Source organism: Pirellulales bacterium (assembly GCA_019694435.1).
Lineage (GTDB): Bacteria > Planctomycetota > Planctomycetia > Pirellulales > JAEUIK01 > JAIBBZ01.
The window spans coordinates 115,343-173,013 of sequence record JAIBBZ010000004.1 but is presented as its reverse complement, the minus strand read 5'-3'; the positions used below and the strand labels follow the sequence as shown (position 1 = coordinate 173,013).

The 57,671-nt window shown below is 66.0% G+C and carries 48 protein-coding genes and 1 riboswitch (2 of these 49 running past the window's edge); of the genes, 27 read left to right on the top strand and 21 right to left on the bottom strand.

Annotated features, from left to right (window positions below; genetic code table 11):
* From K1X74_05825 to K1X74_05795, 7 genes are all read left to right on the top strand, one after another.
* Window positions 1-694 carry the 3' portion of a quinol:cytochrome C oxidoreductase gene (locus tag K1X74_05825; protein ID MBX7165850.1) on the top strand. 533 nt of this gene lie to the left of the window's left edge, so only the last 694 of its 1,227 coding nucleotides appear in the window; its start codon lies off the left edge, out of view; its stop codon occupies window positions 692-694.
* Window positions 695-721: 27 nt separating this feature from the next.
* A complete protein-coding gene (locus tag K1X74_05820) occupies window positions 722-1,204 on the top strand; it encodes a hypothetical protein (GenBank protein ID MBX7165849.1) in 483 nt (160 codons plus the stop codon).
* Between the two features lie 92 nt (window positions 1,205-1,296).
* Complete coding sequence (locus K1X74_05815; GenBank protein ID MBX7165848.1) at window positions 1,297-2,373, top strand: SCO family protein; 1,077 nt, start codon at window positions 1,297-1,299, stop codon at window positions 2,371-2,373.
* A gap of 50 nt (window positions 2,374-2,423) precedes the next feature.
* Window positions 2,424-3,455 carry a cytochrome c oxidase subunit II gene (gene coxB, locus K1X74_05810; GenBank protein MBX7165847.1) on the top strand — a complete coding sequence of 344 codons (1,032 nt, stop codon included), beginning with the start codon at window positions 2,424-2,426 and terminating at the stop codon, window positions 3,453-3,455.
* Window positions 3,456-3,483: 28 nt separating this feature from the next.
* Window positions 3,484-5,202 (top strand): cbb3-type cytochrome c oxidase subunit I, encoded by a 1,719-nt coding sequence (locus tag K1X74_05805; GenBank protein ID MBX7165846.1) that lies wholly within the window; start codon window positions 3,484-3,486, stop codon window positions 5,200-5,202.
* Window positions 5,203-5,298: 96 nt separating this feature from the next.
* Window positions 5,299-6,270 carry a cytochrome c oxidase subunit 3 family protein gene (locus K1X74_05800; protein ID MBX7165845.1) on the top strand — a complete coding sequence of 324 codons (972 nt, stop codon included), beginning with the start codon at window positions 5,299-5,301 and terminating at the stop codon, window positions 6,268-6,270.
* A 79-nt stretch (window positions 6,271-6,349) separates the two neighbouring features.
* Window positions 6,350-6,931, top strand: a complete 582-nt coding sequence (locus K1X74_05795) for a cytochrome C oxidase subunit IV family protein (GenBank protein ID MBX7165844.1) — start codon at window positions 6,350-6,352, stop codon at window positions 6,929-6,931.
* Between the two features lie 94 nt (window positions 6,932-7,025).
* Here K1X74_05795 and K1X74_05790 read toward each other — a convergent pair whose 3' ends face one another.
* Window positions 7,026-7,415, bottom strand: a complete 390-nt coding sequence (locus K1X74_05790) for a nuclear transport factor 2 family protein (GenBank protein MBX7165843.1) — start codon at window positions 7,413-7,415, stop codon at window positions 7,026-7,028.
* Entirely contained in the window at window positions 7,415-8,452 is a 1,038-nt protein-coding gene (thyX, locus tag K1X74_05785; protein MBX7165842.1) for an FAD-dependent thymidylate synthase, read from the bottom strand. Before thyX ends, K1X74_05790 begins: the two co-directional genes overlap by 1 nt.
* Window positions 8,453-8,599: 147 nt before the next feature.
* Between thyX and K1X74_05780 the strand changes: the two genes are divergently transcribed.
* Window positions 8,600-9,625 (top strand): hypothetical protein, encoded by a 1,026-nt coding sequence (locus K1X74_05780; protein MBX7165841.1) that lies wholly within the window; start codon window positions 8,600-8,602, stop codon window positions 9,623-9,625.
* A 13-nt stretch (window positions 9,626-9,638) separates the two neighbouring features.
* Here the strand turns inward: K1X74_05780 and K1X74_05775 are convergent, their stop codons facing one another.
* The 3 genes from K1X74_05775 to K1X74_05765 form a co-directional block, all read right to left on the bottom strand.
* Window positions 9,639-12,293, bottom strand: a complete 2,655-nt coding sequence (locus tag K1X74_05775) for a fused MFS/spermidine synthase (protein ID MBX7165840.1) — start codon at window positions 12,291-12,293, stop codon at window positions 9,639-9,641.
* 28 nt (window positions 12,294-12,321) lie between these two features.
* A complete protein-coding gene (lysA, locus tag K1X74_05770) occupies window positions 12,322-13,614 on the bottom strand; it encodes a diaminopimelate decarboxylase (GenBank protein ID MBX7165839.1) in 1,293 nt (430 codons plus the stop codon).
* 223 nt (window positions 13,615-13,837) lie between these two features.
* A complete protein-coding gene (locus tag K1X74_05765) occupies window positions 13,838-15,538 on the bottom strand; it encodes a hypothetical protein (protein ID MBX7165838.1) in 1,701 nt (566 codons plus the stop codon).
* 431 nt (window positions 15,539-15,969) lie between these two features.
* Between K1X74_05765 and K1X74_05760 the strand changes: the two genes are divergently transcribed.
* Both K1X74_05760 and K1X74_05755 read left to right on the top strand, forming a co-directional pair.
* Window positions 15,970-16,872, top strand: coding sequence for a dihydrodipicolinate synthase family protein (locus K1X74_05760; GenBank protein MBX7165837.1), 903 nt, complete (start codon window positions 15,970-15,972; stop codon window positions 16,870-16,872).
* A gap of 125 nt (window positions 16,873-16,997) precedes the next feature.
* Window positions 16,998-18,437 (top strand): DUF1501 domain-containing protein, encoded by a 1,440-nt coding sequence (locus K1X74_05755; protein ID MBX7165836.1) that lies wholly within the window; start codon window positions 16,998-17,000, stop codon window positions 18,435-18,437.
* A gap of 43 nt (window positions 18,438-18,480) precedes the next feature.
* On the opposite strand, the gene infA is transcribed toward K1X74_05755, so the two are convergent.
* Window positions 18,481-18,702, bottom strand: a complete 222-nt coding sequence (infA, locus tag K1X74_05750; protein MBX7165835.1) for a translation initiation factor IF-1 — start codon at window positions 18,700-18,702, stop codon at window positions 18,481-18,483.
* Window positions 18,703-18,844: 142 nt separating this feature from the next.
* Between infA and K1X74_05745 the strand changes: the two genes are divergently transcribed.
* A complete protein-coding gene (locus K1X74_05745) occupies window positions 18,845-19,711 on the top strand; it encodes a glycosyltransferase family 2 protein (protein ID MBX7165834.1) in 867 nt (288 codons plus the stop codon).
* Here K1X74_05745 and K1X74_05740 read toward each other — a convergent pair.
* Window positions 19,687-20,046, bottom strand: a complete 360-nt coding sequence (locus tag K1X74_05740) for a hypothetical protein (GenBank protein MBX7165833.1) — start codon at window positions 20,044-20,046, stop codon at window positions 19,687-19,689. The genes K1X74_05745 and K1X74_05740 overlap by 25 nt on opposite strands.
* Before the next feature lie 200 nt (window positions 20,047-20,246).
* Between K1X74_05740 and K1X74_05735 the strand changes: the two genes are divergently transcribed.
* The gene (locus tag K1X74_05735) at window positions 20,247-21,740 is read left to right on the top strand and encodes an oligosaccharide flippase family protein (protein MBX7165832.1); all 1,494 of its coding nucleotides are present in this window, start codon (window positions 20,247-20,249) and stop codon (window positions 21,738-21,740) included.
* Window positions 21,741-21,773: 33 nt separating this feature from the next.
* Here the strand turns inward: K1X74_05735 and K1X74_05730 are convergent, their stop codons facing one another.
* The 5 genes from K1X74_05730 to K1X74_05710 form a co-directional block, all read right to left on the bottom strand.
* Entirely contained in the window at window positions 21,774-22,166 is a 393-nt protein-coding gene (locus K1X74_05730; protein ID MBX7165831.1) for a hypothetical protein, read from the bottom strand.
* Window positions 22,167-22,181: 15 nt separating this feature from the next.
* On the bottom strand, window positions 22,182-23,036 hold the full coding sequence (locus K1X74_05725; protein ID MBX7165830.1) for a formyltetrahydrofolate deformylase: 855 nt from the start codon (window positions 23,034-23,036) through the stop codon (window positions 22,182-22,184).
* Between the two features lie 93 nt (window positions 23,037-23,129).
* The gene (locus tag K1X74_05720; protein ID MBX7165829.1) at window positions 23,130-23,852 is read right to left on the bottom strand and encodes a hypothetical protein; all 723 of its coding nucleotides are present in this window, start codon (window positions 23,850-23,852) and stop codon (window positions 23,130-23,132) included.
* A gap of 5 nt (window positions 23,853-23,857) precedes the next feature.
* Window positions 23,858-24,976 carry a mandelate racemase/muconate lactonizing enzyme family protein gene (locus K1X74_05715; protein MBX7165828.1) on the bottom strand — a complete coding sequence of 373 codons (1,119 nt, stop codon included), beginning with the start codon at window positions 24,974-24,976 and terminating at the stop codon, window positions 23,858-23,860.
* Between the two features lie 48 nt (window positions 24,977-25,024).
* Window positions 25,025-25,216 carry a hypothetical protein gene (locus K1X74_05710; GenBank protein MBX7165827.1) on the bottom strand — a complete coding sequence of 64 codons (192 nt, stop codon included), beginning with the start codon at window positions 25,214-25,216 and terminating at the stop codon, window positions 25,025-25,027.
* A gap of 219 nt (window positions 25,217-25,435) precedes the next feature.
* Here K1X74_05710 and K1X74_05705 point away from each other — a divergent pair, with 219 nt between their 5' ends.
* From K1X74_05705 to K1X74_05695, 3 genes are all read left to right on the top strand, one after another.
* On the top strand, window positions 25,436-25,960 hold the full coding sequence (locus tag K1X74_05705; protein MBX7165826.1) for a YkgJ family cysteine cluster protein: 525 nt from the start codon (window positions 25,436-25,438) through the stop codon (window positions 25,958-25,960).
* Between the two features lie 34 nt (window positions 25,961-25,994).
* Window positions 25,995-27,377, top strand: a complete 1,383-nt coding sequence (gene hisS, locus K1X74_05700; GenBank protein ID MBX7165825.1) for a histidine--tRNA ligase — start codon at window positions 25,995-25,997, stop codon at window positions 27,375-27,377.
* A gap of 163 nt (window positions 27,378-27,540) precedes the next feature.
* The gene (locus K1X74_05695) at window positions 27,541-28,065 is read left to right on the top strand and encodes an HYExAFE family protein (GenBank protein ID MBX7165824.1); all 525 of its coding nucleotides are present in this window, start codon (window positions 27,541-27,543) and stop codon (window positions 28,063-28,065) included.
* A gap of 68 nt (window positions 28,066-28,133) precedes the next feature.
* Here the strand turns inward: K1X74_05695 and K1X74_05690 are convergent, their stop codons facing one another.
* The gene (locus tag K1X74_05690; protein MBX7165823.1) at window positions 28,134-28,580 is read right to left on the bottom strand and encodes an acyl-CoA thioesterase; all 447 of its coding nucleotides are present in this window, start codon (window positions 28,578-28,580) and stop codon (window positions 28,134-28,136) included.
* Between the two features lie 112 nt (window positions 28,581-28,692).
* Here K1X74_05690 and K1X74_05685 point away from each other — a divergent pair, with 112 nt between their 5' ends.
* Window positions 28,693-32,598, top strand: a complete 3,906-nt coding sequence (locus tag K1X74_05685; protein MBX7165822.1) for a ThuA domain-containing protein — start codon at window positions 28,693-28,695, stop codon at window positions 32,596-32,598.
* A gap of 133 nt (window positions 32,599-32,731) precedes the next feature.
* A complete protein-coding gene (gene serC / locus K1X74_05680; GenBank protein ID MBX7165821.1) occupies window positions 32,732-33,826 on the top strand; it encodes a 3-phosphoserine/phosphohydroxythreonine transaminase in 1,095 nt (364 codons plus the stop codon).
* A 120-nt stretch (window positions 33,827-33,946) separates the two neighbouring features.
* Here serC and K1X74_05675 read toward each other — a convergent pair whose 3' ends face one another.
* Both K1X74_05675 and K1X74_05670 read right to left on the bottom strand, forming a co-directional pair.
* Window positions 33,947-34,309 carry a hypothetical protein gene (locus K1X74_05675; protein ID MBX7165820.1) on the bottom strand — a complete coding sequence of 121 codons (363 nt, stop codon included), beginning with the start codon at window positions 34,307-34,309 and terminating at the stop codon, window positions 33,947-33,949.
* A gap of 115 nt (window positions 34,310-34,424) precedes the next feature.
* Window positions 34,425-34,748, bottom strand: a complete 324-nt coding sequence (locus K1X74_05670) for a hypothetical protein (GenBank protein MBX7165819.1) — start codon at window positions 34,746-34,748, stop codon at window positions 34,425-34,427.
* A gap of 624 nt (window positions 34,749-35,372) precedes the next feature.
* Between K1X74_05670 and K1X74_05665 the strand changes: the two genes are divergently transcribed.
* The 6 genes from K1X74_05665 to K1X74_05640 all read left to right on the top strand — a co-directional run bounded on the left by K1X74_05665 (window position 35,373) and on the right by K1X74_05640 (window position 44,652).
* Window positions 35,373-37,334, top strand: coding sequence for a DNA topoisomerase VI subunit B (locus K1X74_05665; protein ID MBX7165818.1), 1,962 nt, complete (start codon window positions 35,373-35,375; stop codon window positions 37,332-37,334).
* A gap of 57 nt (window positions 37,335-37,391) precedes the next feature.
* A complete protein-coding gene (locus K1X74_05660; protein MBX7165817.1) occupies window positions 37,392-38,552 on the top strand; it encodes a DNA topoisomerase IV subunit A in 1,161 nt (386 codons plus the stop codon).
* Window positions 38,553-38,595: 43 nt separating this feature from the next.
* A complete protein-coding gene (locus tag K1X74_05655) occupies window positions 38,596-38,961 on the top strand; it encodes a cupin domain-containing protein (GenBank protein MBX7165816.1) in 366 nt (121 codons plus the stop codon).
* 349 nt (window positions 38,962-39,310) lie between these two features.
* The gene (locus tag K1X74_05650; protein ID MBX7165815.1) at window positions 39,311-41,788 is read left to right on the top strand and encodes a TolC family protein; all 2,478 of its coding nucleotides are present in this window, start codon (window positions 39,311-39,313) and stop codon (window positions 41,786-41,788) included.
* Window positions 41,789-41,807: 19 nt separating this feature from the next.
* Window positions 41,808-43,316 carry an efflux RND transporter periplasmic adaptor subunit gene (locus K1X74_05645; protein MBX7165814.1) on the top strand — a complete coding sequence of 503 codons (1,509 nt, stop codon included), beginning with the start codon at window positions 41,808-41,810 and terminating at the stop codon, window positions 43,314-43,316.
* A 43-nt stretch (window positions 43,317-43,359) separates the two neighbouring features.
* Window positions 43,360-44,652, top strand: a complete 1,293-nt coding sequence (locus K1X74_05640) for an ABC transporter permease (protein ID MBX7165813.1) — start codon at window positions 43,360-43,362, stop codon at window positions 44,650-44,652.
* 48 nt (window positions 44,653-44,700) lie between these two features.
* Here the strand turns inward: K1X74_05640 and K1X74_05635 are convergent, their stop codons facing one another.
* The 4 genes from K1X74_05635 to K1X74_05620 all read right to left on the bottom strand — a co-directional run bounded on the left by K1X74_05635 (window position 44,701) and on the right by K1X74_05620 (window position 49,654).
* A complete protein-coding gene (locus K1X74_05635; protein MBX7165812.1) occupies window positions 44,701-47,058 on the bottom strand; it encodes a DUF1080 domain-containing protein in 2,358 nt (785 codons plus the stop codon).
* 5 nt (window positions 47,059-47,063) lie between these two features.
* Entirely contained in the window at window positions 47,064-47,891 is an 828-nt protein-coding gene (locus tag K1X74_05630; GenBank protein ID MBX7165811.1) for a hypothetical protein, read from the bottom strand.
* A gap of 46 nt (window positions 47,892-47,937) precedes the next feature.
* On the bottom strand, window positions 47,938-48,519 hold the full coding sequence (locus K1X74_05625; GenBank protein MBX7165810.1) for a sulfotransferase family protein: 582 nt from the start codon (window positions 48,517-48,519) through the stop codon (window positions 47,938-47,940).
* Window positions 48,520-48,661: 142 nt separating this feature from the next.
* The gene (locus K1X74_05620) at window positions 48,662-49,654 is read right to left on the bottom strand and encodes an NADPH:quinone reductase (GenBank protein MBX7165809.1); all 993 of its coding nucleotides are present in this window, start codon (window positions 49,652-49,654) and stop codon (window positions 48,662-48,664) included.
* A 169-nt stretch (window positions 49,655-49,823) separates the two neighbouring features.
* On the opposite strand from K1X74_05620, the gene K1X74_05615 reads away from it, so the two are divergent.
* Window positions 49,824-50,606 (top strand): phytanoyl-CoA dioxygenase family protein, encoded by a 783-nt coding sequence (locus K1X74_05615; protein MBX7165808.1) that lies wholly within the window; start codon window positions 49,824-49,826, stop codon window positions 50,604-50,606.
* A gap of 35 nt (window positions 50,607-50,641) precedes the next feature.
* Here the strand turns inward: K1X74_05615 and K1X74_05610 are convergent, their stop codons facing one another.
* On the bottom strand, window positions 50,642-51,166 hold the full coding sequence (locus tag K1X74_05610; protein ID MBX7165807.1) for a hypothetical protein: 525 nt from the start codon (window positions 51,164-51,166) through the stop codon (window positions 50,642-50,644).
* Window positions 51,167-51,902: 736 nt separating this feature from the next.
* Between K1X74_05610 and K1X74_05605 the strand changes: the two genes are divergently transcribed.
* Window positions 51,903-53,474, top strand: coding sequence for a sigma-70 family RNA polymerase sigma factor (locus K1X74_05605; GenBank protein MBX7165806.1), 1,572 nt, complete (start codon window positions 51,903-51,905; stop codon window positions 53,472-53,474).
* A 120-nt stretch (window positions 53,475-53,594) separates the two neighbouring features.
* On the opposite strand, the gene K1X74_05600 is transcribed toward K1X74_05605, so the two are convergent.
* Window positions 53,595-55,259, bottom strand: coding sequence for a hypothetical protein (locus tag K1X74_05600; protein ID MBX7165805.1), 1,665 nt, complete (start codon window positions 55,257-55,259; stop codon window positions 53,595-53,597).
* Between the two features lie 140 nt (window positions 55,260-55,399).
* A riboswitch (cobalamin riboswitch) is annotated at window positions 55,400-55,631 on the top strand.
* 210 nt (window positions 55,632-55,841) lie between these two features.
* Between K1X74_05600 and K1X74_05595 the strand changes: the two genes are divergently transcribed.
* Both K1X74_05595 and K1X74_05590 read left to right on the top strand, forming a co-directional pair.
* Window positions 55,842-56,726, top strand: a complete 885-nt coding sequence (locus K1X74_05595; GenBank protein ID MBX7165804.1) for a DUF1559 domain-containing protein — start codon at window positions 55,842-55,844, stop codon at window positions 56,724-56,726.
* Between the two features lie 172 nt (window positions 56,727-56,898).
* On the top strand, window positions 56,899-57,671 hold the 5' portion of the coding sequence (locus K1X74_05590; protein ID MBX7165803.1) for a PEP-CTERM sorting domain-containing protein. It continues 391 nt past the right edge of the window; only the first 773 of its 1,164 coding nucleotides appear in the window; it begins with the start codon at window positions 56,899-56,901; the stop codon falls past the right edge of the window.

The window sequence follows — 57,671 nt, the reverse complement described above, 5'->3', positions numbered from 1 at the left end:
CGACTGGACGACGCGGATGCAATCGGTCAGCGCGCCGGCGTGCATCCTATTCGCCCTGACCACGACCTTCGCCGCGTTCGATTGGTTGATGAGCCTGTTGCCCGAGTGGTACAGCACCATCTTCGGCGTGTATTTCTTCGCAGGGACGGCCATCGCCTTCTTCGCGGGCGTGATCCTCACGTCGATGCTGATCCAACGGACCGGCCGGCTGAGCCACGCGATCACCACCGAGCACTACCACGATCTGGGCAAGTTCATGTTCGGCTTCGTCGTGTTCTGGGCCTACATCGGCTTCTCACAGTTGATGTTGATCTGGTACGCGAACATTCCGGAAGAGCTGGTCTTTTACCGCATGCGGTGGCAGGGTGGCTGGGAATACATCTCCCTGGCCCTGTTGTTCGGCCACTTCTTCATCCCGTTCCTGGGTCTGGTCTCGCGCCATGTGAAGCGCAGCCGCTTCGGGCTGGCGTTCTGGGCCACCTGGTTGCTGGTCATGCACTGGCTCGACCTGTATTGGCTGGTGATGCCGAACTTGGATTCCAACCGCGTGCCTTGGAGCTTGATGGACGCCACCTGCATGCTGGGCGTCGGTGGGCTGTTCGTGGCGGCTTTCGCCTGGCTGGCCAGCGACCGCTCGCTGGTGCCGGTGCGCGACCCGCGGTTGCGCGACTCCCTGGCCTTCAAGAACGCATAACGGCGACCGCCGAAGGAACCTGATTCCATGTCCGACCATTACTCTTCGGATCACCACGGCGAAGGCAACGGCCAGGTGCTCACCGAGCCGGATCGTACCCCCAGCAAGCTCCTCGCGACGGTCGTCGGGGTCGGTGGCTTTACCGTGCTGGTCAGCATGATCGCGATCAACGGCCTGTACACGCAGTTCGATCGCCACGTGGTCGATACCAAGCACGCCCCGGGCTATGGCGAGATCGCCCACGGCGTGTTCGAGCAGCAGGAAACGCAGCTAGCCGCCTATCGCGTCGTCGATGCCGAACGCAAGGTGTACGCGATTCCGATCGACGTCGCCTCGGGGCTCGTGCTCAAAGAGTTGGCCGCCAATCCCGAGGCCGACGTCACCGGCCCGCCACCGCCGCCACCCAAGAAAGAAGCGCCACCTGCGGACGGCACGCCGCCGAGCACCAGCGCGACACCCTCCGCAGGGAGCGAGGCGCAGCCAAATGTCGCACCCGCTACGAACCCCTGAGCCGCGTGATGGCAGCGGCCGCGCGCGAACGAAACAATAGACCGTTTTCCGAGAACTTGATTCGCTTTCGGTACTTGCCGCTGGCTATTCCGATGACCGCCGTCCCCACTCGCACGATACGACGCAGGCCCAGCCGCTGGCTGCCGGCGCGGTTGGGCGTTGGCCTGGTCGCATTGCTGGCCGGCTCGTACCTGTGCCTTCCCTTGGCCGCGGCCGAGGACGCGATCGCCAGCGCCGCGGATGCCGCACAGCTCAAGCGCGGCATCGCCAACCTCGAGGCGCCGAACGGATACGTGCCGCGCCAAGAAGATGCCCCGGCCCCGCTGCAAGGCGTCAACGTAACCGAGCATCTCGGCGACAAGCTGCCCTTGGAGCTGACCTTCAAGGACGAGCGGAATCACGGTGTGCGGTTGGCCGACTATTTCGACGGCCAGCACCCGGTAATCCTGACGATGAACTACTCCGACTGCCCGATGCTGTGCAGCCTGCAGCTCGAAGGCCTGGTCGAATGCCTACAAGAGATCGATTGGACGCTGGGGCACGAGTACCGCATCGTGACCGTCAGCATCAATCCGAACGAAACGACCGGCCGCGCTCAATTGGCCCAGCAGCACTACCTGCGGCTCTACCAGCGCGAAACGCGCGACGCCGGCGGCTGGCACTTCTTGACCGGCCAAAACGCCAACGTCGAGCGGCTCGCCAAGGCGACCGGATTTGGCTACGCCTGGGTGCCCGAGCGGAAAGAGTTTGCCCACGCGGCCGTGGCGATGGTCTGCACGCCCGACGGTCGCCTGTCGCGTTACTTGTACGGCGTGCATTATCAGCCGCAAACCGTGCGGCTGTCGCTGGTCGAGGCCTCCGACGGGCGCATCGGCACCGCGACCGACAAGATCCTGCTGTTTTGCTTTCACTACGACTCGGCCACCGGCCGCTATGGACCCGCCGCCTTGCGATTGATGCGGGCCGGCGGTGCCTTGACCGTGGGACTGGTGCTCGTGGGTCTGTGGCAATTGCGGCGGGTCGATCGCCGGCGCCAGTCGCAGCCCGACCCGGCTGCGGGTACTCAGCCCGACCCGATGGCAACCGCGGAGTCGCTCGTCGCGGCCGTTCCGCTGAGCATTTCCCTGACGGCGCCGGATGCGGCGAGCCCCTCGCCACAGACCACTTGAACACCCCTGTCCACTGAACGCCTGCGGGCGACACAAGACCAGAGCTCGATATGACTCCCCTTCTCGCGTCCACGAAGATCGCCGCGTGTGGCTTGTCGCCCCTGTGGGCCCAATCGCCTCACTGGGCTCCATCGACACTTTGGGCACAGCTCACCGGCTCGAGTTTCCTGTTTCCCGAGCAGAAATCGACGGTCGCCGCCGAGGTCGACTGGGTCTTCTACTTCATCCTCACGCTCAGTCTGATCTTTTTCGTGATCATCATCGCCTTGATGGTGCTGTTCATGATCGCGTATCGGCGTCAGCCGGGTGTCGAACCGGCCGACTCGCCCGCACACAGCACGGCGCTCGAAGTGACCTGGAGCGTGGTGCCCGGCGTGCTGTTGATTTTCATCTTCTACTGGGGCTTTGCGGGGTACCTCGACCTGCGGACGCCGCCCAGCGACAGCTACGACATCAGCGTCATGGCCCGGCAGTGGAGTTGGGAGTTCACCTACCCCAACGGTTTTTCCGATAAAGACCTGCACGTGCCGGCGGGGCGCCCGGTACGGCTGGTGATGACCTCGAACGACGTGCTGCACAGCCTGTACGTGCCGGCCTTCCGCGTGAAGCAGGACGTGGTACCCGGCCGTTACACCTACATGTGGTTTAACGCCGAGCCAGGCGAGTATCAACTGTTCTGCACCGAGTACTGCGGTACCGATCACTCGGACATGCTGGCCAAGGTGATCGTGCACCCGGCCGACGAATTCCCGGCCTGGCTCGAGAAGGCCTCGAACGTGGCCGAAACGTTGCCGCCGGTTGAAGCAGGCCGGTACTACTACGAACGCAAAGGCTGTGCTCAGTGTCACACGATCGACGGCACACCGCGCGTGGGTCCGTCGTTCAAGGGCGTCTACGGCCGGCAGGAAAAGCTGGCCGACGGCTCGACGGTGACGGTCGACGAGAACTACATCCGCGAATCGATCCTCGATCCGCAGGCCAAGGTCGTCGCCGGGTTCAAGCCGGTGATGTCGTCCTACAAGGGCATGCTGAAAGACAAGCAGATTTCGGTGATCATCGAGTTCCTCAAGTCGCTCAAGTAAGCGACCTTCCAGATCGAGGTTGGCATACATGGCAACGGTTACCAAGCCCGGCTCGTACGGCGCCACCGCGCCCGCTCAGGTGAACTACCTGAACAACTCCCACGGCTTCTTGTCGTGGATTTTCACGCTGGACCACAAGCGCATCGGCCTGATGTACCTGGGCGGCGTGATGACGATGTTCCTGCTCGGAGGCATCTTCGCGCTGTTGGTGCGGATCGAGTTGTGGCAGCCCGGCGTCGGCATCCTGGGCGTGCTGAACACGGCCGCCGACACGAAGGCTGCCGCCAACGCCTACAACAAGCTGTTCACCCTGCACGGCGCGGTGATGGTCTTCCTGGTGATCATCCCCAGCATCCCGGCGGCATTGGGCAACTTCGTGCTGCCGATCATGCTCGGCGCCAAGGACGTCGCCTTCCCGCGGCTCAATCTGCTCAGCTTCCATTTCTGGATCTTCGGGGCGTTCATGTTCGTCTGCGTCCTGCTCTGGGGCGGGTTGGACACGGGCTGGACGTTTTATGCCCCCTACTCGCAGCGCACGACAACGCCGGTAATCGCGGCCACGTTCGGCGCGTTTATCCTCGGCTTCAGCTCGATCTTCACCGGCATCAACTTCATCGTCACCACCCATACTCTGCGGGCCAAGGGCATGGGCTGGTTCAAGATCCCGCTGTTTGTGTGGGCCCTGTACGGCACGGCGGTGATCCAGGTGCTCGCCACGCCGGTGCTGGCCATCACGCTGCTGCTGTTGATGGTCGAAAAGGCGATGGGCATCGGCGTGTTCGATCCGTCGCGCGGCGGCGACCCGGTGCTGTACCAGCACTTCTTCTGGTTCTATTCGCACCCGGCCGTGTACATCATGATCCTGCCGGCGATGGGCGTGATCAGCGAACTGATGGCCACGTTCAGCCGCAAGCACATTTTCGGTTACCGGCTGATCGCCTTCAGCAGCGTAGCCATCGCCTTGCTGGGCTTCCTGGTGTGGGGCCACCACATGTACACCAGCGGCCAGTCGGAACTCGCCGGCACGATTTTCAGCGCCATCACTTTCACGATCGCCATCCCCTCGGCCATCAAGGTGTTCAACTGGCTGTTCACCATGTACAAGGGCTCGGTCAGCTTCCAATCGCCAATGTGCTTTGCCTTGGCCTTCTTGTTCCTGTTCGCCATCGGCGGGCTCACCGGCCTGTTCCTGGCGACGATGTCGACCGACGTGCCTCTGCACGACACGTACTTCGTCGTGGCCCACTTTCACTACGTGATGGTCGGCAGCGCCATCACGGCCATGTACGGCGGCCTGTTCTACTGGTGGCCGAAGATCTGGGGCAAAATGCCCAACGAATTCTGGGGCCGGGTCACCGCCCTGCTGATCTTCACGGGCTTCAACGTCACGTTCTTCCCGCAGTTCATCCTGGGCACCCGCGGGATGCCGCGGCGGTACTTCAACTACCTGCCTGAGTACACCGAGCTGCACCAATGGTCGACGGTCGGCGCAGTGATTCTCGGCGTCGGCGCGGGCGTCGGCATGGTCACCCTGATCTACGCGATCTTCCGCGGCAAGCCCGCCCCGATGAACCCCTGGGGCGGCGCCACGCTCGAATGGCAGTGCAGTTCGCCGCCGCCGTTGGCCAATTTCGATACGCCGCCGGTGGTGCACGACCCGTACGACATGCAGCGCGTGGTCTACGACGCGAGGGTCGATGGCTATGTGCCTAACCCCAACTATAAGCCGAGCGATTTTGCTCACTAGCCGCGAGTCGGCGGTCCCGGGCTGACCTGCCGGGGCGCCGCTGGATGCGGAACAACGAACTCAACCAACCCTTTGTAAGCAGGCAGTCGAACCTCCATGGCGACGCACGTTGAATCTCACGCTCCCGGCGATCATGGCGCGGACGGTCACGGCGAGCACGGGCACCTGCCCCACCTGGCGCATCACTTCGAGACCCCCGAGCAGCAGTTCTACTCGGGCAAGCTCGGGATGTGGTTGTTCCTGGTGCAGGAAGTGCTGTTCTTCAGCGGGCTGTTCTGCGCTTATGCCGTGTATCGCCGACTGCACCCCGAGGTGTTCGTCTATGCCCACGAGTATCTCGACGTGAAGTGGGGGGCGATCAACACGGGCGTGCTCATTTTCAGCAGCTTGACGATGGCGTTGGGCGTCCGTGCAGCGCAGCTTGGCCAGCGCAAAGCGCTGATCGGCTTGTTGAGCATCACAATCGCCTGCGGCTTTGCCTTCATGGGCATCAAGTACGTCGAATACAGCCACAAGTGGCACCACGGCGTGCTCTGGGGCAAGCTGTACGCCCCGGACTTCAAGCCGGGCGAAGAACATCTGGCTCACGGCGAGCACGGGGCAAGCGAAGCCGGCGAAGGCGAACATGCCGAAACTGCTGCTGCGAGCGCTGAGACCGCTGCGCCGGCCGAGGCAACTGCCGCGACTCCGGCACCAGACGCCGCTGCGGCCCCGGTCGATGCCAACGCGCCGATCACGCCGGCCACGGCCACGGGCAGCTCACTCGCGCCGCCCGGCACCGGTCCGACAGGCACGCTGCCCCCGGCCCTGGCGGCGACCGAACCCCATCATCCGCCGCATGAGCCGAAGAACGTGCAGATCTTTTTCGGCATCTACTTCTGCATGACGGGCCTGCACGGCCTGCACGTCGTGATCGGCATCGGGGTGCTCGGCTGGCTGTTGTGGCGGGCCCTGCGCGGCGAGTTTGCCGACGGCTACTTCGAGCCGGTCGACTTCGTCGGACTGTACTGGCACTTGGTCGACTTGGTGTGGATCTACCTGTTCCCGTTGTTGTACCTGATTCACTGATTGCCCTGGACTCCCTGAACACATTCGGCGGCGCGTTGCGCCGGCCGGCGGATCGATTTTGCAGTAAGGAACGCGACCGATGGCACATGCGGCAGCTACCGACGGCCACGCCGGAATGATCAAGCACCCGCCCGTGGGACACGTCGTACCGGTATCGACGCTGGTCGGCACCTGGATGGCGCTCATGGCGCTGACCTTGCTGACCGTGGGCCTGGCGCAGTTTCACCTGGGCCCGCTCGATCTGATCAGCGCCTTGGCCATTGCCACCTTCAAGGCGATGCTCGTGTGCTTGTACTTCATGCACCTGCGCTGGGACCGGCCGGTGCTGTCGATCTTCTTTGTGGGGTCACTGTTGTTCGTGGCCCTGTTCCTGGGCCTGGCGATGCTCGATACCGGACAATACGACCCGGCGGTGCGGAGCCGCCAGATCGTCGCCCCGGTCGATCTGCAGGCCGCGCCCGACGCACAGCTCGATCCGATGCTCAAGGCCGCCGAGAAGAAGGCAGAAGCCGCCACCGAGGCTGCAGAAGCCGCGGCCGCACCGGCCCCCGAGACGCCCGCTGAGGCTGCACCTGCCGAGGCTGCACCTGCCACGGCACCGCCGGCCGAAGCTCCGGCAGAAACGCCACCTGCCGGCGAAGCCGCTCCGGCAGCGCCCTGACCTGAACGCAGCGGGCCCTGACCTGAACGCAGCGGAACCTGACTCGAAGCAGCAGGTCAGTCGCCCTTCTCGCTCAGTCGCCCACCCTGCCCGCTTACTCAACGACCGAGCGGTGGAAGTGGACGTGCTTCCACGCGCCCTGCTGCTTGTGCCAGACGCGGGTCTCTTCGACGGCCGCCGTTTGCGGATGGCCATGTGCATCGAGCCGCTGCGTGAGCCGCACATAGGCGAGCAGGGCCACGTCGCCCATCACGCGGACCTGTGGCGAGGCCATCGTGTTTTGGCGCGGTGAATTGCCCGCGCCGAGATCGAAGTAGTACTTGTGAAACGCCATGCCGGCGACGACCTGGCCCCGGGCCTCAGGCTCGATGCAGGTCAGCGTCGGATCGCAAAGCGTCGTGTAGGTTGCCCAATCGCCTCCTGCGATGGCGTCGAGCAGCTTCTGGTTAAGGGCGAGCAATTCCTCGGCAACGGCGTCGGCCATCAGTTGTCTCCCGGTTCGAGGTTCTGGTCGTCGGTGGCCGCGGCGCCGGCCGAATCTGGCACGAGCAACCCTAGCGCGGCGAGCTTGGTCCGGCATTCGTCGCGTTCGCGGCAACGCCGCATCGCGGCCCATCCCGGGTCCTGCACGGCGAGAAAGTCGGCCTCGGTGGCCTGGGCACGGCCCTGCTGGCCGAGCCGCGCCACGAGCCGTGCGATCAGCTCACGATCGAGCCGCGAGAGTACCAGTCCTTCACGGCGATAATCGACAAACGCCTCCCAGACCAGTGGAAACAGCGGCTTGACGATCTGCTCGCCGATCGTTTGGGCATATTGGCGGATTTCCCACTGGGCGTGCGCGTCCATCCGCAGCGCGAGAAAATGCAGGATGTTGTGCAAGTCGGCCTTCCAGTAGGCCTCGGTGTAGGTCGACAGAGGTAAGTCTTTGCGGGCCTGCTCGCGGGCCACGCCCGCGGCAATCCGCCGCTCGTAAAGCGCCCGGGCCGCGGCTTGAAATTCGGCTTCGGCGGCGCTCAGCTCGGCGCCGGCCTGGGCTTCGAGCGCGCCGGCGCTCCCCTGGCGGTTCGATTCGGACTGGCGGCGCCAGGCGTCCGGCGGCGTGGCCTGCGCAGCGTCGATGGCCAGCGAATAGCGCGTCGAGTATTCGTTCACGTTGGCCGTACGATGGCGAATCCACTGTCGCCAGCAGTCCATCGGCACCCGCACCAGCAGTTTGATCTCGGCCATCTCGAAAGGCGTGGTGTGCCAGTGCCGCATCAGGTAGCGGATCAACTGCCGGTCGTCGGAGACCTTGCGCGTACCCTCGCCATAGCTGACCCGCGCCGCCTGGACCACGGCCTGATCGTCGCCCATCACGTCGACCAGGGTCACGAAGCCGTCGTCGAGGACGGAAAACTTGTGCCATTGCAGGCGGCGGAATTCGTCGGCGTTGGTCGGCATGTCGTCCTCGGCAAGGGGCCCCGGTTTCCGTACGCGGCCCGCGCGGCGCAGCAGCAGGCGTTTCGCCCGCGGGGTCGTCATTCTACCCCTCGAATTGTCCAGGCCAACGGGGTGCCATGGCCGGCGGGGGTGCGACGAATCGCGCGTCGGCATGACGCCGCTGGGCAAGCGCGGTACAAACGCTTAGCAACCCGCCGCGCGTACCTCTCGCCGCAAAGGCAACGGCCCATGACTACGCACGATTCCCAATTGGCCGAGTTCGAGCAAGTTCCGGTCATCGACGTGGGACCGCTGCTGGCCAGGAGCCCCGCACGCTACGATACGGCCCGGCAGTTGAGCGAAGCCTGCCGTGAAAGCGGGTTCTTCTACATCATGGGGCACCATGTCGAGCCGGAGCTGCTGGCCGACCTCGATCGGCTCAGCCGGGAATTTTTTCGCTTGCCGCTCGCGGCCAAGCAGCAGATCGCCATGAGCCGTGGGGGGCGGGCCTGGCGCGGATATTTTGCCGTCGGCGACGAGTTGACCTCGGGCAAGCCCGACCAGAAGGAAGGCCTGTACTTCGGTGCCGAGCTGCCGGCCGATCATCCCGAGGTCGTGGCCCGCACGCCGCTGCACGGGGCCAACTTATTTCCTGCCGAGCTGCCCGAGCTGCGGAGGGTCGTGTTGACCTACATGGACCGGCTGACTCAACTCGGCCACGCCTTGATGCGGGGACTGTCGCTGAGCTTGAACCTGCCGGAAGACTATTTCGATCGGCGCTACACGGCCGACCCGCTGATCTTGTTCCGCATCTTCAACTATCCCTGGGTGCCGGAGTCGGCCGCGCGCGAGGCGACGTGGGGTGTCGGCGAGCACACCGACTACGGCCTGTTGACGATCCTCTGGCAAGACAACGCCGGTGGGCTGCAGGTAAAAAGCCGGAGCCGCTGGATCGAGGCGCCGCCGATCGCAGGCTCGTTCATCTGCAACATCGGCGACATGCTCGACCGGCTGACGCGCGGGCTCTACCGTTCGACGCCACATCGCGTGCGCAATTCGGCCGGTCGCGACCGGCTGTCGTTTCCGCTGTTCTTCGACCCGAGTTTTCGCGCCGAAGTACGGCCCATCGAGGAGCTGGCCGACGTCCCCATCCCCAACGACCGCAACGAGCGTTGGGACCAGGCGAGCGTCCACGAGGCGCAAGGCACCTACGGCGATTACCTGCTGGGCAAGGTCTCGAAGGTGTTTCCGCAACTGCGGACCAACCTGGACTGAGCGTGCCTGTCGGCTAGGACCCCGGCCAGCGCATGTTCTGCGCGGCAAACACCTGGCGTACCAGGTCGCGCGTGGCCAGGGCGGCCAAATAGTCGGGCGCAGCTTCGACGGCCCGTTCGGCCGCCAAGCGTGCAGGTTCGAGCTCGCGCCGTGTGAGCAGCAGATAAACGTCTTGCACGGCCTGGGTCGCGGTCGCAATGTGCGGATCGATCAACGCCAGCAGCGGGCGCGATTCGACGTGCCTGGCGAGTTGATGCAGCATCAGCAGGTTGTCGATCGGGCTGGCGTCGAGTTGAGCGCGGGGCGCTTTGAAGGTCGTGAACTCCAGCGGGTTATGGTCCCACGTGGCTAACGGTCCGGCCGGCAGGCCCGCGCGGATGGCGCCCTTGTCGACCAGCCAATGGGCCACGAGTGCTTCGGGCCGGTCGATGCCATAGGCCACGAGTCCCTGCGCCGCGCCGACGCGGTCGAACGTCTCGCGGTCGAGCATCGGTCGCCCGGCCAACGGCCGCCGGGCGCCGACCATCAACACCGACTTGTCGGGAAAGAAGAAGACGTCGGCCTCGGGAAATACGTCGCAGAACGTGCGCAGCACAATCTCGAACTCGCTGGTGAGCGTCGCCAGCGGCAACCATTGCACGAACAGGCCGTCGTCGGACAACCGGTCCAAGCCATAAGCGTAGAACTCGCGGCATAGCATCACGGCATTGCCGGGAAAGCTGGGATTCTGCTTGCCGTCGGAGACGATCAGATCGTAGTGCCGCGGGGCGCGGAGCAGAAAATACAGAGCGTCTTCCACGGCGACGTGCACCCGGGGATCGTCGAGCACCGCGCCTTCGGGGAAATACCGCCGCGCGCCGGCGACCACGCCGGCGTTGATCTCGACGCAATCGAGCGTTTCGAGTTGCGGATACCGGGCCAACTCGGCCAAGGTCGAGCCGCTGCCCAGGCCGACATTGAGCGTGTGCCGTATCCGCGTATCCAGGGCCATCGGCAGATGCGCCAGCACGGCCTGTTTGGCCATCAGCCCCTGGTCGAACTGCGACGTGCAGCCGATCACGGCCCCGTCGATCGCCATGGCCTTGGCCCGGGGCCGCACGGGGTCTTCGAGCACCTGCACCGTGGCCAGATCGCCTTCGACGGTGAAGATCGGTTTGGCCCTTGCATAGGCGCCGCGTTCGCCGTGCAGATTGAGCTGGCGCGGCAGCAGCACCGCGAACAGCGCGACCGCCGCGGCGCAGGCCGCGACCGGGCCGAGCGCTGCGCCGCCGCCACCGGCTGCGCGCCGCGCGGCAACCCACAGCACGAGTCCCCAGGCCAGGTTGATGCCGGCGACAAGCTTCGTGCCGGTAATCGTGCCGAACAGCGGCAAGAGCAGCGTCGCTGCGCCGATCGACCCCGCGATGCTGCCCAGGTTCGCCAGCAAGTATGCCGAGCCGACGCGCTGGCCAATGCGCCGGACGTCACCGACCAGCAGGCGGCTCGCCAAGGGAAACGCCAGTCCCATCCACAGCGTCGCCGGCAACAGGAAGACCGTGGCCACGAGTCCATTGAGCGCCAATTGGCGCTCCCAACCGTAGTCGTGGAATCGGCCCGAGTAGATACTCAGCGCATCGCACAACGGCTGCAAGGTAGGTGCAATCGCCGCGGGCGGATCGGTCACCAGCCACAGCCCGGCCATAGCCGCCAGCCCCCAAGCGGCGATGGCACACTGCGACAGCGCCAGATCGCGCTCGGGCCTTCCGCGGCGCACCACGCGTCGCAACAGGATCGAACCAAGTCCCAGCCCCACGAGAAACACCACCAGCACGACCGTGAACGCATAGGTACTGTTGCCGACCAGGTAGCGCAAGGCACGAAACCAGAGGATCTCGTACGACAGCGTCGCCCAACCGGAAAGCACGAGCGTGATGGCCGTCCAGGCGGCCGGCAGCGCGGTCGGAATTGCCGCGTCGGTCGCCGCGACCGGCTCGTCGAGCGGCTGTGCCCGGCGCGCCGCGTTCCAGGCCACGACGGCGATCAGCAGGTTCAAGGCATTGGCAACCAGGATCGCATGGAGCAGGCCCAACCGCTCGACCAGCAGCAGCCCGGCCACCAGCGCGCCGGCTGCGGCGCCGACCGTGTTGAGCCCGTAGATCATGCCCAGGTGCCGGTCGACGCCGCGGACCGAGCGGATCGTCGCCGTGCAGAGCGCGGGAAACGTGGCGCCCATCAACGCGGCCGGCACGATCAGCAGCGCGAACACCATGGCAAACCGCGCTGCGACAAGCGGCGGCCCGTCGCCGACCGTCTCGGCAACGCGCAGAAACGCGGCCGGCAGCGAGTAGAAGGTGCGGCTTAACAAGGCCGTGGTGACGGCGATCCCCAACTCGAGAGCCGCGTAGAAACCCAGCGGCGTCGCCCCGCCGCGCAGCGCGCGGCCAGCCGGCAGATGATAGAGCCACGCTCCCAGGCCCATGCCACCCAAGAAAGCGGCGACGACGGCGCTGGCGGCCAAGGTCGTGCTGCCGAAGGTAAGCGACAGCATCTTGGTCCAGGCGACTTCGTAGATCAGCGCCGCCGCGCCCGAGGCGAACGACATCGCGTAGACCAGCCGCACCAGCGGCCCTGCGGCACGGCTCGCCGCGTCGGCAGGGGCTTCGACGGCAGAGGGCGGGATAGCGGTCATGGGGCGCAAACGTCCTGGGCCGCTCGCTCTAGCCGCGCGGCTCGGTCGCTGGGATCGACTCGCCGCGAATCAAGTCGGCAAACGTCTGGCGCGCACGAATCAAATGGGCTGTGCCGTCGCGCAGCAAGACCTCGGCGGCCAAGGGCTTCGAATTGTAGTTCGACGCCATGACCGCACCGTAGGCGCCCGCGCATTCGATGACCAGGTAGTCGCCGATCTGGGCGCGGGGCAAGCCGCGCGTCGCGACAAACCCGCCGTCGGTCTGGGTAAAGATGTCGCCCGACTCGCACAGGGGCCCCCCCACGACCACTTCGTCGAGCTCGCTCGCGTCGAGCGCGCGGCCGTCGCGCGGGCAGATCGACATGGGGTGATATGCGCCGTACAGGATCGGTCGCGCCAGATTGTTGAAACCGGCGTCCAACAGATAGAACGTCCGCCCGCCGGTCTGTTTGATCGCGCGAATCTCACTGATCAGATAACCGCTTTCCGCGACCAGGTACCGGCCCGGCTCGATCTCGAGCCGCAGCTTGTGCCCGAAGGCCGCTTCGAGCGCGCGACGCGTCTGGTCCCAAAGGTCAAAGTATGCGGCCAGGTCGATTCGCGCATCGCCGGGGCGATACGGCGTCGGCAGACCGCCGCCGGCGCTGATCTCGTGCAGGCTGGCGCCGGCGCGCCGCGCCAGACGGTCCATCGCGCCGCACACCTGTGCCAAATGCTCGAAGTCGGTGCCCGAGCCGATGTGCAGATGCAGGCCGCTGACTTCCAATCCGCGGCGACGCGCCTGGGAGACGCAGGCATCGAGCTGCTCGTGCCAGATGCCGTGTTTCGAGTGCTCGCCGCCGGTGTTGGTTTTCTGGCTGTGGCCGTGACCGAAGCCCGGATTGATCCGCAGGGTAATCGCGCCGCGCACGCCGCGATCGGCCAACTGGTCGATCATGTCGGGCGAACCGCAATTGACGTGAATGCCTCGCTCGACGACCAGGTCGAGCGACTCCCGGTCGAAGATGTCGGCCGTGTAGACGACCGGCGGTGGCTCGCCGGTGGCCGGATACCCGGCGGCCCGGGCGCGCTCGATCTCGCCTGCGCTGACGGCATCGACCAAGACGCCTTGGCGCCGCACCAGGTCGAGAATCGCCAGGTTCGAGCAGGCCTTCTGGGCGTAGCGGATCACGTCGAAGCTGCGAAGCTCGGCAATCCGCTCGATGATCGCCGCGGCATCGTACGCGTAGCAGGGCGTCTGGAAACGCGCGGCCAACTCGGGCACAGCGATCCCGGCGATTTCGTCCCGGCACAGCGGCCGGCTGGTCGTGGCTAGGCTCATGGGGGTTCAAGACTTCCTCAGACTCGCGGGCCAAGGCGGCCCGCCTCGACCGCTGAAACTAGCAGAACGCCCCGAGACCGCAAAGCGCCCCGGGTTCGCCATGGCCGCGTGGCGAGGCGTAGACAAAAAAACGGCGCCGGCCCTGCGAGAGGACCGGCGCCGTGATCAGGGGGTTCGCGCTACGCGAGGTGCTCCGAGAACGGAGCCCTCGGGCAAGCTGGCATTACTGTCCCAGGCCCGGGATGTTCATGCTCGGGGCCGCGGCCATCAGGGCCGAGGTGAGGAAACCCAGGACACCCTTTTGAGCCTCGATGTGCAGCTTGATGCCGTTCTCGATCGGCTCGGCGATCATGGTCACCTTGTCGTCCTTCTCCGGGATGTTCATGGTCAAGGCATCCACCAGCGGGTCCCCCGCCTCGCTGCCGCCCGACTTCTGCTGACTGGCCAGCAGCTTGACGAGCAAGCCGACCGAGGCCTGACCCTGAATCGGCGGCACTTTCTTGTCGGCGGCCGCCTTCGAATCGTCGATGACCTTCTTGAGCTGATCGACGCCGTCCTTGCCCAGGGCCATATAGGCGCTCTTCTCGCCGATGCCGATGACCAGCTCCAGCTCGTCACCGAACAGCTCACTGATCGGGGCCATTTCGTCGCCGCCGACGAACGGAATCGAAACCGTGTGGAAGGCGACGCCTTCATGCTTGGCCACGTCCATCTGCACGCCGTAGAAGCCGGCTTCGGTCTCGGCCATGCTCACCAGGCGCTCGAACCACTTCTTCAGCACTTCGCCGTCGGCGATATAGCCGCCGGCCAAGAGCGTGTGGGGACCTTCGCCGACCAGGGCCATGCCCGCATCGGTCCGGCCGCTGTCGACCGTGGTTTTGACGATGTCGAACAGTTCGCCGACCAGTTCCTTGATCTCGGTGCGGATGGCCTCGTCGGGAATGACGTCAAGCCCTTCGACCTGCTTGTCCAGCTCGGCCTGCATCGAATCGACCATGCCGCGCATTTCGGCGATGTCGTCCTGGCTAAGCACCAGGTTCATGTTCAGCGAAGCCTTGGCGTCCGCGATGTTGAAGCCAGCAAAATTGGTCTTGCCGTCGCTCATCTTGGCCATCCGCTCGGCCGTCTTGCTGCCAGCGACCGCCAACATCGTGACGTCGACCAGACCCAGCTCCTTCTCTTCGTCGATGTTGACGCCGAAGGTGATCTGCTCCATCTCGTCCATCTGCGAGGTCAACTTGTCGAGCTGATCCTTGGTCAACTGCTTGCGCAGTTCGTACTGCGCGTCCGACTCCTGCGGCATCTTCTTCAGCTGCTCGTCCATGCCGAGCTTGATTTGTTCGACGGCCAGTTGCCGGAACACCTCGGGAATGTTCTGAATGTGCGCCTGCACGCCGAAGTCGTACTTCTCGTTCAGACCGCCCAGCAGCTTGGCGGGGTCCGCGGGCACCGAGGCGAAGCCCTCGGGCGCCTGCGAGACAAACGTCCAATCGCCGACTTGCTTGAGGTACAAGGCAAAGGCCTGGACGTTGATCTTGTAACTACCGTCGTCCTGCTTTTCGGGCGCGCCGGCGAGCTGGCCGACCATTTCCATGAACTTGTCCAGTTCCTTGATCGGCAGGAAACCGAGGATCTGGAACTGGAAGCCGTCGGAGTTGACGGCGGCGCCCCAAGGCTTGCTCTTGTCGAGGCCCGGGAGGCCTTGGCCTTGCGACACCAGGTTGATCAGGCCTTCGAGGCCCTGGCCGAGGTCGGGGTTGTCCGACGCCTTGCCCATGAAGTCGATGTCTTTGATCAGCTCTTCGTAGCTCTTGGCCCACAGGACCACCAAGGGCTTCATCTCGTCGTCCTGGGCCAGGACCGACGCCGCGGGCATGAAGAGCATCATGCCGAGCGAAAACAGGGCCAGCGCAAACTTTCTCACGACCAGGTACTCCTCAACAGGAACAAAAAGGGCAAGTGTCTTGGGGGCCGGCGAGCCCGCTGTGGCAAGCTGCCACAGGGGGTGCAACTTCAGCCAATCGCGCACTTCACGGGTACACCACAAGGGGGCAAGCGCACGCTCGAAGCTGGCTCAAGCCACACCGCGCCGGCGGGTGGGAAGCCTGGATTATACCTACGAAATCACCCGGGGTTTTCGCGATGCGGCGAATTTATTCCTGGATTTTGCCGTAGTTGCGTCGCCCTCCCCCCGGCGGCGCGGCGGCGGCCCGGGGTTTTTCGGGCGTGGATGGCGGGTCCGCGGAATCGAACTCGACGCCCCCCTGCCGACGCCCCGGCCCGTCGGTACGATGGACGCAGCCGATCGATCGGCCCCGTCCGTTTGTTGACCACGCCGAAGAGGTCCCAGGCTTTATGAATCTCACCGAAGGCCGCGTGTGGCCGGCCCTGCTGACCCCCCTCGATTCCGCCGGCCGACCCAACCTGACCGCCACCGAGCGGCTGGTCGACGTGCTCTGCGGCCAGGGGCTGGGTGGTCTGTTTGCCCTCGGTTCGACCGGCCAAGGCGTGGCCCTCGGGCTCGACGACCGCCGCCGCGTGGCCGAGGTCGTCGTGCGAGCGGCGGCAGGCCGGATGCCCGTAATGATTCACGTCGGCGCGGTAGCAACCGACGACAGCATCGCGCTGGCCCGACATGCGGCCGAGATCGGCGCCGACGCCGTGACGACCGTGCCGCCGATCTATTACCCGACGAGCGTCGAGGCGACGTTCGAGCATTACCGGCGCATCGGCGCGGCCACATCGCTGCCGTTTTTCCCCTATCACGCCGGCTTCCTCGCCCAATCGCTGCCGCCGCCGCGGATCTACGCGCAGCGGCTGATGGAGCTGCCGAACATCCGCGGGATCAAGTTCACGGACATGAACATGAACGTGTTGGGCCTGTTGCATCAGTACACCGGCGGCCGGCTGGCGTTGTTCAGCGGCGCCGACGAGGTACTCTGCCACGCCGCACTCAGCGGGGCGCTGGGTGCCATCGGCACCTTCTACAACCTCTGGGGACCCGCGGCCCAGCGCGCCCGGGCAGCATTCGTCGCCGGCGATTTTCGCCGCGGGCGCGAATTCATGCTCACGTTCCAAGAGGCGATCGACGCGATCCTGGCGAGCGGGTCGATCTGGACGTTTCTGCGTGCGGCGATGCAGTTGAAGTTCGACCTGGATATCGGGCCGCCCCGCGCCCCGTTGGGCGTCACCGACCGCGCGTGGGAAACGAGCGACGTCGAACGCCTGGTGGCCAGGGTCGAAGCGGCGGCCGGCTGAACCGCCTCACGCCTGCCCGGGGTCGCGCGCGGAGTTTGGCGGGGCGGTGTCCGGGGGCCTAGAATGCTCGCGTGCCGCAGGCCGCGGGGCGCGTCTGGGCATCTCGCACAAAAAGCGACGCTCTTATGCTGCGCTTCGATGGCCAGCCTCATTCGCTCTGCGATCGCCTCTCGCGGCGCGACGTGTTGCACGTCGGTTCGCTGGCGGCCTTGGGGCTCGGGCTGCCGGAATTGCTGGCGGCGCGCTGCGCACGGGCCCAGTCGCCGGAATCGTCGAGCGGCGCCCCGTTGCGACTGCCGGCCAAGGCCCAGGCGTGCATTTTCGTGTATTTGTTCGGCGGTCCCAGCCAGCTCGATACGTGGGACCTCAAGCCGGATGCGCCGACCGACTTTCGCGGGCCGTTTCGACCGATCGCGACGCGCGTGCCGGGCCTGGAGATCTGCGAGCATTTCCCGCACCTGGCCCAGGTCTCCGACAAGCTCACGATCGTGCGTTCGATGCATCACGAGCATCCGCGGCACGGCTATGGGCTCTATTACGCCTTCACCGGCCGGCCCCATGCGCGACCCGACCTCGACGCTGCGCCCGACCCGAGCGATTTTCCCAGCCTCGGTTCGCTCGTGGCCCGGCTGCGGCAGCCCCGGGCCCCGTTTCCGCAGGCGATCACCGTGCCGCGCTGGAACCGGTTTCTCGACCTGCCTCAGGAGTATGCCGGCGAGACGGCCGGCTTCCTGGGGCGTGGATTCGACCCTTGGCTGATTCGCGCCGAACCGAACACGGCCCAATTTCACGTCGCGGGCGTCGAGCTGCCGGCCGGCATCACGCTCGATCGACTCGCCGCGCGGCACGATCTGCTGGCACGACTCGATCGTGAGCTTGCGGCCAGCGCCGACGAGCTCGAAGCCCAGAAAGACACGCTCTACGCGCAGGCCTTCGCCTTGGTGGCCTCGGCGCGCGCGCGGCGGGCGTTCGCACTCGAGCAAGAACCGGCCGCGCTGCGCGAGCGCTACGGTGCGAGCCCCTTTGGGCAGGCGCTGCTGCTCGCCCGGCGGCTGGTCGAGGCCGGTACGGCGCTGGTCACGGTCAATTGGCACGAAGACGGCAGCGACGTGAAGAGCCCGTTTTGGGACACGCACAAGGACAATTTCAACACGCTCGAGCGGAAGCTGATTCCACCGGTCGACCGCGGGTTGGCAGCGCTCTTAGGCGACCTGGACGAGCGCGGTCTGCTCGACGACACGCTGATCGTCGTGTTGGGCGAATTCGGCCGCACACCCCGCATCGGCCGGGTGGTGATGAACGCGGCAACCGACGCGACCGGGCGCGACCATTGGCCGCACGCTTATTCGGTGCTCATGGCCGGCGGCGGCATTGCGCGCGGGCGCGTGTACGGATCGTCGGACGACCGCGGCGCTTATGTGGCCAGCCAACCGATCACGCCGCCGGAGCTGACCGCCACGATTCTCGACTTGCTGGGCGTCGATCTGAGCCAGCGGATTTACGATCGCCAGAATCGCCCGCACGACGTGGCGCCGGGCGCGCCGGTGCGCGCGCTTTATGCCTGACGTCCGCAATGCGCACATCGCGCGACATCGCGGCCGCGCGCTGTTACCGCTCGCGGAACACGATCCGCCCGCGGGTCAGATCGTAGGGAGAGAGCTCGACCTTGACGCGATCGCCAGGGACGATGCGGATGAAGTTCTTGCGCATTTTGCCGGCGACGTGTGCGATGACCTCATGACCGCCGTCGATCGTGACGCGAAACCGCGTGTTGGCCAGGGCCTGCGTGACGACCCCTTCGACCTCGATGCCTTCCTCTTTTTCCGCCATAAACCTCTTCCGCGATAGCCGCGCTGGCCGGGCTGGGAGAAAACCGGAAAACCGGGTTCCCAAATTGACCCCGGCCAAAGCTTTGTAGGTTAACCTTTGAGGTGAGACCCGTCTAGAATTGGCTGGAATTGCAAAAGCAAATATGGCCTCGCTCGAACAGGACGAACTGCGAAGCTGGCTGGCCGCGCTGGCCGAGACCGACCGCCTCGGCGCCATGCCGGCCCTGGCCCCCGAGCGCGTGGAGTTGCTCGAACGGCTCTTGGGGCACGATCTCTGCCGGCGGCTGGGCGTCTTCCGTCTGCCCGAGGGCTTCCGCCTGTCGGTCGTGATTCCGGTCTACAACGAGGTGGCCACGCTGGGTGAATTGGTCGAACGCGTCCGCGGCTCCGGGGTCCCGGTCGAGATCATCCTGGTCGACGACGGCAGTACGGACGGCACCCGGGCCCTGCTCGACTCGTGGCGCGGCCAGAGCGACCTGCAGATCATCTTTCACGAACAAAACCAGGGCAAAGGCGCGGCGCTGCGCACGGGCTTTCAACATGCCACGGGCCAGGTGGTGATCATCCAGGACGCCGACCTGGAGTACGACCCGGGCGAATACGGCAAGCTGATTCAGCCGATCGTCGAGGAGTCGGCCGACGTGGTGTTCGGCAGCCGGTTTAGCGGCGACAACCAACGCGTGCTCTATTTCTGGCACTATGTGGGCAATCGTTTGCTGACGACGCTTTCGAACTGCTTTACGAACTTGAACCTGAGCGACATGGAGACCTGTTACAAGGTCTTCCGGCGCGAGGTGATCCAGCAGATTGCACCCACGCTGCGCGAGAACCGCTTCGGCATCGAGCCGGAATTGACGGCCAAGGTGGCCAGCATTCCTGGCATCCGCATTTACGAACGGCCCATCAGTTACCGCGGACGCACGTATGCGCAGGGCAAGAAGATCACCTGGCGCGACGGGATCAGCGCCCTGCGGTGCATCTGGCGCTATCGCCGCGGGCTCGGGAGATGAGGCGCACGCGTAACGGTGCGCGCAGGCTCGGTCGCCACGGGCAGACGGCGCGGGGCGCCGGGCGCTCGCCGGCCCAGGCTCCCTTGATAGACGTCGTGCTCCCACTGGGCTTGGGCGGCCGCGGCGCGGTACTGCTCGTGGAACCAGGGATAATCGAACTCGGTGCGATAGTCGAACGCCGGCCCCGGGACCGGGGTGCCGCAGCCAGGCGCGATGCCGTAGTAGGGCAAGCTCCGGCAGCAACTCTTGCGCATGGCGTACGGCACCAGGTTGTCTGTCGCGCAAATCGGCGAGCCGGCGACGAGCGCCGCGGCGATGATCAGGCAGGGTGCCATGCGATAGGTTCCTCGATGCTGGCGCGCCGTTGCTGGCAGCGGGCCGGCCGCGCCACGCCGAATAGCATCGACCGGCGAGTCCGGCCCCGGCCACTCCCGCAGGGCGTCGCCGGCAATCCTTGCCCGAGCGTCGCGCCGGCGGGCGAAAACCGCGCCGCGCGGCGCAGGCTGCTGGCTACCGGCACTCACGAGAACGCCTGATGTCGACGCGCAAGCCCACGCCACCGCTGGCCGGCGCCGACCTGGCGCGATCGGTACGCCGCGGGTCGTTGGCCGTCGTGGCCTGCCAGGCGACGGGGCACGTGATGTCCGTACTGATCCTCTCGGCCCTGTTGCGGCTGCTGGGGCCCGAGCCGTTCGGACTGGTCGGCATGGTGCTCCCCTTGGTGCTGTTCGGACGCATTTTCACCACCGGTGGGTTGTACGTCGCCGGCGTGCAGCAGCCCGAGTTGGCCGTGGCCGAGGCTTCGGCCCTGTTCTGGATCAATCAGCTCGTCGGCATCGTGACGTCGCTCGGAGTGGCGGCGCTCGCACCGGTCGCGGCCTGGCTCAACGGCAGGCCCGAGCTGGTGCCGCTGGGCATCGCCCTGGCAGGAACGCTGTGGGCCACGACGTGGGGCGTGCAGCACCAGGTGATGCTCGAGCGCGAGCTGCGCTTGGGCTGGGTGGCGCTGGTGCGCGTGGTCGGCCAGGCGATCGGTGGTGCCGCGGCCGTGGCCATGGCCTGGTATGGCTGGGGGGCCTGGGCCCTGGTGCTCGAACAGTACGTCGAATGGGGGCTGATCGCCGCCGGTTACTGGTGGCTGCATCCCTGGTGGCCAGGGCGCCCGCGCCGCGGGGCGAACGTGCTGCACCTGATCCGGTTCGGCGGCAACTACGCCATTAGCGGCGTGTTGTTCTGGATCGCGGCCAACGCCGACAAGGTGCTGATCGGCGTCCTGCTCGGCGAACGCGCCTTGGGGCTCTACGGCCAAGCGTACGGTATCGCCATGAAGCCCGTCAGCGCGCTGAGCACGCCGCTGACTGGGGTGATGTTGCCGGCCCTGTCACGCGCCCGCGGCGATCGGGCAACTTACCTGACGTTGCTCACTACTTTCTGGCGGCTGATTGCCCTGGTGTGTTTTCCGCTGGGCATCGGGCTGTCGCTCACGGCGCCCGAGGCGATCGAGCTGCTCGGCTCGACGCGCTGGGGCGACGCGGGAACGCTCTTGGCCGTGTTTGCCTTGTTGATCGTGGTGCACCTGTTCATCAACGTGATCGGCAGCGTGCTGTCGAGCATCGGACGATCGGGCCGGCTCGCAGTCCAGGCCGCTGCGTTGGCCGCGGCGGTACTGGCGGCATTGGCCGCCACGGCGCTGTGGCCGGGCCGGACGCTGTTGGCTTTTGCCAGCGCCTACACGGCGGCCTACTTGTTGGCGTTCTTGCCCTACCTGGGCGCGTGCCTGATCGCCGTCGAGATGCCTTGGCGTGATTTTCTGAAGGCCGTGCGTCGGCCGCTGCTGGCCGTCGCGGTGATGGCGGCGGTGGTCGCGGCACTGCGCTGGCTCGTGCCGGGCCTGGCCGAGATGCACGCGGCCGTGCGACTGGGCATCCTCGCCACGAGCGGCGCCGTGGTCTATCTCGCGCTCGTCTGGCGCGAGCTGCATTGGATCGCGACGCATCTGCGTGGCCCCAGCGCGGTCGCCGCCAGCTGAACGCGGCCGTACCGGCAGTGCTGGCCCACTCGATCAATGCTTCGGCGCGCTAGCGCCGGCAGCGGGCTCGTCGGGGAGCGGGTTTCCCTGAGTATCCCAGTGCTTCCAGGGTTCGACGATCCTGCCTTGGCTCCAAACCGATTCGGCCTTTTTCGCACCGTTTTCCCAATAGTGCACGATGCGGCCGTCGAACTGGTCCTGGACGTAATGGCCCTCTTCCTTGACCTGGCCATTGTCGTACCAGACCGTATAGGGTCCGTCCTGGATATAGCCGCCTTCGGCCCTGGGCCGTAGCGTCACGCGCGATTGCAGCGTGCCGTTGCCCCAGCGCGTCTCTTTGACCGTGCTTCCATCGCCGCACCCGGTGACGACGGCGAGCAACAACGCGGCCGCGGCTGCAATTCGTCCGGCGAGCGTGCTCGACATGGGGGGGTACTCCGGTCAGCCTTGCCGGCTGACGACGCGATGGAAGTGCAATCGCACCTCGCGCTCGACGACGCGGCGCACACCTTCGACCAGGCAATGTGGCTCGTTGTCTTCCTGCCCGCGGCGCATCACGTCGTCGAGTTTCATCCCCGGCGGTACGGTGAACGTCGACTGGTAGATGATCTGATTGCCGGCATCGAGCTCGGGCACGATGAAATGGCACGTTGCGCCATAGGTCAGCATCCGGCTGGCATAGGCCTCTTGATAGGGCCGTAGCCCGGGAAAGCTGGGCAGCAGCCCGTGGTGCAGGTTGATGATCCGCCCGCCGGCATATTTCCAGCAACTGCTGGGCGGCAGGACGCGCATGTAGCGTGCCAGGACGATGTAGTCGACCTCATACTCGTCGCACAGCGCGATCATCCGCTCGTCGTCGGGGTTGCCGTGCGCGTCGCCGATTGCGTGCCATTCGACGCCGAATTGCTCGGCCAGCGAACGGCACGACGGGCGATTGCCCAGCATGCAACTGGCAACGGCCTTGATCTGCCCGTCGCGGATGGCGCGCAGCAGCGCCAGTGGCGGCTCCTGACGGTGCGTCGTGCAGATTGCCAGGCGCGGGCGGCGCGCGACCGGCGGCGTCCAGACGCGGACGCTCAAGCCGGTGGTTTGGGCCACGGATTGCATGGCCTCGCGCAGCGCGGGTTCTTCCTCGTCGCCGATCGCGATCCGCACGTACATGGCGAAGAGCCGCTCTTCATCATGATCGTACATCTGGATCTCGGCGATATTGGCCCCATGCGCCGTGACGTAGTGCACGATCGGATCGGCCAGGCCGCGGTTGTCGGGTCCTACGGCGGTGATGACGATTTCCATGACCGGGCATCTCGATCGCGGCAGACGCAATTGGTGATCGGACGAACGCAGACGGCCATCCGGCGGACGCGGCGGCTGGCACCGTGGCCGGCTTCAGCGTCGGCCGCGGCAGAGGTCGGCCCAGCGGCCGAAAATGGTCCGCGACAAGGCGTGCATCCGGGGCAATTCTTCGTCCGCGCGGCGGCGAATCGCCTCTGAGTCAATGTAGTCCAGGGCCTCGATTTCACAACGGCCGGCTGGTTCGTCAAGCCAGTCGTCGACCAGCGCCCGATCGACTTCGGCGTGGAATTGCAGGCCCCAAGCCAGGGGGGCGGCACGATACGCTTGCTGGGCCACTTGCTGGCTGCGGGCCAGGTGGACCGTACCCGGCGGGGGATCGAAGGTGTCGCCGTGCCATTGGAACACGCGCTGCGCGGCATCGAGCCCATGGAACAAGGGATCGTCTTCGGCCGCCGGCAGCAGCTCGATGTCGTACCAGCCGATCTCCTTGCGCGGCGCGGCAAAGACGCGCGCGCCGAGCGATTTGGCCACGAGCTGTGCGCCCAGGCAAATGCCCAACAGCGGCGTGCCCGCCGCCAGGTATTCGGCGATCCACCGCGGTTCGCGCGCCAGGAACGGGTACTCGTCGACCTGGTCGACGTTCATCGGTCCGCCCAATACGACCACGCCGGCCGGCTCGCGACGATCCGGCGGCGGGCAAGCCCCGGTGTAAGTGTCGACGTATTCGAAGCCGAGCCCGCGCTCGGCAAGCAGCAGCTCGAGCATGCCCAGCGTCTCGTGCGGAGCATGGCGCAGAGCGAGGATGGTCTGCCGCACGGCGTTCACCTTCCGGCAAAGCGTTTGAGCGCCTCGCGATTGATCTCGACGCCGAGCCCGGGCGTTTGCGGAATCGTGAGCATCCCGGCGGCATCGAGGCGCGGCGGTTCGACCAGCAATTGGTCGATGTAGGGCGCGGGAGTGAGGAATTCGACGTAGCGCGCCACGGGAATCGCAGCCGCCAGGTGCAGATCGGCCGCCAGCCCCAGCGCGGTGTTCCAGCCGTGACTGACGAAGCCCAAGTGATGATCGGCCGCCAGCCAGGCAATCCTTCGCGCTTCGCTCAGCCCGCCGCACTTCGTGGCGTCGGGCTGGACGATGTCGAGCGCCCCGCGCTCGATCCAGGGCAAAAACGCTTGCCGGCGCGTGAGAACCTCGCCGCCGGCGATCGGCACCGGCGCGTGTTCGCGCAGCCGGACAAAGCCTTCCAGGTCGTCCGGGGCGAGCGGCTCCTCGAACCAGCCGATGTCGTACTGGGCCAGCATTTGCGCCGTCGTCAGGGCCCATTTGTAGCCGTGCGGCCAGAATTCCTCGCTGCCGCCGGCATCGACCAGCAGGTCGACGTCGGTGCCGACGGCGTCGCGGGCCGTGCGAACGAGCAATTCGTCGAACGCCGCGCTGCGCCGCCCGAACGGCCGCCAACCGAGCTTGATCGCGCGGAACCCGCGCGCGACGAGCCCTTGCAGACGGTCGCGCAGCACGGGCGGCTCGTCGAACAGGGTCGAAGCGTAGGGCTTGATCTGCTGCCGGTAGATGCCGCCGAGCAGCCGTGAGACCGGCTGGCCGGTCGCCTTGCCGAGCAGGTCCCAGAGCGCAATGTCGATGCCCGAAATGACGTGCTCGATCGTGCCGCCGCGGCCTTGCCAGAACGAGGCTTGGCGCAGCTTCTCGGTCAGCCGCTCGGGCTCGAGCGCCACTTCGCCCTGCCAGCGCGGGCGCAAGAAGTCGACGCCCGCCTCGACGAGACGATGGCCGGTAAAGACGCTGCCCCAGCCGCAAAGGCCCTCGTCGGTGACGATCTCGACGAGCGCGTGGAGGTCGTCCTCGGGCACATGGCCGTCGGGCCATCCGCCGTCGACCGTCCCGCCGACCAGCCTGTGAACGACAATGTCATGAATCCGCATGCCGGGCTAGCTTAGCCGGATCGCGGCGCTGGGCAATGCTGGCCGCGATCAATCTGCCAGCAGGTCTTCGTTGCGCGGCGGGTGAACGTCGGACGGGTCGTCCGTGTCCCAACGATCCTCGAGCACGGGACCTCGCAGAGCGGTCTGTTCGACAACCGGCGGGCCGGGGCGACGATGCGGGCCGTCGATGCGAAATCGTTTCGCGGCGGCCGACGCCGTTCGATCCTTCGCGCGGGGCATGGGGGACCTCCTTGTCCGGTTTGCCGCACGGGCGGCCGTAGAGATGACGCTGGCCAGCAAGATACCCGAGCGGCCCAGCGCGCGACAATCGGGCTCGACGGTCCGCGACGATCTGCGGAGCTGGGCCTCTTGGCCGCGAGAGCCCGACTTTGCTAGGCTGGCGCCGCAATCAACCGCCCGCCATGCGGCGCGCGGTAGGGCACAGCCACGGAACCCGACATGTCGATGCTCAGCGAACTCCCGGTCGTCAAACCGCCGCAGTTTCCCCGCGAGAAGCTCAAGCCGGGCGAGTCTTTGTGCAGCCATTGCACGGCCAAGTGCTGCCGGTACTTCGCCCTGCCGATCGACACGCCGCACACCTACAAGGAATTCGATTACCTGCGGTGGTACTTGCTGCACGACCAGGCGACGCTGTTCACCGAGGGGAAGACCTGGTACCTGCTGGTGCACACGTCGTGCAAGCACCTACAGGCCGATCACCGCTGCGGCATTTATTTGACCCGCCCGCAGATCTGCCGCGAATACACGACCGACGATTGCGAGTACGAGGACCACTACGTCTACGACCGCTATTTCGAGACGGCCGAGCAGATCGACGAGTATGCCGAGGCCGTGATGGGGCCCCGGTCCGACGATCAGGCTGCGAAGGAGCGCAAGCAAGCACGCCGCGGCAAGGGCAAGCGCCGCCAGGTGGATCATTCGCTGCGCAGCCCGCAGCCGCCGCTGCTGCCCGTGGCCGGTTGACGCGCCAGACAAGTGCCAGGGGAAGGACGGGACCGTGATTGAACCACGCACGCTCAAGGGGTTTCGGGATTACCTCCCCGCGGCGATGCTCCTGCGCGAACGGCTGATCGATACGGCCCGCGCGGTCTACCGCTCATACGGCTTCGCGCCGATCGACACGCCGGCCTTGGAATACCTCGAGATCCTGGCCGGCAAGGGGGGCGAGGAATCGGACAAGCAGCTCTACAGCTTCACCGACCGCGGTGGCCGCCAGGTCGGCCTGCGGTTCGACCTGACCGTACCGCTGGCGCGGTTCGCCGCGCAGCACGTGGCCACGTTGGGCACGCCGTTTAAGCGCTATCACATCGCCCCGGTCTGGCGCGGCGAAAACACCCAGCGCGGGCGCTACCGCGAATTCATGCAGTGCGACTTCGACACGATCGGCACCGAGTCGATCGCCGCCGATATCGAAACGACGCTGGTGATCGCCGATTTGTTTCGGGCCCTGGGAATCGATGCCTTTACGATTCACGTCAACAACCGCCGCGTGCTGAACGGACTCTTGGAAAACCTGGGCCTGCGCGAGCGCTCGGCCGCCGTGCTGCGGGCCCTCGACAAGCTGGCCAAGATCGGCCGCGACAAGGTGGCCGAGGAACTCGTGGCTGCCGCCGGCGCGACGGCCGCGCAGGCCGACGAGGTGCTCAAGCTGGCGGCGATCGCCGACTCGTACGATCCGGCCCAGCCGGCCGAGAGCAATGCGGCGACGATCGCCCAATTGGCCGAGCTGGTCAAAGGCAGCGCCACCGGCAGCGAGGGAGTCCAACAGCTCGACACGTTGCGCGGCGCCTGCGCCGCGGTCTGGCAGGGCGAGAGTTGCTTGAAGCTCGACGTCTCGATTGCCCGCGGACTTGACTACTACACCGGGACCGTGTTCGAGACCTTTCTGGGCGCATTGCCGGGGATCGGCAGCGTCTGCTCGGGCGGGCGCTACGACAACCTGGCCGAACTGTATACCAAGCAGCGGCTGCCGGGCATCGGCGCGTCGCTGGGCTTGGACCGGCTGCTGGCGGCGCTCGAAGAGCTGGGAGCGGCCGCGAAGGCCACGAGCCCGGCCGACGTCTTCATCCCGTACTTCGAGGCCAGCCGGTTGGCCGACTACCAGCGGCTAGCGGCCGGGCTGCGTATGGCGGGTGGAATTGGCAACGGGCCATCGGCCCCGGGTGCGCGCCTGAACGTCGAGGTCTATCCCGAGCCGAAGCGGCTGGGCGACCAGTTGAAATATGCCGATGCCCGCGGCATCCGCCTCGCGGTGATCGTCGGCGAAACCGAATGGCAAGCTGGCCGCTGCCAGGTGAAGCACCTCGCCCAGCGCGAGACCCGGGAGCTCGACACGCTCGACCCGGAAAAGATCGCCGCGGCGATTCGGGCGATGCTGTAACCTCTGGCCGCCGCGGATTGAGGCGGGCGCTTCGCGGCGGTTAGAATGCGGCCACTTCGACGGGCCAGCGCTGGGCGAGCGGCTGGCGGTCGACGCGCGTGCACGGCGGCGTGCGCTCGCTGTTCTCGATGGTGTTCCCGGTTTCCGCCGGATGGCTCGCCCCATGACCAAACGCAGCAACCACTACGAGGTGGCGTTCGAGGAATATCTGCGCGGCCGGGCGGCGCCCTACGTGGCCGTCGACGAGCAGCGGCGCTCGCTGGTCGGACGCGAGTCGCTCAAGAGCCTCGACTTTATCGTCTCGTCGCCGCGCGCGGCGCACGCGCCCGGCGCCGCCGGGAACTGGCTGATCGACGTCAAGGGGCGGCAGTTTCCCTCGGGGCGGCAGAAGCGTTATTGGAAGAACTGGTCGACGCGCGACGAGGTCGATAGCCTGGCGCAATGGGAAACGGCCTTCGGTGCGTCGTTCGCCGCGCTGATCTTGTTCGCCTACGAAGTCGTCGGCGACGTGGCCCCGTTGCCGGCCGAGCAGTTGTTTGCCTGTCGCGGCAGGCTCTATGCGTTCGTCGGCGTGCGGCTGCACGAGTACGTGCACTTTGCCCGGCAGATCTCACCCAAGTGGGACACGCTGGCCGTGCCCACCGCCACGTTTCGCCGCCTGGCCGAGCCGGTCGATCGATTGATCTGACGCCAGCTCGGACGGCATGACGCGGGAAGCCGCCGGCCATGCGCAGCGCGACGCGCGGGCGGCGATCGTTAACGCGGTGCGTCGCTGAGCAGGCCCGGCGGTTCGTCGCCGACCACGACGAACGCGGCCGACACCTCTTCGGGAATCCGCCGGGGCTTACCCGACTTGAAGTCGATGTAGGCCCAATGGGTCATGGCCCGGGCCAGCACGGCCTCGTCGTCGCGGCGCAAGATGAGGTAGCGGCGCCGGCTGGTCACGCGGCTCCAGTCGGCGATCCAAGTGCGGACGATCACCGCGTCGTTGGGCATGGCCGAACGCAGGTAGGTGATCTCGTGGCCGCGCACGACCCAGCCATGACCCAGCTTCAAATACGAATCGTTGTCCCAACCCTGGACGTGGGAATGCGCGAGCGCGGCGTCGACCATCCACCGCAGATACGCGAGATTGTTGACGTGACCGAGGATGTCGATCTCCTCGGGACGAACTTGCAGGTGATGGTCGTAGACGCCTGGCATGGTGACCGATTCTCGCGGGGACGGTCGGCGCGCGTCAATTGCCGGGCACCCCTCGGGAGTCGATAATCGCGCCCCGGGGTCGATTCGGCGTTCTGTCCAGAAGGTGGCAGTTGTGAGCGGTCGGTTCATCGGTCTGGGATTGCTGCTCGTCGTCGGCGCCTGGGCACAGCGCGCGTCGGCCGTCGAACCCTGGGCCGACGCCAGCCTGCCCGTCGTCGCGGGGCTGGAACTTTGGCTCGACGCTACGCGGCCGGGCTCAGACACCCCGGCAGCCGGACCACTCGCGCGGTGGAGCGATGCCAGCGGACACGGCAGGCACCTGGTGCAGCCGGCTGCCGCGTTTCAGCCGCAATGGGTCGGCAGCGGCTCGGCCCCAGCGGGCCCGCGCGTGCGCTTCGATGGCCAGGACGATCACCTCGCGATCGAATCGCTGGCCGCCGAATGGACCGACTTCACGCTGTTGCTCGTGGCGGCGCCGAAATCCAACGAGGGCGAGTTTCGCGGGCTGCTGGCCTGGCACCCGCGACAGGCGAACGACTACGTGGCCGGGCTCAACGTCGACTTGGGCCCCCTGGCGTCGCCCGACTTTCAGGTGCTCAACGTCGAGGGACGCGGCTTCGGCGGTGCGGGCGACCTGCTCGACGGCCGGTATGCGTTGGGCGAGTTTCATCGGCTCGCGCTTCGCGGCACCTCGGGCAACGATGCCGGCGTTCAGTTCACGTTCGACGGCCAACCGCACGGCCGGCGCCCGCGCGCGGTCGAAACGCTCGCCGCCGAACAGTTGCATCTCGGCTGCCGGTGGTATCGCAACGAGCCCGGCCCGCCGTATGCCCGCGGCTTCTTCGACGGCGAACTGGCCGAAGTGCTCATTTACTCGCGGGCCTTGGACGAGGGCGAGCTGGCACAGGTCGACGACTATCTCCGTCACAAGCATGCCGGACTCCTGGCGGCCGAACGGGCCGTCGGTTCGCCGATCCATGTGCTGGAACCCGGCTGCGAGGTGCGTGAGTTGCCGGTGGCGCTGCCGAACGTCAACGATTTGCTCTATCTGGACGACGGGCGGCTGCTGGCGCTGGGCTACGACGGGCGGATTCACGAGCTGACCGATCGCGACGGCGATGGACTCGAAGAACACGTCGAGCCGTATTGGTACGACACGCAGTTTCGCTCGCCGATCGCGCTGCTCGCCGCGCCCGACGGTTTGTATGTCTCGGCCAACGGTCGCGTCTCGCGGCTGGTCGACGACAACGCCGATGGCCGGCCCGACCGCGAGGTCGTCGTGGCGGCCGATTGGCCCCAGCCCGACGCCAGTACCAATGGCGTCGATGCCATGGGCCTGGCCCGCGATGCGCAGGGCAATCTGTACTTCGGCCTGGGCTGCGCCGATTTCACGAATGCCTATCGCGTGCACGAGGGTCGCGCCCGGTACCAGCTCGCGGACGAGCGCGGGACGATTCTCAAGCTGTCACCCGACGGACGGCGCGAAATCTTTTGTACGGGCATTCGCTTTCCTTACACGCTGGCCTTCAACCGCCTCGGCGATTTGTTCGCCACCGACCAGGAAGGTGAGACCTGGCTGCCGGGCGGCAACCCGCTGGATGAACTGGACCACATTCAACCGGGCCGGCACTACGGCTTTCCGCCGCGAAATGCCCAGTACCTGCCCGAAGTGCGCGACGAGCCGCCGGTCGTTGGCTTTGGGCCGCAGCATCAGTCGACCTGCGGGTTAGTGTTCAACGAGGCGTCGGGCGGTCGCCGCACGTTCGGGCCCGCGGCTTGGGAGGGCGAAGCCTTCGTGGCCGGCTATTCGCGCGGCAAGTTGTGGCGCTGCCAGCTCGTGAAGACGGCGCACGGCTATGTCGGCCGCGCGCGGTTGTTGGCCACGGCAGAGCTGCTCCTGGTCGACGTCGCGCTATCGCCGCGCGGCGATCTGCTGATCGCGTGCCATAGCGGCCTGCCCGACTGGGGGAGCGGCCCGCAAGGCCCGGGCCGGCTGTTTCAAATCCGCATGACCGAGCCCGACGCGCCGCGGGCCCTTTGGGCCTGGCCCCACGACGCGCTGCAAGTCCGCGTGGCCCTCGATCGGCCGTGGCCGGAGGATGCCGGGGAATTGAACGCCGAAATTCAGTTCGGCGACGCGCTGCGTGCCGGCGATCGGTACGAAGCGCTGCGGCCGGGATATGCCAGCGTGGCCGCACAACAGACCGCACCGCGCGGAAGACTGAATGTCTCGGACGTGCGCCTGTCGAGCGATCGCCGCACGGTGATCCTGACGACGGATCCGCACCCTTATCGCACGAATTATGCGCTGCGACTGGCGAGCGGCGAACGAACACTTGCCGAGCTCGATTACGACTTCTCGGGCGTAAGGGCCACGTGGGCCGACGCCGACGGCACGACGCGCTGGCAAGGCGTGTTGCCGCACGTCGACCCCGAGGTCGCCCGCGCTTGGACCCACGGCTCGGCCGAGCACGACGCGCTGTTTGCGCTGCTGGCCAACCCCGGACGGCTAACGCTCGAATTCAATGTTGCCGCCGCGGCGAACGAACGCGGCGAGGCGCGAATCGGCGGCGCCGATCCCCTGGAGCTGCGGCCGGGCCGCGCGGCGAAGCTGGTCTGCGAAACCGGACCACAGCATCCCGTTCGGGTCGAGTGCTCGACGTTCGTGGCCGACGATCCGACGCGCCGGGCGCTTCCGCGCGAAACGGTCTTGATCGCCGGTGCACCGGCACAACCGGTGCCCGCACCCACGGCGTCCACGCCCGCACCGGAAATCACCGACGGCGATTGGTATGCCGGACGCGACTTGTTCTTCGGCGAATTGGCGAAGTGCGCCACGTGCCATCGCTATGGCGAGCGCGGCGGCCAGGTGGGCCCCGACCTGAGCAATCTGGGGCACCGCGACCCCGGCAGCGTGCTGCGCGATATCGTCGACCCCAGCGCGGCGATCAATCCCGACTATGTCCAGTTCACGATCGCACTGGCCGACGGCCGGAGCCTGCAGGGCCTGGTGCGCGCCGATACGGGCGATCGGGTCCGCGTGCTCGACGCCGATGCAAAGGCGACGTTTCTGGCGCGCGACGAGATCGCTGCGCTGGAGCCGAATGCCGTGTCACTGATGCCGCAAGGCATGCGCGAAAAGCTCGGCGGCGAACAGCTGCGCGACCTGGTGACATTTCTGACGCAGCGCGAGCCGGCACTCGTCGGACCCCCGGGAATTGACCCGCCCGCAGCGCGCACGCCCCAGGAAGTGGCCCGGGTCATGCCCGCGGCGAACCCCGGTGAGCAAGCCGCGGCGCGGCCGCTCAAGATGGTCCTGGTGGCCAGCGCGCAAGACCACGGCCCCGGCGAACACGACTATCCGGCCTGGCAACGCGCCTGGCGGCGGATGCTGGACAGGCTGCCGGGCGTGCGCGTGTCGACCGCCATGAACTGGCCCGAGCCAGCCCATTGGGACCTGGCCGACCTGTTGGTGATGTATTGCTGGAACCATGACTGGAGCCCTGCGCGGCTGGCTCAGCTCGATGCGTATCTCGCGCGCGGCGGCGGACTGGTAGTGATCCACGCGGCGACCATTGCCGATCGCGACCCGCAAGCGCTTGCCGATCGCCTGGGCCTGGCCGCCTCGTTCGGGCCGGCGAAATTCCGGCACGGGCCGATCGAGCTGCAGATCGTGGCGCCGGCCGACGAGCCACTGACGCGCGGCTTGGCGCGCGACAGGTTTTACGACGAAACCTACTGGCGGCTGACCGGCGACCCGGCCCGCGTGAACATCCTGGCGAGCGCCCAGGAGGAAGGACGCGACTGGCCGATGATTTGGACCTATGCCCCCCCGGAGCGCCGCGGGCGCGTGTTCGCGTCGATCCTGGGCCATTATCGCTGGACGTTTGACGACGCGCTGTTCCGCGCCTTGCTGTTGCGCGGCATGGCCTGGGCTGCGGACGAACCGATCGACCGCTTTGCGCCTCTATATGAGCCGGCACCTGCGCGCGTCGTCGCACCTGCCGGGACACGCTAGCAGCCGCCTTCCCGGCCTGGGTGCGAGTTGCTAAAACTGCCCTTTCTTAGCTGTTTTTGGCAGGCGCACGGTGGGCCTCGACGGGTCCGCCGCGGCGGACCGCTTGGCCCTGACGATATTGCGAGGCGCTGCGATGGAAAAACGCGTTTACAACTTCTCTGCCGGCCCGGCCGTGTTGCCGCTGCCTGTGCTCGAAAAGGCCCAGCGCGAGCTGGTCTGCTACCCGGGCCAGGGAATGTCCGTGATGGAGATGAGCCATCGTTCGGACGCGTTTATCGAGATCATGACGCGTACGGAGCGCGATCTGCGTGCCCTGCTGGGGGTGCCCGACAACTACAAAGTGTTGTTTCTCCAGGGCGGCGGGCGGTTGCAGTTTTCGATGGTGCCGATGAACCTGCTGCGCGGCACGGGCAAGTCGGCCGACTACATCCTTACTGGCTCCTGGGGCAAAGACGCGCTCAAGGAAGCCCAGCGCGAGGGCGAAACCCGCGTGGCCTGGGACGGCAAGGAGGGCAACTACCATCGCGTGCCCAGCCAGGCCGAGCTGAAGCTCGACCCGAACGCGACCTACGTACATTTCACGATCAACGAGACGATCCAGGGCGTGCAGTTTCCGCGCGAGCCGGAGACCGGCAACGTGCCGCTGGTTTGCGACGCCTCGAGCGAGTTTCTCTCGCGCCCGGTGCCGATCAACAAGTACGGCCTGATCTACGCCTGTGCGCAGAAAAACGCGGGACCCGCGGGCGTGACGATCGTCATTGTCCGCGAGGACTTGCTGGCCCGTTCGGCCGAATCGCTGCCCGGCATGCTCAGCTACAAGGTGCATGCCGACGCCGATTCGGCGTTCAACACGCCGCCGTGCTACGCCCTGTACGTGGTCGGGCTGGTGGTCGAGTGGCTGCGCGACACGATCGGCGGGCTCGACAAGATGCACCAGCTGAACCAGAAAAAGGCCGCGCGGCTCTACGAGGTGATCGACCAGAGCAACGGTTTCTATACCGGCCACGCGACGAACGACTGCCGGTCGCTGATGAACGTGACGTTCCGGATGAAGAACGCCGAGCTGGACAAGCCGTTCAACAAGGAGGCCGAAGCGGCGGGCCTGGTGACGCTCAAGGGACACCGCTCGGTAGGCGGCTTCCGGGCCAGCATCTACAACGCGATGCCGCCCGAGGGCGTCGAGGCGCTGCGCGAGTTCATGCTCGACTTCGCGCGCAAGCACGGCTAACGCGGCAGCCGCAAAAAAGGTCAGGGAGCCCGACGGCCGGCATGTTGCCATCGGGCTCCCCTTCCACCCCCTGACCCCTGACGCCCGGCCGACAGGAGATGCCGGACGTCAGGCCGTGATTCACCACGGTCCGCGGACGTAATACACGCCGAACTGGGAAGTATCGCTGGGCCATTTCGGTAGGCCGTAGAAGCCGCCGGGGCTGGCGCCGCCCGGGTAGGGACGCTTGTATTGGTGCCAGGTGGCCAGGATGCGGCGGTTGGTCACGCCCCAGCCATACTCGGTGTGCAGCTCGGCGGTCGGCGGGACCACCAGTGCCACTGGCGCGCCCCATTGCAGGTAGTAGTACTCGCCGTGCCAGGGATACATCTGCGCCTTGCGATCGGCCACCTTGCTCATCACCGTCCGCTCGAAGGCCGACGATTGCGCTGGCCAGCACGCGCAGACGGTCGCCAGGCCGGCGCAGAACAGCAATTTTCTCATTCCGGGTTTCCTTTCTCAGTGCCGTCCATCTTTGGGCCGTCCATTCTTGGGCCGTCAAGCGCGGCTGTGCACCCACGGCGGCGATGGTCTCGAACGGGCCGCGGGCGCGGCGGCATTACCACCAATGGACGCGCGTGATCGTGAATCCACCGGTGGGGTTGTAACGGTAGTAGTCGCGCTTGTGCTTGTAGAGAAACTCGTGGGCCATGAACGGTTGGTACGTGATGTAGGTGTGGCCCACCAGTTCGGGCGTCGGTCGCGGCGAGATGTACAACTGCGCCGGCACGCGGCTGGCGCCGCCCTGCGTGTAGAAGTTGTAGAACAACTCGTTGGGCACGGTAGGCGTGTAGTAAGGGCCTTGCGCGGCGGCGCGCTCGGCGGCCAGCGCCAGCGACAATGCGCACGCGACGAGCGCAGCGCGCAGCATGAGCGTCTTCATGACGGGTTCTCCTGCACGGGGGTTGGAAAACGGCGGCGGGCACAAAGCCGCTCGTGTCGTCACCGCGCCGGGCGTTCACGGCGGCCGGGTGGGTGCTTGGCAGGGGTCGAGCGGCAGGGGCAGGCGTCGGCGAGCCGCTCGCGGCAGTGGGCCTTCGGGGTTGAAGGTCCGGTGGTCGGGGTGACCATGCCCTGACTTGCGGCTCCACGAACAATCTCGGATTGTGGCGGCCGCAAGGGTCAGTCTTTATGTGCCGGCCGTGCGAAAAAGGCCTGATTTTCCGGGTATGTGCGCGACATCGCCTGGGAATTCGGGCCTACAATCGGTATACTTTTCCCGACCGGTTTCTGCCGCCGCAGGGGGAGCTCTGGCCCGCGCCGCGCGGAAGCCCCAGGGAGGGGGGATTGAGGTCGCGATGCCGTCACGGAGGAAGTGTTGGGAAGCTCACGATTGACCCGCCGCGAACGTTCGAATTCGTCTGCCAGCACCACCGCCGAGGAGCCGACTGAGGACGCGGCCAACCGCGACGGCGCAGAAACTAACGGCGCAGAAACTAACGGCGCAGGAACCAGCGGCGCCGGTAAGAACGGCCACGCCCCGCGCCGACGCGTCACCGCCGAAGCGATGGCGGCCAGCCAGCGCGATATCTCGGTCAGCGAATTCTTTGCCAAGAACCGGCACCTGCTCGGTTTCGACAACCCGCGCAAGGCCCTGCTGACGACCGTCAAAGAGGCCGTCGACAACGCGCTCGACGCCTGCGAAGAAGCCGGCATCTTGCCGGAGATCTGGGTTCACATCGAGGCCGTCGGCCCGAGCCGCTACAAGATCGGCGTGCAGGACAACGGACCGGGGATTCTCAAGAAACAGATTCCCAACATCTTCGGTAAGCTGCTCTACGGGTCGAAATTCCACCGCCTGCGCATGAGCCGCGGGCAACAGGGGATCGGCATCAGCGCGGCCGGCATGTACGGCGTGCTCACCACTGGGCAGCCGGTGAAGATCATGTCGAAGACCGGCGAGCGTAAGCCGGCGCACTACTACGAAATCCAGATCAACACCAAGTTCAACCGGCCCGACATTCTCAACGGCCGGGGTGAAGGCGACGAAATCCCGCCCGGCGAGGCCGGCAAGGCGTTGATCGACAAGAAGGGTATCGAGTGGATCGAAGTCGATCACGGTACCCGCGTGACGATCCAGCTCGAAGGCCGACACCAGCGCGGGCGCGGCAGCGTCGATGAATACCTCGAGCAGACGGCGATCGCCAACCCCCATGTGACGCTGCATTACATCGACCCGGACAACAACCAGCGGTCCTACTCCCGCGCCAGCAACGAGCTGCCGCCCGAGCCGAAGGAAATCAAGCCGCACCCGTACGGAGTCGAGCTGGGCCACCTGGTGACGATGCTCAACGACACCAAGGCGCCCAACCTGTCGCAATTCTTGAGCCACAGCTTTTCGCGGGTCAGCCCCGGCACAGCGAAGAAGATTTGCGACGCCGCCAAGCTGAGTACCCGGGCCAATACGAAGAAGATCAGCCGCCACGAGACCGAGGCGCTATACCGGGCGCTGCAAGGGGCCAAGATTCCCGCGCCGGCGACCGACTGCATCGTGCCGATTGGCGAACAGTTGTTGCTCAAGGGACTCCGGCAAGTGGTGCCGGCCGAGTTCTACGTCGCGGCGACGCGCCCGCCGGCCGTGTACCGAGGCAATCCGTTTGTGATCGAGGTTGCGCTGGCCTACGGCGGCGCCGCGTCTGTGCAAAAGGTCACGCGCGAAGCCTTGGGCGAGCTGCTGTCCGAAAGCGACGCGCGGACGCTACGGCAGTTCCTGATCAACACATTCTCGGGCCTGGGCCCCGACTCGGCCGACAAGATCCTCAAGCAAGCGGCCATCGGCATTCGCGTGACGCCGGGCAAGCTGAAGGACCCGGAGGTCGCGAAGCTGCACGAGGCGATGCAGCACGTCAGCCTCGACGAAGGGCAGTCGATGAACCTGATGCGGTATGCCAACCGCGTGCCGTTGCAGTTTCAACAGGCCGCTTGCGCGATCACGCAGAGCGTGATCGCGACGAACTGGCGCAGCTACGGCGTGTCGCAATCGCGCGGTTCGCTGCCCGCCGGGCCGCTCACGGTGTTCGTACACGTGGCCAGCGTCTGGGTGCCGTTTACCAGCGAGTCGAAGGAGGCCGTGGCCTCTTACCCGGAGATTCAGCGCGAACTGCGGCTGGGCCTGCAAGCCACGGGGCGCAAGCTGGCCATGTATCTGAATCGTCGGCTGCGCGTCAAACAGGAAGGCGAGCGACGCAACCTGTTTTTGCGATATCTGGGTGAGGTGGCCGGCGCGGCCAGCGCGATCAACAGCTGCGACCGTGAGGCGCTGTACCAGCAGTTGCTCGAGGTCGCCAGGAAAAAGACGGCCGAGGCCGACGTCCGCTTCGACGACCGCGGGCGCAAGGTGGCCGACGAAGACGAGGAGTTCGGCGACAACGTGATCATCGTCGCGCAGGAAACCGCGCCGGAGAACGAAGCCGCACCGCCAGCCGCTGCCGAGCCTGCCCCCGCGCCGCGCGGGCGCAAACGTTCCTAGTCGCGCCCGCCGCGCGACAAGCTGCTCAAGTTGCACCAGCCTTTTGACGGAAGTTCCATGGCCAAGAAAGCGAAACGTCTCCCGCAGGCCGGCCAGGCGCCGCGCGTGCCGGCGGCCCAATTGAGCGATGCCGATCGCAAGACCCTCAGCGAACTGGTCGGGCTGGCCGACGGAGTCGTCGACACTGCCCAGAAAAAGAAGGACCCCTACGTCGACGTTCCCTCGCGCACGCTGTCGAACGTCCATTTCAACAAGAAGCAGCGGTTCATCGAGATGGGCCGCAGCACCAACCGCCGGCAGTTGTTCAACCTGTCGCAGGCCAAGGCCTACATGCAGACGATGCTCGTCGGCTCGGGCTGCAACCAGTTGATCCACGAAGGCAAGACGTCGAGCATCCGCGGTCTGTTCTACATGCTCAAGCACACGATCGAAGGCACCAAGGAAGAGACCTTCGATACGCAGGATGAGTGCGACCCGATCATCGAGGACGTCGAAGTCACGCTCAATCGCCTGCGCGAAGAGCTGCACGTCTATGCCGAGAATCGCGGTGCGATGGTCGGGCCGATCACGCTTGTCGACAGCGGCGACGAGATCGATTGCTCGAGGATGGGCTCGGGCGGCTACAGCGTGCCGTCGATCGTCGAGCCGAATGTCGTGCGGTTCAAGAAATGCGACGCGAAGTTCATCCTCCACGTCGAAAAAGGCACCGTCTGGCAGCGGTTCAACGAGGACAAGTTCTGGCGCAAGCACAATTGCATCCTGACCCACGGCGGCGGTCAGCCGCCGCGCGGCGTGCGGCGGATGCTCAACCGGCTGCACACCGAGCTGAAACTGCCCATCTATTGCCTGCTCGATAACGACCCCTGGGGGTACTACATCTACAGCGTGATCAAGCAAGGCTCGATCAATCTGGCCTATGAATCAAAGCGGATGGCGATTCCCGAGGCGCGGTACCTGGGCCTGCGGAGCATCGATTTCCAGCGCTGCAGCCTGTCGCCCAGCGTGAAGATCAAACTCAACGACACCGACATCAAGCGGGCTCGGCAGATCGCCAAGTATCCCTGGTTCGCCGACAAGAAACCGTGGCAGAAAGAGATCGATCTGATGATCGCCAACGGCTTCAAGATGGAAGTCGAATCGTTGCTGAGCAAGCAGATCAGCTATGTCACCGAAGAATACGTCCCCGCCCGGCTGAAAGAGCAAGATTGGCTGGACTGAGCGGCGTGCTCGCTACACCTCTTGTCGTGAAAGGTCGCTCGTCATGCCCACTCTGATTTCCGGTCCGACGCGGATCACGGCCGCGGGAAACGTACCCAAGCTGATCGACGAGTATGTGGGCCGTGTGAATTCGCGCACCGGCGACGTGAGCATCGCGCACATGCGCTCGCCGGCCGGCTGGGTCGAGCCGGGGCAGCGGCCCGAGTTTGACGAATACACAATCGTGCTGCGCGGCATGCTGCGCGTCGAATTTGAGGGCGGCTTGCTCGACGTCCATGCCGGCCAGGCCGTCAGCGTGCCGCGCGGCGAGTGGATCCGCTACAGCTCGCCTGAGGTCGAGGGGGCCGAGTACGTGGCCATCTGCCTGCCGGCCTTCTCGCCCGACACGGTCCACCGCGACGCGGAATAACGCACCGCTGGCGGGACCGGCGCCCCGATCGCCAGCGACCCAGCAGCCGGCCGCAGGCGCTGGAGTCGCTAGCTCTCCGCCGCCAGCTTGCCCAGTTCGCATGGCGAGCGATGGCAGGTTGCATTACAGTCCGGCCCTCTTCCAAGGGGGGTAACAGCAACCAGAAGTTGGCCCTTCGGCAAGGCGTGGCGCGACAGCGGGCAGCTCGACGGCGCCATTCTGACTTGAGATGCCCGCGCGACGGTTTCGCATGGCCATCAATCAACCTCTGCTCGCGCGATCCGAGCGCGCCGCTGCGCCATGCGCAGCTGTGCGCGCCGGCCGGTGCGCGTGCGCGCTGGGCTTGGCGATGGTGCTGCTCACGGCCGGCTGTACCCGGGCCTTCTATCGCAAGCAAGCCGACACGGAGGTGTCCGATGTCCTTGCCGAGCGGGCATCCGATCCGCGTTGGGCGGTGCCGCCGCGTGGCATCTGGCCCGATCCGCATTCCCGTCTGGCCGATGCGACTAAGCCGGATCGGGGTCCGTTGCCGCAAGACGATCCGGCGGCGCACGATTATCAATTGGCGCCGTATCGCTTTCGCGGCTGGAAAGGGTACGAACGTCGCGGCATCGTGCCCATTGAGCAGTCGGCGTGGCTGACCGGCTTGCCGCGCGATGCCAACGGCGCCGTACCGCTGGGGCCCGCGACGGTGATGCGGCTGGCCTTGATCCACAGCCGCGATTACCAGACCGAAATCGAAAAGGTCTACCTGGCGGCGCTGCGGCTGACCTTTGAGCGGTTCGAGCTCGATACGCAAGTCTTTGCCGGCACGGGCGCGAACTACTTCCATGCCGGCACGGGCGGCTCCGCCGGCAACGAAACCAACACGTTGACCGTGCCGAGCGACGTGACGGTCCGCCAGAACCTGGCCAGCGGCGGCCAATTGCTGGCCAATTTCGCCAACCAGTTTGTCTGGGAATTCACCGGCGACGACGTCGATTTTGCGTCGTCAGGCTTGCTCGTCGAACTGACGCAGCCGCTCTTACGCGGTGCGTTCAAGCAAGTCGCGCTCGAAAACCTGACGCAGGCCGAGCGCGACGTGCTCTATGCCGTCCGCAGCTTTGCTCGTTTCCGGCGAATCCTTTACGTCGATGTAATGAGCGCGTATCTCAACCTGCTGTCTCAAGCGCAGCAGATTCGCAACCAACGCTACAACCTGCTGGGACTGGAACGCTCGCTGCGCGAGCACGAAGAACTGTCGGCCGCTGGACTGATCTCGATCATCCAGGTCGACCAGGTGTTCCAGCAGTACCAAGGCGCTCGCTTGAGCCTGTTGTCGGCTCAGCTCCAACTGCAGACGGCGCTCGATCGGTTCAAAATCGACCTGGGACTGCCGCCGCAACTCGAAGTGACGCTGGACGAGGCGCTCTTGCGCCCGTTCCAGTTGAACGACGAGCGGCTCGAACGGCTGCGCGATGGCAACGAGGCGCTGTTTCTGAGCCTGCTCCAGAGCGACGCGCCGCCGCCCGAGGCCGACTTGCGGCGCGGCTACGAAACTCTGCGGCAGCAACAAACCGCGCTGGTGGAGCTGGCGGCCGAGATCGAAACGGAACTCGTCCGCTGGGAGGAGCAACTCCGGCGCGCTGGCGCGTCGCAGGCCAACGCCGCCGGACCACAACGCACCACAAACGACCCGCGGCTCGACCGCGCACAGGAGCAACGGCGGCAGGTCGAATTGGCCGCGCGGCTGCGGGCAGCGCTCGGCGAGATGCGCATGGCCCTGCAGCACGATCAAGCACAGGCCGAGCAGGATTTGGCCGGCCTCACCGCGGCCTGCGCGACCGACGACGGCCGCCAGGCAGCCTGGATGGCGATCCGGGAACTGACGGGCCGCGAGTTTCGCACCCAGGTGACCGACGCTTTTGTGATTCAAAGTCAGGTCCGTGTATACTTGATCCAGCTTCCGGAATTCGGACTCGGGGCGGACGCAGGCGTCGACTTGGCCCGGGGCAACCGGCTGGACTTGATGAACCAGCGGGCCTTGGTGGTCGACGCCTATCGCAAGGTGGAAGTCGCAGGGAACGCGTTGCTGGCGGGCCTGGAAGTATCCGGCTCTGCCAACCTGCTGACGCCGCCGGGCACATCCAACCCGTTGAAATTTCGTTCGACGGCTAACCAGTATCGTTTGGGGGTCCGGTTCGACGCGCCGCTAACGCGCCTGGCCGAACGCAACACGTACCGCGCGGCGCAGATTTTGTACCAGCAGCTTCGCCGGCAATATATGCTGGCCGAGGATCAAGTCGCTTTCAGCATTCGTTCCGAATTGCGCAATCTCGAGGTAAATCGCTTCCAATTTGAAATTGCCCGGCAGACGCTGGTGGCAGCGGCCCGCCAGGTGGACGAAGCACAAATCACGCTGCGATCCGGAGGTCAGCAAACCGACTCGAGCGTGACGTTGTTCCTGCTGAACGCGTATACCAACTTGCTGGCCGCGACCAACGGGCTAGTGTCCGGGTGGGTCAATTACGAAACGACCCGGATGAGCCTGTTTCGCGACCTGGATTGGATGCAGATCGACGCGGAGGGGAGGTGGACGAATGGCGACGACCGATTCGAGTCCGGCCGGCGTCCAGGCACAGAGCCCGGGGTCATTGCCGTCCCCGACACCGAGCCCATTGCTCCCGGCATCCGGGGAACCGTCGAGCCTCGCGGCGGAAACGATCCTCAGCAACAGCCCCGCCGCGCCAGCGAGTCTCTCCCCGCCCCGCACTCCGGCGTCCCGGCCACTGAGCCCGCCGGACAACCCGCCGGCGACGCGCCCGCGGCGGGTCCGGCGCTTCCTTAGCCGCGCCGTCGTCGCCACCGTGCTGCTGGCGGTTACCGCCGGCGCGGGCAAGGTCGGCTACGACTGGTGGACGGCCGTGGCGATCGAAATGCCGCTGTTGGGCCGCGCCGTGCGCGGAACGCTCAAGGTGACCGTCGTCGAACGTGGCAACCTGGAAAGCACCGTCACCGTCGACGGCGTGTGCGAGGTTGAGGGCTGGGAAAACAAGATCGTGTTCATCGTACCCGAGGGCACCGTCGTCAAAGCGGGCGACACCGTCGTGCGGATCGATACTGAGCGCATCAACAAGCAAATCGCCGAGGGCGAGATTCACGTCAACGAGGCGAATGCCAAAGTCCTGGCCACGGAGCAGGAGATCGAAGTTCAGCGGAACGCCGGCGAAAGCGAAGTGGCCAAGGCGGAACTCGAGCTGACGCTGGCGGAACTCGACCTGCAAAAATTCGACAAAGGCGACCGGCTCGTCGAACTCAACGACCAGAACGGCAAGATCGCGCAGATGCGGTTCGAGCTGGAAAAGCTCAAGGACGAGCTAGGCAACCTCAAGAGCCTGGTCAAAAAAGGCTACCGCGTGCCCGAACAGCAGCGCCAGAAAGAAGAGGACCTGCGCCGCGCCGAGTTCTTTCTCGATCGCGACACCGAAAAGCTCAAGGTGATCGAGGAATACGAGCACGTGCGGAAAATGGCCGAGCTGGACGCCAAGGCCAAGGAAGCGACCCGTGCGCTCGCACGTGCCAAGGCGACGGGCGAGGCGAAGCTGGCCAAGCTGCGCAGCGATCTTGAGTCGGCCCGGGCCGCATTGACCATGCGCCAGCGCACGCTCGAAGAATTGCGCCAGCAATTGGCCCATTGCGAAATCGTGGCCAAGCAGGGCGGCGTCGTCGCCTATGCCAATGAAGAATGGTGGTCTTCCGATCGCCAGATCCGCGAAGGCGCCATGGTTCACGCGCGGCAAAAGCTGTTCAGCCTGCCCGACATGAGCCAAATGCAAGTCAAGGTCAACGTGCACGAATCGCAGGTGAAACGAGTCAAACCGGGCCAGAAAGCCGCGATTCGCGTCGATGCTTTTTCCGAGCTGGTGCTCGAAGGCACGGTCAAGCAGGTATCGCCCCTGGCCGACTCGACTCACTCCTGGATGAGCGGCGGCGTGAAGGAATACACGACGATCGTCACGATCGACAAAATGCCCGATGCCGCGCTGAAGCCAGGTATGACGGCCGAGGTCGAAATCCTCGTCAACCAGCTCTCCGATGTCGTGCTCGCGCCCGTGCAGGCCGTCACGGAACGGCAGCGCCAACATTATGCGTACGTGCTCGTCAACGGCCGGTTGGAGCGCCGCCAGGTCTCGATCGGCGACGCCAACGAACGGCAGGTCGAAATCGTCGCCGGACTGGCGCCGGACGAAGAACTGGCGCTCGATGCTCGTAACCGCCTGATCGCCGACCTGGGCGAAGTTGAAGAGTCGCCGGTAAACGCAGCAGCGCCGCCCGCGACCGCGCAAACCAACTCAGCCGCGGCCACCGGTTCCTGAGTCGTCGCGCCGGCGCCCCACTACCGGGCGCGGCGAGGTTCTTATGAACGTCGATTCCTTCGGCCGGATGCAACATACGCTGGCCTTGGCCTTGCGCAACCTGGCGCTGCACAAGCTGCGCAGCGCCCTGACCGTGACGGGCCTGATCTTTGGCGTCGCCAGCGTCGTCGCCATGCTGGCCGTCGCCGAAGGCGCCAGCGAAGAGGCCCAGCGACAATTGGCCGACCTCGGTGCCCGCAACATCATCCTCCGCAGCACCAAGCCGGCCGAAGAAAAGCAGCAATCGAACGAGCAGCGCGAGGCCGTGGCCGAATACGGGTTGACCTATACCGATCTGGAGCGCGTGCGGCATACGCTCCCCAGCGTCGTCTCGGTCACGCCGCTGCGCGAGTTCCGCCAGGAGGTGCGTTACCACGAGCGTTCGCTCGATGGCCGCATCGTCGGGGCCACGCCCGAGTATCTGGCGATGAACGGTCTGCAGATGGCGCAAGGCCGGTTTCTCGAGCCGCTGGACGACGAGCGGCTGCTCAACGTCTGTGCGATCGGCGCCGAATTGGCCGAGAAACTGTTTCCCTTTGAGTCCCCCCTGGGCAAGTCGCTGCGCGCGGGAGCAAGTCACTACTACCGAGTCGTCGGTGTGACGGCACACCGTGCCCCGTCGGCCGGCGTGGGCAGCAGCCTGAGCGCGCAAGACTTCAACCGCGACGTGTACATTCCCTTGTCGACGGACCGGGTGCGGTTCGGCGAGATGATCAGCTACAGCAAAGCGGGCAGCTTCAGCTTCGAGCGGATTGAACTGACGCAGATTACCGTCGAATGCCGCGCGGTCGACGACGTGCGGCCGACGGCCGCGTCGCTGGCCTGCCTGCTCGAACCGCACCACCCGAAGCAAGACTTCGCGCTGGTGCTGCCGCTCGATCTGCTCGAGCAGGCTGCCCGGACGAAGCGCTTGTTCAACGTCGTCTTGGGCTCGATCGCGGGCATTTCGCTACTGGTCGGTGGGATCGGGATCATGAACATCATGCTGGCCACGGTCACCGAGCGGACGCGCGAGATCGGCATCCGCCGCGCGCTGGGTGCCAAGCAGCGCGACATCATTCAACAGTTCCTCGTCGAAACGGCCGCCCTGTCGACGATAGGCGGGCTGCTGGGCGTCGGGCTGGGGCTGCTCGCGCCGCCGGTGATCAGCCAGATCACCGGCATGGAAACCAAGAGCGTCGTCTGGGCGCCCGCCGTGGCGTTTGTCGTCGCGGTGGTCGTCGGCGTCGGGTTCGGCTTGTATCCGGCTCGTCGCGCTGCACGCATGGACCCCGTCGAGGCCCTCCGGGCCGAGTAGCGCGGAGCGATTGCGCCCCAGAGGCGCCGTGCCTCAGCCAACCCGCATTCAGGGCCTTCCGTAATAGAGCAGCAAGCAATCGCAAGGGCCGGCGTCGGCGCACCAATCGAGCGTGAATTCGCGTTCGAAGGCCGGCGGCGCGGGCAGAAACCAGCGCCAGATCATTGGCCCGGCGCGACCGGCGAAGGGGCCAAGCTGATCGCCCTCGGCCGCGGCGAGCCCCCAGAACGCCAGCGAGTCGAGCTCGCCGTCGACCGCCGGCTGGCCGTCGACGCGCATCTGCGCGACTCGCGGCGGTCCGCCGGCGTCGGGCAGCGGCTCGGCGATCAGACCGACCAGGCATCCGCGCCCGGCGAGCGCCAGAGGGGCCGCGTCGTCATGCCGATGGAAAACGCCGCGCAGCCGCAGGCCCGGCTCGATGGCCGGCGCGGTGCGCCAAGACTCGCCGTCGGCCGCCAGATGCAAGCGCACGTTGCGCACGGCCTCGTCGCCCCGGTTGGTAATCACCAATCGCAGCCCGGTGGCAAAAGGCATCCCCAACAGGCTGACGAGCCCCTGGTCTTCGGTGACGACGAAGTTGACGTACTTGCTGGTCGTGGCACCGGGGAACAGCCACCGCGCCGGCGCGGCTAGCGCCGGGGTGCTTTCCCCGTCGACATAGACTTCCGCCCACAGGGCATCGTCGCGCAGGAACTGGAGCGGCGCGCCGAGAGTCGTGCGCACCACGACGCCCGACTGCTCTTGAAACTCAACCGATAATTGCGCGCCCGGCTCGAGGCTCTCCTGCTTCATCTCGACCACTTGCACCTCGTCGCCCTCGCGATGCCGGCCCGACTCGAGTTGTTGCCGGCGATAAGCCAAGGCCGAATGCAGCCCGCGCTCGCAAGCGGCGCCGTCGCCCCACGATTCGGGCACCGTGTTCTCCGGTGCGGCGACATGATCGAGCCGCAGATTCAACGGAGTGCCCAGCGCCGTAAAGGTGCAACGGGCCGCGCGGCGAAACGGCACATAACAGGCCAGTTGTGCCGGCGCCGCGGCGATGGCGTGCACGCGCTCCGACAGCTCGCTCAGGGCACAATCGATCGCCGCCGCGCCGTCGATCTCGATCACGACGCGCCCTTCGGTCGCGGCGCCGCAGAGCGCCGTGATCGCGCCGGGGCCGGCCAGTTCGACGGCTTGCGATTCGCCGGCCGCCGCCTGAATCGCGCGCGACGACCCTACGGCAACGCCCTGCTCCGCCAGACGCTGGCTGTTCATCCAGGGTTCGAGCGCACGGCGCGACGCCGGCTCGGGCCGCGCCCTGCGCCAGTCGTCCGGCCCCTCGCCGTCGGGCAACTGCCGCAGCAGGATGTTGCGCATCCGCGAGGGGTCCTGGTGATTCTGCACGCCGACCCAGCCGCGCAGCCGGCGATACTTCAGCTCGGGGCAAAGCCGCGTGTCGGCGTGTTGCACGAGCCGCCCGTTGACCCACATGCTGATCAAGCGTCCTTGGGCCCGCACGACCACGCGATTCCAGACGTCGGGGCGATCGGCACGGGCCAGCGGCTCCATGTTGCCGTAGATCGCCGCGGTCGAATGCTTGTTGAGCGGCGTGCTGAGCGGCTCGTCGTAAAGCTGCAACTCCATGCCGTCGCCCGAGGGCCAGCCGCCGTCGGGCGTGCGAATGCCAACGCCCGAGTTGCCGCCGGTCGATTGTTTGTACTCGAGCGCGAAAACGAAGTTTTCAAACTCGGCCTCGGTGCGCAAGTAGTTTGAGCCTCCGCCACCGTGCAGCTCGCCGTCGGCCACGCGCCACATGCGGCCCGAGGTGACCTTCCAGCCGGCCGTGTCGCGCCCGTTGAACAGCGGTTCGCCGAGCGGTTCGTCGAGCACCAGGCCGTGCAGCTCTCCCTGCCCCGCGAGACGTGGGACGCGGAGACTATCGTCGACCGCACAAGAAACCGCGCGGCGCCCGTCGACCTCGAGCATGAGGCGCGCCCCGAACCGCCGGACGATGGCCCGATGGGGAGCGCCATCCGGCAGCGCTGCCACGGCTTGCTTGGCGACGGCATGATCGCCTGCAGCATCGATCCAGGTCTCACCTTCGCCTTCGCCGAGGGCAATTTCCCAGGGCTGGCCGTCGCCGACGGGCAACAGGCCGAGATGCCAGTTGCCGGTCCAAGCGAAGGCCAACTCAAAATCGCCGAAGCTCCAGCCGCCGATGAGCGGCGTCGCCTCGGCGGAGGCCACGAAGGTACCTTCACGCACGGTCCAGCCGCGCGGCGCGTCGGGCCCATACTGCCAGCCGGCGAGCGAGTCGTCGGCGGCAATCAGCTCGAGGGCCAGCGGATCGGCGGCGCGCAAGGCGCCGGCCAGGTTCAGTTGGAGCAGGAAAACGACGAGCGCGGAGAAGATTCGTGCGTGCATGCCGCCTAGGATAGACCGCCGCCGGTCATGTTCCCAGCTTCCGGCGCTGCGGGCCTGGGTCTGCGGCGTGAACAGCGGTACCCAGCCACGCGCAGCGTGAGAAACGTCGCGCAGAACATGCCGCAAGTGATCAGATACCAGGTGACCAATTCGCGATTGCTTTGCCTGGACTGGGCCATCAGCCCGACGCCCAGCAGCATCGCCGGCCACAGTCGCCGTCGCGAGCCCAGGCAGAGCCACAGGCAGGCGAACAGCATCATGACGAGATGCGCGTAGACCCAGCGTGTTTCATGCGGATTCTGCCAGATCTGCTGGATGGCGCGCACGTCGACCAAAGTCTGGCGGGCGTCCTTGGGCAGCAGACCCAATGCCAGGGCGGTCGCCAGGCAAAGTGCCAACAGGGTCGCGGTGCCGTAGCGACCGTCGCGACATTCAACCGGCTGCGCGCGCAGGACACTCAGGCGAAACCCGCCCCATCGCAATGCCGCGCTAGCGATCAGTCCGAGCACCAAGGGAAACAACACATAGAACCATAACAACAAAGCCGCCGGGCCCGCCGCAGAGTGCGGCCCAATCCACCAGCGGACCGTCAGCGGCAGCGCCAGTCCCAAGACGATGGCGCGCCAGGCAAATTGCAACTCGCTCTCCAATGCGGTCCACGCTGCCAGCAGCGTCATCTGCGCGATCAGGATCGATACCACGGCGACGTTGGGAACGATGCCTAGGCGAGCACCAAACAGCAACGCCGCCGCGTCGCGAGAGAGAAACAGCCCCAAGTGCGCTAGCAGCAACAGCCCGATCAAAGTGCGGCGAACGGCGGGCGATGGGGGCACGTCGCATTCCTGTCCCTAGCGACGAGACCGAAACAACAGGACGCGATCAGGTCGCGACGCGGTTGCGGTAAAGCTTCGGATCGACCACGCCCAGCATCGCCTGCTTATCCAGACCGTCGAGCAGGTCGCTAATCTGTTCGACGCACGGGCCCGGGTTGGCCAGCATCTCGTTGTAGTCGATCTCGATCATCTCGAAGCACTGCGGATGCGTGTCGACATATTGCTGCACCTTGTCGATCTGCGACAGGTAGAGCTTCTTGATCGCCGCGGGCGGCAGGTCGGCCGTGTTCTCGCCGTGACGCTCGAGCATCACGTTCTGCGATTTGACCACTTCGTCGAGATGGCGCCGCATGAAGATGACGCGATATTTGTAGTCGAGCGGCAGGTCCAACAGCAGCAGGTGGACCATCTTGACGACTTTGCCCATGCCGCCGGCCACCCAGGACGAGTCTTCCTTGGTCTTCTTGACCGGCTCGTATTCGTAGTAGCCGTTCGGATTGTCTTCGTCGGCCGTGCGAATGTTGTCGATCAGCACCGGGATGCCCCCCTTCTCGATCATCTTCATCATCATCGAGGTGCCCGAGCGAGGCAGGCCGGAAACGATCGTGAGGTAATCGCGCTGAGTCATCGGTGGCACTCGGGGTCAACTCGACTGGAGGGGGAGGAAAGCCCGCGGGAACCCGTAGCTTAATCGGCGGCGCGAGAAGTTCAACGCGGCCCTCGCCAGAGCGCCGATCGTGCCGGCGCGGCCTGCAGGCAGGCCCGAATTGCTACGGGCGAAGCACGATTTTGCCGGCCAGGGTGCCGGCCTTGGCCAGGGTGTTTTCTTCCTGCAGGCGATGGGCCGCGGCGGCCTCGGCCAGGGGCAGGACCCGGTCGACGCGGGGCTTTAACTGCCCGGCCGCCATCCACCGGTTCAGATCGACGCTTGCTTTGCGCTGTTCCTCGGGCGTGGCGTTGAACATGGCAAACCCATACATCGAGCAGCCTTTGACATAGAACGGCCCGACGGGGAATGGCGGCCGGGCCTCGCGGCCGGCCATCAACACGATTCGCCCGCGCGAGGCCAGCGCCGCGACGATGACGTCGAAGTCGGGCTCGCGCAAGGTTTCCCACCAGACGTTCACGCCGTCGGGCGCGGCGTCGCGGATGGCGGCGGCCTTGTCCTGCGTCTGGTAGTTGATCACCAGGTCGGCGCCGAGCTTGCGGCAGGCCTCGACCTTGGCGTCGCTGCCGGCCGTGGTGATGACCCGCGCGCCGAGGGCCTTGGCGATTTGGACCACAGCCGAACCGACGCCGCCGGTGCCGCCGTGGACAAAAATCGTCTCGCGCGAGGCGAGCTTCGCGTCGCGCACCAGGCCCAGCCAGGCGGTGATGCCCACCAGCGCTCCGGCCGCGGCCTGCTCGTCGGACACGCTGTCGGGGGTGGGATACAGCCAGCACTCGTCGACCGTGGCGTATTCGGCGAAGGTTCCTTGGCGCCCCAGCAGCCCCTGGTTGCTTCCCCAGACGCGCTGACCGGGGCGAAACGTCTTGGCCGTCGGACCGACAGCCTCGACGACGCCGGCCAGATCGCAACCGATGACAAACGGCATCGGCAATTTCATCGACACCATGCCGGCGCGGATGTAGGTGTCGATCGGGTTGACTGCGACGGCCGAAACCTTCACGAGCACTTCGCTGCCGTTGGGCTCGGGCTTGGGTAAATCGCCGTACTCAATCACATCGGGCGCACCCGTCTGACGAATCAAAGCAGCCTTCATGGCAGGGCCCTGCGGGGAATCGGCGCGGAACATTCAGCGAACGGCGGCAATTTTGCCGCAAGCGGCGTATTATCGGCCACGCGCCGGCGGCGGGCAACCGGCACGGCGCGCTATAATTCGGGCTCATCCGGTCTCACTTCGCCGCAGCGCAAAAAAGGACAGCACACCGATGCCCCTGCCCTGGTCCGACGCGGAAATCGCGCAGTACGAGCGCGATGGATTTCTGCTGGTGCGACAACTATTCGATCGCGAGGAGATGCGGACCCTGCTCGATTTTGCCCGCAACGACGCCGCACTCCAGCAAAGCGCCTACGAACGCAAAGACGCGACGGGGTTGGGCACACGGCTGGCGCTGTGGAACCATGCCGGCGACGATCTTTACGGTCTCTTCGGGCGGATGCCGCGCATCGTCGATCGAGCCGAACAACTCTTGGGCGGCGAAGTCTATCATTGGCACACGAAGATGATGCTCAAGGAGCCCAAGGTCGGCGGCGCCTGGGAATGGCACCAGGACTACGGCTACTGGTATCACAACGCCTGCTTGTATCCGTTGCTGCTGAGTTGCCTGGTTTCGGTCGATCGCGCCACGCGCGCCAACGGCTGCTTGCAGGTGCTGGTGGGCTCGCACCAACTGGGCCGTATCGCTCACGCGCGCACCGGCGAGCAGACCGGCGCCGACCAGGAGCGCGTCGACGAGGCGCTCAAGCGGCACGAACTGGTCTACGTCGAGGCCGAACCGGGCGACGCCTTGTTCTTCCACTGCAACCTGCTGCACCGTTCGGACCAGAATCTTTCGCCCGACCCGCGGTGGTCGATCATCTGCTGCTACAACGCCGCGCGCAACAGTCCGTATCGCGAAACGCGCCACCCGGCCTACACACCATTGGCGCGCGTGTCCGAGACGGCCATCAAGGATTGGGGACGCGCCGCCGCCGAGCAGCGCGCAAATTAGGCCTGCGCATCGGCGGAAGTGAGGAGCCCAGCGCTTCAGCCGCGCACGGCCTGTCGCGCCAGCCCAATCCAGACCAATCCCGCGATGGTGAACAGCAGCAAGACCACGGCCGCGACCGTCGAAACCTGCGTGGCGGTCTGCCAACCGCGATGCGTGCTGGTCATGGCCTCGACCTGCGGGTCAGGCGTCTTGTCGATGCCACTTTTGAACTGACGCCAGTCGTGCATCAGATTGCCGGGAGTCATCTGCCCGACGATCTCGCGAACGACCTCGTGGCGGATGAACATCTCGTGCCGGCCCGACTCGCGGTGGCAATACCAGGCAGTGAGCGCGGCCAACACCGTCAGACAGGCCACGAAATAGACGGCACCTTCGCGAGGTCCCCAGGCATGGGCCCTGGCGGTCGGCACATCGGGGGCCCGCTCCAACTGGCTTAGGCCCCGCAACGTGGGCACGACGAGCGCCGCGCCGCAGCGGCACTTCAACTCCAAACCGGCCTGGGTCGAATCGACCGCCAGCCGCTCTCCACACGCGCAAGGCAGCAGGTACTTGATCGTCATGCAGCGATTCTAGGCTGCGGGCACTTTGCGCCCCAGGTGAGTGCCCGCCGGAGCTTTCACCGCCGCGCAACGGCTCCCCAAAAAGATGGTAAGCTGGCTGCACCGCACGAGCGTCCTCCGCTAGTCGGCGCGTTGGACCGTGGGACCTGGCGGTGCGCATTGCTAGCCCTAGAGATACGCAACCAATCGCTGGCCAACCAACTCGGCTCGTCGTGCGTAGTGTAGAGAGTTCCAACGGGCGATTTCCCGGCCAAGTGTCCTGTTTGAGGCTGCGGCGAGCAACATTCGCATAGCAAGCGCAGCCCGAGCCGAACAAGGATCTTCTGAGTCGCCCCAGCCAATGGATTGGCGAATATAGGAAGATTGGGTAACTTGATGCGCCACCTTAGCTCAGCTTACCCAACTGAAACTTTCTTCCAAATGACTCAGTGGCCGGTCGTGCGCTCGATTGGTGGTAGAATTTGTTGGCTTTTCATTACCGTTCTGGGGATAATCTTGGGTCCGACGATCGTTGAGCGCTTGGCGGCCGTGGTGATCGGCCCCGGGGGCTCACCCACCCGTTTGTGCCGCTCATTAACAGGGATTTCGCCACCTCACGCGCCCGTTGCGCGCCGCGGAGGCCAGCAGCGACCCGTTCAAACCACAACACCTGAGCAGCACCTGATGGGACGCGTGCGATCGACCCGAAGGCCCTTGGTCGAGCCCACCCCTCTAGGCAACCCGTAGGAGCGCAGCATTGTACGACGCACTCTTGGAAGAGCTCGAAGATGATGATCAACCGTCTCCCGATGACCTCGTCGACGAGGTCGAGGAGAAGGCCGAGGAGGACGTTGCCGAAGTCGACGAATTCGGCGACGACGCCTCGGATGTTTCGTTAGCCGAGCCTGATGCCGATTTGCGTCCTGAAGATTTGCTCGCGGAAGGCGAAGAGACCGAGTCGTGGTCGGACGATCCGGTCCGCATGTATCTGACGCAAATGGGCGAGATTCCGCTGCTGACGCGGAAGCAGGAAATCGCCCTGGCCAAGGAGATCGAGATTACCCGTGCGCTGTTTCGGCGCAAGCTGCTCGAATGCGATCTGTTCCTGCGGGCCGCGGTGAAAGACCTGCGGCGCGTGCAGGCGGGCGAGCTGCCCTTCGATCGCACGGTGCAGGTTTCGGTCACCGACCGGCTCGAGAAAGACCAGATTCAAGGCCGGCTGCCGCACAATCTGCGGACGCTGGAAATCTTGATCAAGCGCAATCGCCGCGACTACATCACGGCCCTCAGCAAGCGGACGCGGCAGAGCCAGCGCAAGAGCGCCTGGCAGCGTTTGGCGCGTCGCCGCCGCCGGGCCGTGCGGCTGGTCGAGGAGTTGGGCCTGCGGACCCAGCGACTGGAACAGAAAATCCAGGTGATGTACGACTTCAGCCGCCGGGTCGACGAGTTGCGGGCCAAGATCGAGCAGCACAAGCGGCTGCGGCTTTCGCCGGCCGAACGGCAGCCGTGGATCAACGAGGTGCGGCACATCCTGCGGAGCCTGCAAGAGACGCCGACCAGCCTGCGGAACCGCTGCCGGTACGTGCGCGAGATTTATGCCCGCTATCAGAAGGCCAAGCGCGGTCTGTCCGAAGGCAACCTGCGGTTGGTGGTCTCGATCGCCAAGAAGTACCGCAACCGCGGCCTGAGCTTCCTCGACCTGATTCAGGAAGGCAACGCGGGCCTGATGCGGGCCGTCGATAAGTTCGAGTATCGCCGCGGCTTCAAGTTCTGCACGTACGCCACGTGGTGGATTCGCCAGGCGATTACTCGCGCCGTGGCGGATCAGAGCCGCACGATTCGCATCCCGGTGCACATGGTCGAAACCATGTCGAAGGTGCGCAACGTGTCGCGCAAGCTGCTGCAGGAACTGGGCCGCGAGCCGACGATCGAAGAAACGGCCCGCGCCGCCGGCACGCCGATCGAAGAGACGCGCCGCGTATTGGCGATGAGCCGCTACCCGATCAGCCTCGACCGCCCGGTGGGCAACAGCGAGGACAGCCATTTCGGCGACCTGCTGCCCGATTCGAGCGCCGAGAGCCCGGCGAACGGCGCCGCGCAAGAGATGCTGCGGTCGCGCATCAACAAGGTCCTGAAGACGCTCAGCTACCGCGAACGCGAGATCATCAAGCTGCGTTACGGCCTGGGCGACGGCTACAGCTACACGCTGGAAGAAGTGGGCCACATCTTCAAGGTGACCCGCGAACGTATCCGGCAGATCGAAGCCAAGGCGGTCCGCAAGCTGCAGCAGCCCACGCGGGCTCAGGAGCTGTCGGGCTTCCTCGACTGAGAAGAGGCGCTCTGCTTCGAGCCGCGAATTCAACGATCGCCCCCGGCAGTTTTGCCGGGGGTTTTTTTGTTGCGCAGCGGCAACATCGTGCGTCCAACTCCGCGGACAGCCGCGGCCCGGCTATTTCTCCGGCTGGCAATAGCAGCTCGACGGCAACTTGACGTCGGCGTCGCGCCACACCCCGGCGAATTGTTCCTCGAGCCGGGCAGCCTCTGCCTGTTTGCCCAGCCGGCGATAGCAGCGTGCCAGACCGTACAGCGACCAGCCGTTGTTCGGCCAACGCTTCAGGTCTTCCTGATAGGCGACGGCCGCTTCTTCCTCGCGGCCTTCGGCCAGGAGGATCGCCCCCAGGGCGTGGCGCACCGGGTGGATCCAGGAGGGCGGCTCGTCGTAGCGCAAGGCGTCTTCGAGCTCGATCGCCCGGCGCAACTCGGCGAAGCCTGCGTCGACTTTACCGGCACGGTAGAGCACCTCGCCGGCGAGCAGATGCTCGGCCACGGCGGCCACGTCACGGGCCGAATTGTTGCCCATGCGGCCGTCTTCCGGAATCTCCGCGGCCGCCGCGCGAATGGCCGCTTGCGCTGCTTCGGCCTCGGGCAACTTGCCTTGCGCGGCAAAGGCCACGCCACGGGCCGCGTGGCGCAGGGCCCGCGCCAGCTTAAGCGGCTGGGCGGGCTCCGGCGCGGCCAGCACGTCGTCCCAGCGCCCGAAGCGCACGAGGATTTCGATCGGCATCGCGTGGAAGCCGTCGGCCATGTACGGATTGGCCGCTATCCACGGCTCGGGCATCGCTTCGAGCATGGCCCGCACCGTGTCGTAGGCGAGTTGGCTCTGACCGCGCATGATCGCGGCAAAGGCGAGCATGTGATAGTTGTGCGCCATGTAGAGCCGGTAGAAATCTTGCTGAGGCGACTCCGCGCGATATTCCGCGTCGGCGACGATCGCCTTACGGTTGGCGACGACCGCCTCGGCCCAACGACCGCAACGCACGTCGATGTGCGACGGCATATGCACGAGATGGCCCAGGCCCGGCTGCAAATCGCGTAGCCGATCGGCTGCTTCGAGCGCGCGGCCCGGCTCGGGCGAAGCTTCGACGGCGTGGATGTAGAGATGCAGGGCCAGCGGCTGGCGCGGATTGAGCTGGACCACCTTGTCGAGCGTGGCCAGCACTTCTTCGGTACCGGGTTGCGGCTGTCCTTGGGGCGTCCATTGATCCCAGGGCCGCAGGTCCATCAAGGCCTCGGCGAACAGCGCGCCGACATCGGCGTCGTCGGGAAAGGATTGCCAGACCTTGCGCATCGCGTCGGCATATGCGGCGTCGAGCGGCGCGCGATCTTCCGGCTGCGGATGGGCGTAACGCGCGCCCAGCGCCTCGATCAGTGCGCGCTCGACGGGCGAAGCGGGCGGCGCTTCGCGCTGCGCGGCGGCGAGCGCGGCCCATGCCGCCTCGGCGCGCGGCGGCGGGACAACGGGATTATTGATATGCGGACCGTTGGCCAGCGCGATTCCCCAATGGGCCATCGCGCAGTGCGGATCGAGCCGTGCCGCCTCGGTGAACGAACGAATCGCCTCGTCGTGATTGAAGGCGAACAGGAAACACAACCCCTGATCGAAGAACTGCTGAGCCTCGGGCGACGAGGTGCTGACCGTTCGCCGGAAATCCCCCAGCCCCTTGAAGTGTTTCGCCGGCTGCGGTTGATCGGCTGCCTGCGTGGCGACCAAAGCCGCGCCGAGCGCCAGCACGATCGCCCCCAAACTCGCGTATCGCAACGTCGACGCGCGCATGTCCGCACCTCCTCAGACACCCGTGTGAGCGATGTGGCGCTCAAGCGCCTTCCAGAATGCGTTTATCGTCGCCGGTTCGAGGGCCAGATCAAGAGTGGCCCGGCGCGCTTGACAACCCGCTGACGCAGGGCTAAGGTCTGGTTTGTTGTTATGGCGTTGGTGGTCGGTGGTTGTTTCGCAGCCGCCGACAAACAGGGAACACCGGTGCAAATCCGGGACGGCCCCGCCGCTGTAACCGAGCGCGAGGGTTTCGCCGCTTCCTGCGGCCATTGCCCCGACGAGCCCGCGATATTTCGCAGGCTCGACGCGGCGAGAAGGCCAGGCGAATCCTGCTCGGGAGTCAGAAGACCTACCAACGTCGAAATCGACAGCATTTGCGAGGGCGAGTGCTGGAGAGCGCAACGTCCGCCGAGACGTCCATCGTCGACGGCAATGTTGCCCGTTGGAGTCCGCTAATCCAGGTTCGTTGATCCGAACGCAGCCCCCCTGGCCGTTGGCGTGCGCGCATGTGCTTGCCGCGTCCACTGCGTGCGAGGCGCACGGCTGCGCGCGAATTCGACTGAACCTGAGGAGCCTGGCCCGATGCAGACCCGCCGGACCGATGTGACCGATTGCCGCCGCGCGCCGCGCGGCTTCACCCTGGTGGAATTGCTGGTGGTCGTCGTGGTGCTGGCGATCCTGGCGGCGCTGGCCCTGCCCGCCGTGCAGAGCGCCCGCGAAGCGTCGCGCCGCGGCCAATGTGCGGCCAACCTGCGGCAAATCGGCCTGGCCTTGTTGAACTACGAAAAACGCTGGCAGCACTTCCCGCCGGGTTGCATCGAGAACGGCCGCAAGCAAATCGCTTGGAGCGTGCTGATTCTGCCGCAACTGGAGCTCGACGCCGTCTATCGCCAGTTTCATCTCGACCAGAAATACAACAGCGCCGCCAATCGCGACGCGACGGCCAACGTGGTGCCCGTGTACTTGTGTCCCAGCACGGGGCGGCTGGCCATCAACCCGTCGACGAAGAAGGCCGATCGCCGCGATCAATCGACGGGCGATCGCAACCGCAACGGTCGGTGGGACCCGGGCGACGACATGGGCGTGACCGATTACGGCGGCATGTTCGGCGTCGGTTTGCCCAAGTCGGGCTATCCGCCGGCCAACGGCGCGATGATCTACGACAAGCCGCTCGCCGCGGCCGAGTTCCGCGACGGTCTCGGCTCGACGATTCTCGTCGCCGAAGACACCGGCCGTGGCGGATTGTTCAACGGCGCCTGGGCGGACGGGCAGAACATCTTCGATGTCAGCGTGACGCCCAACCGCATCCAGCAGGACGAACTGTGGAGCGATCACCCGCAAGGCGTCAACGCGCTCTGCGGCGACGGCAGCGTGCACTTCATCGGCGATCGGATCGACGTGCAGGCGCTGTTCGCCCTGTGCAGCCGGGCCTCGAAGGACATCGTGCCGCAGGATGTGCTGAAGTAACCCCGCGGCGTGCGCCTGCAGACTCCCTGATTCATTGAAATATCCAAAAGCCAACTCCGTAAGCTGGTTGCCCCCCGAAGGAACGCCCGTGAATTGATCTGCCTGCGACTGACGACTTTCACCGTTCCTGTTCATGCAACTTCGCTCGCTGGAGCTTTTGGAGATCGAACACATGTTCCATGCACTTCGTTTCGCGGCGCTCGTGGCGCTGGCCGTCGCGGGACTGACCCCTGCCGCCTCGGCCCAGATTTTCAATCAGTATCAAGTCGTTCCGTCGGAAACGTTCTTCCTGCCGCAAGGCGATCCTACGCCCGAGAACCGCGGCACGGCCCTGTTCGACAACCTGGCCGACGGCCGGCTGTTGGTGCTGAGCACGGCGATTCCCGATCCGAGCGATCCGTTCGCGGCCGGCACCCCGGAGCTGTATGTCGAGACGGCCGTCAGCTCGCGCACCTGGAGCTACCTGGGCAATCTGCCGCTCGCGCTGGGTGCGTCGTGGCCCTCCTTCGGCGGTGCTTTCCTGAGCATTTCGCCCGACGGCAGCCGCGTGGCCGTGGGCGACAACGCGTTCGCCGAGCAGCACGTCGGCGTGTTTACGACGGCCGACTTGCTCACGAGCGGTCCGGCCGCGATGCCGATCGACTGGTTCCCAGCCGCGCATAGCGGCGGCGCGTGGTTCGACAATCGGCAATTGGCGTTGGTCTACGGCGACTTCGTGACGAGCAGCGTCAGCGTGCTCGATACCGACAGCAACGTGACCATGCCGATCAACAACGACGTGGTCACGGGCGTCGGCGGTGGCTCGTCCAGCATCGCGTTCGACGCCGACGGCAACTTGTACACCGGCAACGGCTTCGATACTTCGCCCGGCGGCAGCGTGACCGGCACGATACGCAAATTCGCCAAGGACGGTCCCGACGGTTGGGTCAACGCGCTGTCGACGAT

What these genes read in the sequence shown, in the direction of transcription:
- K1X74_05820 (MBX7165849.1), top strand. Translation starts at nt 722, where the DNA reads ATGTCCGACCATTACTCTTCGGATCACCACGGCGAAGGCAACGGCCAG.
- K1X74_05815 (MBX7165848.1), top strand. Translation starts at nt 1,297, where the DNA reads ATGACCGCCGTCCCCACTCGCACGATACGACGCAGGCCCAGCCGCTGG.
- coxB (MBX7165847.1), top strand. Translation starts at nt 2,424, where the DNA reads ATGACTCCCCTTCTCGCGTCCACGAAGATCGCCGCGTGTGGCTTGTCG.
- K1X74_05805 (MBX7165846.1), top strand. Translation starts at nt 3,484, where the DNA reads ATGGCAACGGTTACCAAGCCCGGCTCGTACGGCGCCACCGCGCCCGCT.
- K1X74_05800 (MBX7165845.1), top strand. Translation starts at nt 5,299, where the DNA reads ATGGCGACGCACGTTGAATCTCACGCTCCCGGCGATCATGGCGCGGAC.
- K1X74_05795 (MBX7165844.1), top strand. Translation starts at nt 6,350, where the DNA reads ATGGCACATGCGGCAGCTACCGACGGCCACGCCGGAATGATCAAGCAC.
- K1X74_05790 (MBX7165843.1), bottom strand. Translation starts at nt 7,415, where the DNA reads ATGGCCGACGCCGTTGCCGAGGAATTGCTCGCCCTTAACCAGAAGCTG.
- thyX (MBX7165842.1), bottom strand. Translation starts at nt 8,452, where the DNA reads ATGACGACCCCGCGGGCGAAACGCCTGCTGCTGCGCCGCGCGGGCCGC.
- K1X74_05780 (MBX7165841.1), top strand. Translation starts at nt 8,600, where the DNA reads ATGACTACGCACGATTCCCAATTGGCCGAGTTCGAGCAAGTTCCGGTC.
- K1X74_05775 (MBX7165840.1), bottom strand. Translation starts at nt 12,293, where the DNA reads ATGACCGCTATCCCGCCCTCTGCCGTCGAAGCCCCTGCCGACGCGGCG.
- lysA (MBX7165839.1), bottom strand. Translation starts at nt 13,614, where the DNA reads ATGAGCCTAGCCACGACCAGCCGGCCGCTGTGCCGGGACGAAATCGCC.
- K1X74_05760 (MBX7165837.1), top strand. Translation starts at nt 15,970, where the DNA reads ATGAATCTCACCGAAGGCCGCGTGTGGCCGGCCCTGCTGACCCCCCTC.
- K1X74_05755 (MBX7165836.1), top strand. Translation starts at nt 16,998, where the DNA reads ATGCTGCGCTTCGATGGCCAGCCTCATTCGCTCTGCGATCGCCTCTCG.
- infA (MBX7165835.1), bottom strand. Translation starts at nt 18,702, where the DNA reads ATGGCGGAAAAAGAGGAAGGCATCGAGGTCGAAGGGGTCGTCACGCAG.
- K1X74_05745 (MBX7165834.1), top strand. Translation starts at nt 18,845, where the DNA reads ATGGCCTCGCTCGAACAGGACGAACTGCGAAGCTGGCTGGCCGCGCTG.
- K1X74_05740 (MBX7165833.1), bottom strand. Translation starts at nt 20,046, where the DNA reads ATGGCACCCTGCCTGATCATCGCCGCGGCGCTCGTCGCCGGCTCGCCG.
- K1X74_05735 (MBX7165832.1), top strand. Translation starts at nt 20,247, where the DNA reads ATGTCGACGCGCAAGCCCACGCCACCGCTGGCCGGCGCCGACCTGGCG.
- K1X74_05730 (MBX7165831.1), bottom strand. Translation starts at nt 22,166, where the DNA reads ATGTCGAGCACGCTCGCCGGACGAATTGCAGCCGCGGCCGCGTTGTTG.
- K1X74_05725 (MBX7165830.1), bottom strand. Translation starts at nt 23,036, where the DNA reads ATGGAAATCGTCATCACCGCCGTAGGACCCGACAACCGCGGCCTGGCC.
- K1X74_05715 (MBX7165828.1), bottom strand. Translation starts at nt 24,976, where the DNA reads ATGCGGATTCATGACATTGTCGTTCACAGGCTGGTCGGCGGGACGGTC.
- K1X74_05710 (MBX7165827.1), bottom strand. Translation starts at nt 25,216, where the DNA reads ATGCCCCGCGCGAAGGATCGAACGGCGTCGGCCGCCGCGAAACGATTT.
- K1X74_05705 (MBX7165826.1), top strand. Translation starts at nt 25,436, where the DNA reads ATGTCGATGCTCAGCGAACTCCCGGTCGTCAAACCGCCGCAGTTTCCC.
- K1X74_05695 (MBX7165824.1), top strand. Translation starts at nt 27,541, where the DNA reads ATGACCAAACGCAGCAACCACTACGAGGTGGCGTTCGAGGAATATCTG.
- K1X74_05690 (MBX7165823.1), bottom strand. Translation starts at nt 28,580, where the DNA reads ATGCCAGGCGTCTACGACCATCACCTGCAAGTTCGTCCCGAGGAGATC.
- serC (MBX7165821.1), top strand. Translation starts at nt 32,732, where the DNA reads ATGGAAAAACGCGTTTACAACTTCTCTGCCGGCCCGGCCGTGTTGCCG.
- K1X74_05675 (MBX7165820.1), bottom strand. Translation starts at nt 34,309, where the DNA reads ATGAGAAAATTGCTGTTCTGCGCCGGCCTGGCGACCGTCTGCGCGTGC.
- K1X74_05670 (MBX7165819.1), bottom strand. Translation starts at nt 34,748, where the DNA reads ATGAAGACGCTCATGCTGCGCGCTGCGCTCGTCGCGTGCGCATTGTCG.
- K1X74_05665 (MBX7165818.1), top strand. Translation starts at nt 35,373, where the DNA reads ATGGCGGCCAGCCAGCGCGATATCTCGGTCAGCGAATTCTTTGCCAAG.
- K1X74_05660 (MBX7165817.1), top strand. Translation starts at nt 37,392, where the DNA reads ATGGCCAAGAAAGCGAAACGTCTCCCGCAGGCCGGCCAGGCGCCGCGC.
- K1X74_05655 (MBX7165816.1), top strand. Translation starts at nt 38,596, where the DNA reads ATGCCCACTCTGATTTCCGGTCCGACGCGGATCACGGCCGCGGGAAAC.
- K1X74_05650 (MBX7165815.1), top strand. Translation starts at nt 39,311, where the DNA reads ATGGTGCTGCTCACGGCCGGCTGTACCCGGGCCTTCTATCGCAAGCAA.
- K1X74_05640 (MBX7165813.1), top strand. Translation starts at nt 43,360, where the DNA reads ATGAACGTCGATTCCTTCGGCCGGATGCAACATACGCTGGCCTTGGCC.
- K1X74_05635 (MBX7165812.1), bottom strand. Translation starts at nt 47,058, where the DNA reads ATGCACGCACGAATCTTCTCCGCGCTCGTCGTTTTCCTGCTCCAACTG.
- K1X74_05625 (MBX7165810.1), bottom strand. Translation starts at nt 48,519, where the DNA reads ATGACTCAGCGCGATTACCTCACGATCGTTTCCGGCCTGCCTCGCTCG.
- K1X74_05620 (MBX7165809.1), bottom strand. Translation starts at nt 49,654, where the DNA reads ATGAAGGCTGCTTTGATTCGTCAGACGGGTGCGCCCGATGTGATTGAG.
- K1X74_05615 (MBX7165808.1), top strand. Translation starts at nt 49,824, where the DNA reads ATGCCCCTGCCCTGGTCCGACGCGGAAATCGCGCAGTACGAGCGCGAT.
- K1X74_05610 (MBX7165807.1), bottom strand. Translation starts at nt 51,166, where the DNA reads ATGACGATCAAGTACCTGCTGCCTTGCGCGTGTGGAGAGCGGCTGGCG.
- K1X74_05600 (MBX7165805.1), bottom strand. Translation starts at nt 55,259, where the DNA reads ATGCGCGCGTCGACGTTGCGATACGCGAGTTTGGGGGCGATCGTGCTG.
- K1X74_05595 (MBX7165804.1), top strand. Translation starts at nt 55,842, where the DNA reads ATGCAGACCCGCCGGACCGATGTGACCGATTGCCGCCGCGCGCCGCGC.